This window comes from Chryseobacterium manosquense (genome assembly GCF_014623485.1).
In the GTDB taxonomy this organism is placed as follows: Bacteria; Bacteroidota; Bacteroidia; order Flavobacteriales; family Weeksellaceae; genus Kaistella; species Kaistella haifensis.
On sequence record NZ_CP060203.1, the window covers coordinates 325,773 to 383,443 of the forward strand.

Annotated in this window: 59 protein-coding genes and 1 pseudogene (1 of these 60 only partly in view); 43 read left to right on the forward strand and 17 right to left on the reverse strand. The window is 36.7% G+C overall.

Annotated elements, in window-relative coordinates; all coding sequences use genetic code 11:
- From H0S70_RS01490 to H0S70_RS01515, 6 genes are all read left to right on the forward strand, one after another.
- On the forward strand, positions 1-1,034 hold a 1,034-nt coding region (locus tag H0S70_RS01490), incomplete at its 5' end, for a type IV secretory system conjugative DNA transfer family protein (protein ID WP_188321450.1).
- A gap of 4 nt (positions 1,035-1,038) precedes the next feature.
- Positions 1,039-1,896, forward strand: a complete 858-nt coding sequence (locus H0S70_RS01495; protein WP_188321451.1) for a M23 family metallopeptidase — start codon at positions 1,039-1,041, stop codon at positions 1,894-1,896.
- A complete protein-coding gene (locus tag H0S70_RS01500; RefSeq protein WP_188321452.1) occupies positions 1,862-2,569 on the forward strand; it encodes a hypothetical protein in 708 nt (235 codons plus the stop codon). The genes H0S70_RS01495 and H0S70_RS01500 overlap by 35 nt, the downstream gene beginning before the upstream one ends.
- A gap of 23 nt (positions 2,570-2,592) precedes the next feature.
- Positions 2,593-4,959 (forward strand): JAB domain-containing protein, encoded by a 2,367-nt coding sequence (locus H0S70_RS01505; protein WP_188321453.1) that lies wholly within the window; start codon positions 2,593-2,595, stop codon positions 4,957-4,959.
- Positions 4,960-5,032: 73 nt separating this feature from the next.
- Complete coding sequence (locus tag H0S70_RS01510; RefSeq protein ID WP_188321454.1) at positions 5,033-5,713, forward strand: hypothetical protein; 681 nt, start codon at positions 5,033-5,035, stop codon at positions 5,711-5,713.
- Positions 5,706-10,859 carry an Eco57I restriction-modification methylase domain-containing protein gene (locus H0S70_RS01515; protein ID WP_228453761.1) on the forward strand — a complete coding sequence of 1,718 codons (5,154 nt, stop codon included), beginning with the start codon at positions 5,706-5,708 and terminating at the stop codon, positions 10,857-10,859. Before H0S70_RS01510 ends, H0S70_RS01515 begins: the two co-directional genes overlap by 8 nt.
- A gap of 362 nt (positions 10,860-11,221) precedes the next feature.
- On the opposite strand, the gene H0S70_RS01520 is transcribed toward H0S70_RS01515, so the two are convergent.
- Genes H0S70_RS01520 through H0S70_RS01545 form a run of 6 tightly spaced genes read right to left on the reverse strand, consistent with a single transcriptional unit; the run spans position 11,222 to position 15,912 of the window.
- Entirely contained in the window at positions 11,222-12,046 is an 825-nt protein-coding gene (locus tag H0S70_RS01520) for a DUF6602 domain-containing protein (protein ID WP_188321455.1), read from the reverse strand.
- The gene (locus H0S70_RS01525) at positions 12,039-12,503 is read right to left on the reverse strand and encodes a Mov34/MPN/PAD-1 family protein (protein WP_188321456.1); all 465 of its coding nucleotides are present in this window, start codon (positions 12,501-12,503) and stop codon (positions 12,039-12,041) included. The genes H0S70_RS01520 and H0S70_RS01525 overlap by 8 nt, the downstream gene beginning before the upstream one ends.
- A complete protein-coding gene (locus H0S70_RS01530) occupies positions 12,500-14,170 on the reverse strand; it encodes a ThiF family adenylyltransferase (RefSeq protein WP_188321457.1) in 1,671 nt (556 codons plus the stop codon). The genes H0S70_RS01525 and H0S70_RS01530 overlap by 4 nt, the downstream gene beginning before the upstream one ends.
- 5 nt (positions 14,171-14,175) lie before the next feature.
- Positions 14,176-15,150: a nucleotidyltransferase gene (locus H0S70_RS01535; protein ID WP_188321458.1), complete on the reverse strand. Its 975-nt coding sequence runs from the start codon at positions 15,148-15,150 to the stop codon at positions 14,176-14,178.
- A 12-nt stretch (positions 15,151-15,162) separates the two neighbouring features.
- On the reverse strand, positions 15,163-15,579 hold the full coding sequence (locus tag H0S70_RS01540; protein ID WP_188321459.1) for a lecithin retinol acyltransferase family protein: 417 nt from the start codon (positions 15,577-15,579) through the stop codon (positions 15,163-15,165).
- A gap of 6 nt (positions 15,580-15,585) precedes the next feature.
- The gene (locus H0S70_RS01545) at positions 15,586-15,912 is read right to left on the reverse strand and encodes a YegP family protein (RefSeq protein WP_188321460.1); all 327 of its coding nucleotides are present in this window, start codon (positions 15,910-15,912) and stop codon (positions 15,586-15,588) included.
- Positions 15,913-16,173: 261 nt separating this feature from the next.
- On the opposite strand from H0S70_RS01545, the gene H0S70_RS01550 reads away from it, so the two are divergent.
- From H0S70_RS01550 to H0S70_RS01570, 4 genes are all read left to right on the forward strand, one after another.
- On the forward strand, positions 16,174-17,238 hold the full coding sequence (locus H0S70_RS01550) for a helix-turn-helix domain-containing protein (protein ID WP_188321461.1): 1,065 nt from the start codon (positions 16,174-16,176) through the stop codon (positions 17,236-17,238).
- Positions 17,239-17,274: 36 nt separating this feature from the next.
- Positions 17,275-17,787 (forward strand): PIN domain-containing protein, encoded by a 513-nt coding sequence (locus tag H0S70_RS01555; protein WP_188321462.1) that lies wholly within the window; start codon positions 17,275-17,277, stop codon positions 17,785-17,787.
- A 1,464-nt stretch (positions 17,788-19,251) separates the two neighbouring features.
- The gene (locus H0S70_RS01565) at positions 19,252-19,677 is read left to right on the forward strand and encodes a DUF6943 family protein (protein WP_394367302.1); all 426 of its coding nucleotides are present in this window, start codon (positions 19,252-19,254) and stop codon (positions 19,675-19,677) included.
- A gap of 60 nt (positions 19,678-19,737) precedes the next feature.
- Positions 19,738-21,414, forward strand: coding sequence for a hypothetical protein (locus H0S70_RS01570; RefSeq protein WP_188321465.1), 1,677 nt, complete (start codon positions 19,738-19,740; stop codon positions 21,412-21,414).
- 276 nt (positions 21,415-21,690) lie between these two features.
- Here H0S70_RS01570 and H0S70_RS01575 read toward each other — a convergent pair whose 3' ends face one another.
- From H0S70_RS01575 to H0S70_RS01585, 3 genes are all read right to left on the reverse strand, one after another.
- The gene (locus H0S70_RS01575; protein WP_188321466.1) at positions 21,691-21,903 is read right to left on the reverse strand and encodes a hypothetical protein; all 213 of its coding nucleotides are present in this window, start codon (positions 21,901-21,903) and stop codon (positions 21,691-21,693) included.
- A gap of 3 nt (positions 21,904-21,906) precedes the next feature.
- Positions 21,907-22,305: a DUF5675 family protein gene (locus H0S70_RS01580; RefSeq protein WP_188321467.1), complete on the reverse strand. Its 399-nt coding sequence runs from the start codon at positions 22,303-22,305 to the stop codon at positions 21,907-21,909.
- An 86-nt stretch (positions 22,306-22,391) separates the two neighbouring features.
- Positions 22,392-23,147, reverse strand: coding sequence for a hypothetical protein (locus tag H0S70_RS01585; protein WP_188321468.1), 756 nt, complete (start codon positions 23,145-23,147; stop codon positions 22,392-22,394).
- 238 nt (positions 23,148-23,385) lie between these two features.
- Here H0S70_RS01585 and H0S70_RS01590 point away from each other — a divergent pair, with 238 nt between their 5' ends.
- Both H0S70_RS01590 and H0S70_RS01595 read left to right on the forward strand, forming a co-directional pair.
- Positions 23,386-23,589, forward strand: coding sequence for a hypothetical protein (locus tag H0S70_RS01590; protein WP_188321469.1), 204 nt, complete (start codon positions 23,386-23,388; stop codon positions 23,587-23,589).
- 559 nt (positions 23,590-24,148) lie between these two features.
- Complete coding sequence (locus H0S70_RS01595) at positions 24,149-25,402, forward strand: site-specific integrase (protein WP_188321470.1); 1,254 nt, start codon at positions 24,149-24,151, stop codon at positions 25,400-25,402.
- An 8-nt stretch (positions 25,403-25,410) separates the two neighbouring features.
- Here H0S70_RS01595 and H0S70_RS01600 read toward each other — a convergent pair whose 3' ends face one another.
- From H0S70_RS01600 to H0S70_RS01635, 8 genes are all read right to left on the reverse strand, one after another.
- Positions 25,411-26,838 carry a hypothetical protein gene (locus H0S70_RS01600; RefSeq protein ID WP_188321471.1) on the reverse strand — a complete coding sequence of 476 codons (1,428 nt, stop codon included), beginning with the start codon at positions 26,836-26,838 and terminating at the stop codon, positions 25,411-25,413.
- A 22-nt stretch (positions 26,839-26,860) separates the two neighbouring features.
- Positions 26,861-29,062, reverse strand: a complete 2,202-nt coding sequence (locus H0S70_RS01605) for a peptidase domain-containing ABC transporter (protein WP_188321472.1) — start codon at positions 29,060-29,062, stop codon at positions 26,861-26,863.
- Positions 29,059-30,399, reverse strand: a complete 1,341-nt coding sequence (locus tag H0S70_RS01610; RefSeq protein WP_188321473.1) for a cupin domain-containing protein — start codon at positions 30,397-30,399, stop codon at positions 29,059-29,061. Before H0S70_RS01610 ends, H0S70_RS01605 begins: the two co-directional genes overlap by 4 nt.
- A gap of 70 nt (positions 30,400-30,469) precedes the next feature.
- A complete protein-coding gene (locus H0S70_RS01615) occupies positions 30,470-30,646 on the reverse strand; it encodes a hypothetical protein (RefSeq protein WP_188321474.1) in 177 nt (58 codons plus the stop codon).
- A gap of 105 nt (positions 30,647-30,751) precedes the next feature.
- Positions 30,752-32,836 (reverse strand): outer membrane beta-barrel protein, encoded by a 2,085-nt coding sequence (locus tag H0S70_RS01620; protein WP_188321475.1) that lies wholly within the window; start codon positions 32,834-32,836, stop codon positions 30,752-30,754.
- A 370-nt stretch (positions 32,837-33,206) separates the two neighbouring features.
- Positions 33,207-33,779 (reverse strand): hypothetical protein, encoded by a 573-nt coding sequence (locus H0S70_RS01625; protein ID WP_228453762.1) that lies wholly within the window; start codon positions 33,777-33,779, stop codon positions 33,207-33,209.
- A gap of 2 nt (positions 33,780-33,781) precedes the next feature.
- The gene (locus H0S70_RS01630) at positions 33,782-34,144 is read right to left on the reverse strand and encodes a hypothetical protein (protein WP_188321476.1); all 363 of its coding nucleotides are present in this window, start codon (positions 34,142-34,144) and stop codon (positions 33,782-33,784) included.
- Between the two features lie 6 nt (positions 34,145-34,150).
- Positions 34,151-34,357 (reverse strand): hypothetical protein, encoded by a 207-nt coding sequence (locus H0S70_RS01635; protein ID WP_188321477.1) that lies wholly within the window; start codon positions 34,355-34,357, stop codon positions 34,151-34,153.
- Positions 34,358-34,524: 167 nt separating this feature from the next.
- Here H0S70_RS01635 and H0S70_RS01640 point away from each other — a divergent pair, with 167 nt between their 5' ends.
- From H0S70_RS01640 to H0S70_RS01785, 31 genes and pseudogenes are all read left to right on the forward strand, one after another.
- Positions 34,525-35,781 carry an aminotransferase class I/II-fold pyridoxal phosphate-dependent enzyme gene (locus H0S70_RS01640; RefSeq protein ID WP_188321478.1) on the forward strand — a complete coding sequence of 419 codons (1,257 nt, stop codon included), beginning with the start codon at positions 34,525-34,527 and terminating at the stop codon, positions 35,779-35,781.
- A gap of 4 nt (positions 35,782-35,785) precedes the next feature.
- Positions 35,786-36,421 (forward strand): TetR/AcrR family transcriptional regulator, encoded by a 636-nt coding sequence (locus tag H0S70_RS01645; protein ID WP_188321479.1) that lies wholly within the window; start codon positions 35,786-35,788, stop codon positions 36,419-36,421.
- Between the two features lie 156 nt (positions 36,422-36,577).
- A complete protein-coding gene (locus H0S70_RS01650; RefSeq protein ID WP_188321480.1) occupies positions 36,578-37,417 on the forward strand; it encodes an RteC domain-containing protein in 840 nt (279 codons plus the stop codon).
- 230 nt (positions 37,418-37,647) lie between these two features.
- Positions 37,648-37,902: a helix-turn-helix domain-containing protein gene (locus H0S70_RS01655; protein ID WP_188321481.1), complete on the forward strand. Its 255-nt coding sequence runs from the start codon at positions 37,648-37,650 to the stop codon at positions 37,900-37,902.
- 21 nt (positions 37,903-37,923) lie between these two features.
- Positions 37,924-38,517 (forward strand): transcriptional regulator, encoded by a 594-nt coding sequence (locus tag H0S70_RS01660; RefSeq protein WP_123904547.1) that lies wholly within the window; start codon positions 37,924-37,926, stop codon positions 38,515-38,517.
- A gap of 13 nt (positions 38,518-38,530) precedes the next feature.
- Entirely contained in the window at positions 38,531-38,782 is a 252-nt protein-coding gene (locus H0S70_RS01665) for a DUF3853 family protein (protein ID WP_168638693.1), read from the forward strand.
- 2 nt (positions 38,783-38,784) lie between these two features.
- Complete coding sequence (locus tag H0S70_RS01670; RefSeq protein ID WP_188321482.1) at positions 38,785-39,471, forward strand: hypothetical protein; 687 nt, start codon at positions 38,785-38,787, stop codon at positions 39,469-39,471.
- Positions 39,472-39,499: 28 nt separating this feature from the next.
- The gene (locus H0S70_RS01675) at positions 39,500-39,694 is read left to right on the forward strand and encodes a hypothetical protein (protein ID WP_188321483.1); all 195 of its coding nucleotides are present in this window, start codon (positions 39,500-39,502) and stop codon (positions 39,692-39,694) included.
- 42 nt (positions 39,695-39,736) lie between these two features.
- Entirely contained in the window at positions 39,737-40,873 is a 1,137-nt protein-coding gene (locus tag H0S70_RS01680; protein ID WP_188321484.1) for a hypothetical protein, read from the forward strand.
- A gap of 414 nt (positions 40,874-41,287) precedes the next feature.
- Entirely contained in the window at positions 41,288-42,130 is an 843-nt protein-coding gene (locus H0S70_RS01685) for a toprim domain-containing protein (protein WP_188321485.1), read from the forward strand.
- 530 nt (positions 42,131-42,660) lie between these two features.
- A complete protein-coding gene (locus tag H0S70_RS01690; RefSeq protein WP_188321486.1) occupies positions 42,661-43,068 on the forward strand; it encodes a single-stranded DNA-binding protein in 408 nt (135 codons plus the stop codon).
- Positions 43,069-43,079: 11 nt separating this feature from the next.
- A complete protein-coding gene (locus H0S70_RS01695) occupies positions 43,080-43,325 on the forward strand; it encodes a hypothetical protein (protein ID WP_116096233.1) in 246 nt (81 codons plus the stop codon).
- Complete coding sequence (locus H0S70_RS01700) at positions 43,309-43,824, forward strand: DUF1281 family ferredoxin-like fold protein (protein ID WP_188321487.1); 516 nt, start codon at positions 43,309-43,311, stop codon at positions 43,822-43,824. Before H0S70_RS01695 ends, H0S70_RS01700 begins: the two co-directional genes overlap by 17 nt.
- A gap of 47 nt (positions 43,825-43,871) precedes the next feature.
- The gene (locus H0S70_RS14550) at positions 43,872-44,072 is read left to right on the forward strand and encodes a hypothetical protein (protein ID WP_317173161.1); all 201 of its coding nucleotides are present in this window, start codon (positions 43,872-43,874) and stop codon (positions 44,070-44,072) included.
- 37 nt (positions 44,073-44,109) lie between these two features.
- Positions 44,110-44,370 carry a hypothetical protein gene (locus H0S70_RS14555; protein WP_317173162.1) on the forward strand — a complete coding sequence of 87 codons (261 nt, stop codon included), beginning with the start codon at positions 44,110-44,112 and terminating at the stop codon, positions 44,368-44,370.
- Positions 44,371-44,390: 20 nt separating this feature from the next.
- Positions 44,391-44,498 (forward strand): annotated as a pseudogene (locus H0S70_RS01710) (PRTRC system protein C); the annotation flags it as partial.
- Between the two features lie 710 nt (positions 44,499-45,208).
- On the forward strand, positions 45,209-46,006 hold the full coding sequence (locus H0S70_RS01715; protein ID WP_188321489.1) for a hypothetical protein: 798 nt from the start codon (positions 45,209-45,211) through the stop codon (positions 46,004-46,006).
- A 27-nt stretch (positions 46,007-46,033) separates the two neighbouring features.
- Positions 46,034-46,399 carry a hypothetical protein gene (locus H0S70_RS01720; RefSeq protein WP_188321445.1) on the forward strand — a complete coding sequence of 122 codons (366 nt, stop codon included), beginning with the start codon at positions 46,034-46,036 and terminating at the stop codon, positions 46,397-46,399.
- Positions 46,389-47,852 carry a relaxase/mobilization nuclease domain-containing protein gene (locus H0S70_RS01725; RefSeq protein WP_188321490.1) on the forward strand — a complete coding sequence of 488 codons (1,464 nt, stop codon included), beginning with the start codon at positions 46,389-46,391 and terminating at the stop codon, positions 47,850-47,852. The genes H0S70_RS01720 and H0S70_RS01725 overlap by 11 nt, the downstream gene beginning before the upstream one ends.
- Positions 47,853-47,886: 34 nt before the next feature.
- On the forward strand, positions 47,887-48,540 hold the full coding sequence (locus tag H0S70_RS01730; RefSeq protein ID WP_088264199.1) for a ParA family protein: 654 nt from the start codon (positions 47,887-47,889) through the stop codon (positions 48,538-48,540).
- Between the two features lie 21 nt (positions 48,541-48,561).
- Positions 48,562-49,140 (forward strand): hypothetical protein, encoded by a 579-nt coding sequence (locus H0S70_RS01735; protein WP_188321491.1) that lies wholly within the window; start codon positions 48,562-48,564, stop codon positions 49,138-49,140.
- Positions 49,141-49,184: 44 nt separating this feature from the next.
- Positions 49,185-49,505, forward strand: a complete 321-nt coding sequence (locus H0S70_RS01740) for a DUF4134 domain-containing protein (RefSeq protein WP_088264230.1) — start codon at positions 49,185-49,187, stop codon at positions 49,503-49,505.
- A 1-nt stretch (position 49,506) separates the two neighbouring features.
- A complete protein-coding gene (locus H0S70_RS01745; protein ID WP_188321492.1) occupies positions 49,507-49,821 on the forward strand; it encodes a DUF4133 domain-containing protein in 315 nt (104 codons plus the stop codon).
- 17 nt (positions 49,822-49,838) lie between these two features.
- On the forward strand, positions 49,839-52,904 hold the full coding sequence (locus tag H0S70_RS01750) for a TraG family conjugative transposon ATPase (protein ID WP_188321493.1): 3,066 nt from the start codon (positions 49,839-49,841) through the stop codon (positions 52,902-52,904).
- A complete protein-coding gene (locus tag H0S70_RS01755) occupies positions 52,891-53,559 on the forward strand; it encodes a hypothetical protein (protein WP_188321494.1) in 669 nt (222 codons plus the stop codon). The genes H0S70_RS01750 and H0S70_RS01755 overlap by 14 nt, the downstream gene beginning before the upstream one ends.
- Positions 53,560-53,569: 10 nt before the next feature.
- Positions 53,570-54,256 (forward strand): hypothetical protein, encoded by a 687-nt coding sequence (locus tag H0S70_RS01760; RefSeq protein WP_188321495.1) that lies wholly within the window; start codon positions 53,570-53,572, stop codon positions 54,254-54,256.
- 1 nt (position 54,257) lies between these two features.
- Entirely contained in the window at positions 54,258-54,920 is a 663-nt protein-coding gene (locus tag H0S70_RS01765) for a hypothetical protein (protein ID WP_188321496.1), read from the forward strand.
- Positions 54,921-54,938: 18 nt separating this feature from the next.
- The gene (locus H0S70_RS01770) at positions 54,939-55,769 is read left to right on the forward strand and encodes a hypothetical protein (protein WP_188321497.1); all 831 of its coding nucleotides are present in this window, start codon (positions 54,939-54,941) and stop codon (positions 55,767-55,769) included.
- Between the two features lies 1 nt (position 55,770).
- Entirely contained in the window at positions 55,771-57,021 is a 1,251-nt protein-coding gene (locus H0S70_RS01775; RefSeq protein ID WP_188321498.1) for a type IV secretion system protein, read from the forward strand.
- A gap of 4 nt (positions 57,022-57,025) precedes the next feature.
- Entirely contained in the window at positions 57,026-57,640 is a 615-nt protein-coding gene (gene traK / locus H0S70_RS01780) for a conjugative transposon protein TraK (protein WP_116096259.1), read from the forward strand.
- A gap of 2 nt (positions 57,641-57,642) precedes the next feature.
- On the forward strand, positions 57,643-57,671 hold the 5' end (the start) of the coding sequence (locus tag H0S70_RS01785; RefSeq protein ID WP_116096261.1) for a hypothetical protein. Its footprint extends 340 nt past the window's final position; the window shows 29 of its 369 coding nt (coding positions 1-29); it begins with the start codon at positions 57,643-57,645; its stop codon lies beyond the right edge, outside the window.

Genomic DNA, 57,671 nt, shown 5'->3' on the forward strand with positions numbered 1-57,671 from the left:
CGCAGTCGGCAATCAATTTCCTTTCGTCGTGCATCTACTTTTTTGCCAGACTCGAGAACGGAAAATATTCTGATTTACCGCATATCCTTTCCTTTATGAACCGCAGTTACAAAGAGATTTTTGATGCGCTGTTCACCAATGAGGAAATTTTATCGCTGCTGTCGCCGTTCAAGACCGCTTATGACAACAAGGCTTTTGACCAGTTGGAAGGACAGATTGGAACCTTGAAAATTTTTATTTCCCGATTGGCGAGCAAGGAAAGTTTTTGGGTGTTTTCGGGTGACGAAGTCGAACTGAAGATTACCGACAAAGAAAATCCATCCATCCTGATTCTGGCCTCAGATCCGGGAACACAGGATATTAATTCCGCACTTTATTCCTCGGTTCTGAACAGGACTTTGCGATTGATCAACTCCAAACACAATTTACCGGGAGGAATTATAGCAGATGAATTTCCAACGATTTACATCCATAAAATCGACAATGTGGTGGCAACGGCAAGAAGTAACCGGGTTGCGGTTTTGCTCGGACTGCAGGAAATTCCGCAACTCCGACAATTCTACAAAAAAGAGGTCGCCGATACCATTTCCGCCATTGTCGGGAATATTCTGTCGGGTTCCGCAAGAGATAAAAACACTTTGGACTGGCTCGAAAAACTGTTTGGCAAAATCAAACAGAAATCCTACTCCCAATCCATATCGCAGCAGGGAACTACGACGAGCATTAACGAGAAGATGGACAATATGATTCCTGCTGGAAAGATAGCCGCGCTTAAAACCGGAGAAATGGTTGGAATGATTGCCCAGGGCGAAGAAAACGACACCGAAGAATACAAAACTTCCGCTATGAACGGAAAAATCAACCTGGATTTAAAAGCCATCAAGCACGAGGAACAGAACTATGTGAAAATGCCCGTTTATTACTCCTTTGCGGACAAAACAGGAAAAGACCGGAAAGACGAAGTCCTGATGACCAATTTCAGAAAAATCAACAAAGAGGTGGAACTCATTGTGAACGAACTTTCAAAAGAATAAAATAATGAAACAAAAAATAGCAAATATCCTTGTACCCATCTTTATTCTAACAGGAAACTTTCTGTCGGCGCAGTTTAATACGCTGACACCAACCTTACACCGAAGAAGTGAGGTTTTCATCCCTGCTGAAAAAATGGCTGAAACCAAGGACAGGAAAGGCAAAAAATCTTGGAAGGAGGTGTTCAACCTTACTTCAAAATCGAACATAAGGACGGAATTGGACTCCCTGAAATCGTTGATAAAGCAGTATAACGGTGAAGAACAATTCGAGGAAATGCAGTATAAAAAACTGGAAGATTCCCTGCATCAACTGATTTTAAAGAGTGATAATAATAGTAAAAACAATACCCAATTAGAGCAACCAAATTCTATTTCTGATGAAAATGAATGGTTTCCATCCATCTCCAAAATAGTGATGCCCCTGAAGAGTAATCTGTCTATCACTTCGGGTTATGGTTCAAGAATCCATCCCATTTTTGGAATGCGCAAAATGCACAACGGCATTGATTTGAAAGCCGACCACGAAGATGTTTACGCCGTCCTTGACGGAATCGTCACCGAATCGGGTTGGGATTCCAAAGGTGGTGGAAACTACATCAAAATCAAACATTTTGACCGATTTGAAACCGCTTATCTGCACCTGTCGCAATTGTATTACAGGACGGGAGAAAAAGTAAGAGCGGGCTTCATCATCGGAAAAAGCGGAAATACCGGAAATTCTACCGGACCGCACCTGCATTTCGCAGTAAAGGAATATAGCAGAAGCATCAATCCTGCCCACTTCCTCAACGACCTAATCAACGCAAACCAATTAATCGCCACATACTATGCAAACAGAACATTTACCGACCGAAGACCTTAAAAAATTCGGAATCATCAACGAAGACTTATCGTTTTCCAAAAACCTGAAAGCAGACGATATTCAAAAATTTCTTCAGGGCTACACCATTGTCGCCGACAACGGGAAAAACCGGGCAACCTTCCAACTGACGGAGAACAACACTAAACTCAAAGTCATCTTTTTGGAACGGGACAAAAGCATCTCTGAAATCATTGAAAACAGCAAGGAAAGAATTGAGTATTCCAATATTAAAAACCTTTCAGAGTCCAGGGAATCGAAACTTTCCCTTGAGAAAAAGGCTTTCATCTACGATAAGGAAAACAACATCGTGGCAGAATTTGACCTGATTAGAAACGCCACGGAACTGACCGCCATTATCGTCGATAAAAAGGACGTTGTGGAAATCAACCGCTACAAAGTAGAACTCCAAAAACTGAAAAATTTTCTGATGGACAAAATCGACCAATATCCCGAAATCGCCAAAGAGATTGAGAAAGACATCAACATCGTCTCAAGGGAAATAAATACCGTAAACAGCATCAGTCCGGACGAGAAACAAATCTCAAAACGAAAGAATTCGGAGGTTCAACTCAATGTCAACGACAAAGACCTTTATGAAGATGCCAATAGAAATCGGGATGAGCAGAAAGAGGAATTGCAGGAACGGGAGAAACCGAGAGGATTCAGGCGATAATATTCAATTCAAAAACACAAAAAATGGAAAATACCAATCCGAAAAAATTTTCGTCAAGATATGAAGAGGAGATGGACGCAACACGTTCGGGATTTTCATTAGAAGATGCCGTAGATGATATTCATTTCAAGAAGGACATCAGGGAAACGGACCGAACATTCAATCACAATGAAAAAAACCAATCCAATGGAAAGAACACGAATTATGGCTTTGAGGAGGATGAGACAACACGCTATCTCAAAACGTCGGAAGGCGAAATATTACCCTACAAATTATTCTCAGCCGGAAATCATCTTGGTGGGGAATCCCATCTCCTACGGGAAAACGATTCACACCGAGATCCCACCGATTTTGCGTTAGTTGAAAGGCAGTTCGCTGAAAACAGAACCCTTTCGTTTACGGCAGGAACAAAAATTTCTGAAGTTTCGGATGTCGCTTGGCTTTTTCGTTCGTTGGAGGACGAAGCCGTGGAACATACTTTTGCACTATACCGTTTTAAGGACGATAGTTATCTTGTTCAGCATCTATCTTCAGGAGGAATTACTGCAACGGTAGTGGATTTGCGACTTTTGGCGGGAAATGTCTTTAAACTCAATCCCGAAAGCATCACGTTGGTTCACAATCACCCGAGTGGAAGATTGGTTTCAAGCCGTGAAGACCGTTTGATGCTCGACCGTCTGAACAAAATTTTTGACGATACCGGAATCAAAGTGGAGGACGGTATTATCCTGAATCTGCGTTCCGGAAAATACCTCACGTTCACCGCTGAAAGTATTACCGATGTTGTTCACGAACTGAAGAACCAAAACCAGTTTCAAAATCAGTTTCCAGTTAATGTTTACAGTTTCAGCAAGCAGGTTTTTGCAGAGAATTACCAACCGAAACGCATCAACGGTCCCGAAGACATTGCTGCCTATCTTTCCTCCCAGAAATTTGGACTTTCGGACAGAACCGAAGCCCTCATTTTGAACAACGCCAACGAGATTGTAGGAAAATTTGTCCTTCCGCAACACCGCCAATTGGAAAAACTCACGGAATTACTGACCATTCACGCAGGAACAGCCACGATTCTTTATGGAAATAACGTCACCGATGAAATGTTCCGTTCCTACCGTGATAAGTTGGCTTTATCGGGATTTACTGCCTTGGATGCGATCAGACTTAAAAGCAACAACTACTATTCGGTATCGCAGGAAGTGGACATCAAGGTTTCTGATCATCTTTTAAACAAATTCGGCAAAAATAATTTGAATGCTGAACCAATGTTATTTGAACCCGAAAACATACCATATCGCAGTATTTCGGAAAATAAAAACCCTTTGACCAATCCGGAAAATTTTGATTATGCCAAGATTTTTATAGATGACGCAGAAGGCAAGACCAAGCACGAATTTAAAATCTCATTAACAGACGATGATTTTGAAAATTACAAAGAAATTTCGGCAAAGATTCAACTGTATCGGCAATCACAGGATACGGTACTGCTTTTCATCAGTGGTCAGTTGCTGAGTTATGAGCCGAAAGAGCAGACCGAAGACATCATTCAATCTATTAAAATGATTTTCGATCTAACTACTAAGCAGGAAAAAAACCTATTTAACAAACAACATTTTATTAACAACCAAAACCCCAACATTATGGAAACAACCAAAGAATTCAACCAGGTAGATTATTTTAAAAACCAGTTAAAGTACCTCGGTTTCGGCGAAAGTGAAAAACTTCACAAAGATTTGGAGAAAGGCATCAAATCAAAAAATCAGGAATTTGAAATCAAAACATCCTCTGACAAAGCCCTTCCGGGAAACAAGGTAGATTTTACCCTGAAATTCAACAAAACGGAGAATGGAGGTGTTTTTCTCAACACGTACCACGCTCAACTCACCAACGAAAAAGGCGAGGAGATTTCGCACAACTTTCCTGTTAATCGGGAAAATACCTTTACTGCTAAGGAAGCGGTCAACCTATTGGAGGGCAGGAGCGTAAAAATCGAATTCCACAACCCGAAAAGCGACCAATCTGAAACGGCGTTTGTCCAGTTCAACTTCGAGGAACCCAAAACCGACAAGGGAAACTATATTTTTCAGAATTTTTACCAAAACTATGGCGTGGATACTGAAAAAATCGTTGAAAAATCCAACCTCATTTTTGACAAACTGGAGTATAAGGAAAACACCATCAAATCTTTAGAAAAAGGAAATGTGGTAAAAGTGAAATTTGAGATGGACGACAAAGTTGTGGACGGAAAAGCAGTGCTGAATCCCCAGTACAAAAACCTGAACCTCTACGACAGCGAAATGAACAGAATCAATACCAACAAACCTTTGCAAGGTTTGGATTATGAAGAAAAGAATGAGAAAGCCACTGTAAGGGAGCAGAGCATTAAGCGATAAAATAATACCTGACCAATATTATCCGAAGGCGGCAGGTCAGCAATTGATTTGCCGCTTTTTTAAAACTACAAAGATGAAATTAAAAACACTTTTTCTTTTATGCCTTTTGGCAATTTTGCCCTATTCGTGCCGCAAAGAAATCAAATCCGAAAAAGGCGGAATCGATCTTATATCCAATGTTTATTTTGATGCCTCCAAAGGTTTGGAGCAAATGCAGAGTTTCCATTTGTCGAAACTCAATTACTTGGGAAACCAAATCATAGAATTCGTTCCCGATCATTCCTTCCCGGAAATCAACATGCAAACCTACTTCATACAGGACTCACTATACTATCCGGTTAAAGATGGTAACGGAAGCGTCATCCTGTCAGAAGTGGCAAAAACTCAGAAACCGCAATTGGTCTGGAATAAGAAGGAAGGTGCAATTTTTTCAAAGGAACAGATTCTGAACTACCGAAACCGCAGAAAACTTTCCGACACGGTTTTGTTCAACAAAAAATACAAACGTTTCGAGATTAATTCCCCGTGGAATTACACGAGGTTCTACATCTATCCGACGGACACCATTCTGCCTTACTCCATTTACAGACACGCCGAAAAGGATTATGGAGGACGGTTGGAGCGCATCGATTCCTACAATAAAAAGACTGACATTTTTGTAAGTCTGCAACTTTTACCCAGAAAAAATTGGGATGATGCAGCGAAAGAAATTTTTGACTTTAACCATTTTGTAAACAGCAGAAAAAGTGAGTGAACCACTGGCAGTAAACAGTTTTGTTGAGGATATTTCCATCATCGAGGGAACCCGGAATGAAGTCATTGTCTTTAAAAACGATAAAGACAGAACCTCCTTTTTGGAACTCCTAAAACTGAACAACCAAAGCAATCACAGAACTTTGGTAACACTGCATTCGGATGAAAACACGCCAAAATTAATCAGCCAGTTTCAAAACTATGACGGCAAAATATTTCTTTGTCTTCCTGCAGACCAGAAGTCAAATTTATCGACTCAAACAATCCTTTCCGAACTACAAGGGAAAAACATCAAGGATGTCCGACCGCTTTACGGCATCTCTGAAAACGGGCATCAAAATCTGGAGGAATATTTACGGAATAAACTAAATTTTGAGAATAAAAATATTACATTAGCAGAACAAAAAAACTCTGAAGATGAAAGCCACGGCATTAAATCCAACGGAATTTCCAACGCTCAGCACGTGGGAACCGAAACTGTTGGACGAAATATTGGAAAACCTTTCCAGAACGGCGAATCCAAGCAAAATGGAAATCACGCCGGAAGACAAAATGTGGGCAGCGACGATGCTCGAAATGGATTTACAGGCACAGAGCGGAGCGATTTGGGAAACGGAAAACAAGGAGGATCCATTAACGGAACACAACCGCAAAATGCTTCAAAAAATGAGAGAGCAAGAAATATCGTGGGCGGAATCGTATCCGGAGGAATTTCAGCAAATCCAACCGAAGAAAAATTAAACGAATCCAATAAAGATAATGAGGAATTAAATTCTCTTATTTCAAAATACAAAGGTCAGAAACTGACCAATGAACAGGTTGCGGAAGTGGTTTCTGCAACTTGTTTTGTTTCCGATGAAAAGAAGATTCTTTTAAAGGATAACGTAAATATTTCCGATGATCTGAAAGAAATCTGCCATCAGTTCAAAAGCGGCGGAACCGCCAAAGAAGGCAGGGGAATACTAGATGAATACTATACCGATTTCACGATTGTAAATGCCGTCCGTAATTTAATCAAAGACCACTTCAAAAGCCGTTCGGAAATTTCTGTTTTAGAGCCGAGTGTCGGCACAGGGAATTTCCTTAATGCAGCCAAAGATTTGGGAATCAAAACCAATATCACAGCCTTTGAAATCAACGAAACCACTGCAAAAATTACAAAAATCCTGCACCCGGAAACTGACATCAATTTCCGTTCTTTTGAAACCGAATTTATTGATGAAAGAGGCAATAAGAAAGTCTTTTCCGACCAATACGACTTGGTCGTTGGCAATCCGCCTTATGGCGACCATCGTGGTCTGTATAAGGGTTTAGGCGAAGAACCAAAAATATCCAAGTATGAGGATTACTTTGTTAAAAGGTCTTTGGATTCTCTAAAACCCAACGGTATTTTGGCAATGGTGCTTCCTTCCGGTTGGCTGAACCGGCAAAACCAACTAAAAAACGCCGAAATGATTGAGGGCTTTCGTTTGCCGGTTGGTGCTTTTGCAGGAACGCAGGTCGGGACGGATATTATCATTCTCAAAAAAAACGGTCAGAAAATATCCAATAACATTTCGAATTATTTTGAAAACCATCCTGAAAGAATTTTAGGCGAAATCAAAGAAAAGACCAATCGCTTTGGACGATTGGAAAACTATGTTCATGGGAATTTAGAGGATGTCTTAATTCGGATAGAAAATCTTAAAAATAGGAAGGAAACAGAAAGAATCGGAAATCTTTTTGAAGATTTGTTTTTGGAGATGGAGGACGTGAAAAAAGTTGAAAAAACGATAAAGACCGAGAAACTTAAGAATAATTCTGCAGAAGATTTAACAACCGAAAAAGAAATTGATTTTTCTGAACTCAATGGAAAAGTTGAACAGGTTATTTCAGTGCTTAATTCTGTAAAATTCAAATCTCTGGCAGTTGAAAAAGAAATCGCAAAATACACCCAACTACAATCCGAACTCGCTACGAATCCTCAAAGTTTTGCTCAGAAACAGGTTGATGAGTTGATTCAGAAGGCGAACAAGATTCTTCAGACCCAAAAAGAAAAAGACAGGGAGTATCATATCCAGACCAAACCGGAACTCAAAAAAGGAATTCTGAAATACCAGTTTTTAAAAGCTGATAAGGTAGTAGATGCCTCGCTCCAAAACAGTTCCGCTATCACCAAAGAGCAAGTTGAAGCCTTCCGGGATACCGAATACGACGGAACACTAAATAATTACGGGAAACACTACCAATTTGCCAATTATTTGGACGGAAAATGGGTTCACGATTTTTATTACGCGGAAGGAAATATCTATGCAAAATTGGAACAACTTGAAGTAGACTTCAGGGATAAATATGCCGTTGGTGGAACAGAAAACCAGTATGAAAAGCAAAAGAATTTACTTCTGAGTGTCCTTCCCAAACCAAAATCATTGGATGAAATTTCCATCAGTCCCAATCACGAGTTTGTCCACCAGTTTGATTTAGGAACTGTAGAAAAAGACCGTTGGAATCCCAATAGCAGACAGACTGAAACCGTTTCTGTGCCGTATAACCTTGCCGAAAAGTTTAAAGATTTCGTGGGAACTTTGTCGAGTGACGCCTTTGCAGGTTCCTCTTCGTGGGAAGTCCGCGGTTTTGTGGACAATGAAGCCGTGACTGGAAGCGACAAGGAAAGAAACGCCTTGGTTCGTGAAAGGCGAAAAGCGGCGGCCAATGATTTGTTTCAAAAATTTTTGAGGGAAGAATTATCGGATGAATTGCGGGAGCGATTTGTAAAGGATTTCAACCGAAACTATAACAACATCTATGTTCCGGACTATTCCAAATTTCCCCTGTTTTCAAAAATCCATTTAAACTTTAAGGGAAGGGAACTCAAATTAACCGAAGTTCAGAAAGCGGGAATCGGACGGCAGACTACTAAAGGCGTAGGATTATTGGCACATGAAGTCGGATTCGGAAAAACTTTGTCGGGGATTTTGGCGATGCACGAAGCGATGGAAAGAGGAAATGCCAAAAGACCTTTAATTGTTGTTCCAAATGACAGCATCCTAAAACAATGGGTAGAAACGATTTTCGAAACCATCCCCGAAGCCAAAGTCAATGTCTTGGGAAATCTCGGAAAGGATTATGACCTTTCAAAATTTGACAACAAAGACGGTGAAATTACCATCGTGACTTATGAAGGTTTCAATAATATCGGATTTTCTGAAAATATTACCGAAAGTCTCGCTTCTAAATTTTCCTATATCTCGGAAAATGAGATGAGGAGCGTGAACAGCATCAGCGAAAGGGATTTTCAAAAAGAAATCGAGAAGGAAAAAGAATTGGTAGGGAAGATGAAGCGTGGTAAAATTTACGATTGGGAAGATTTTGGGTTTGACCATCTAACTTATGATGAAGTTCATAACGCCAATCACATTGTAGGAAAAGTAAGAATTGAAGACCGCCGATTTGCATCAGATTTTAGAAGTCAAAACCAGCAGACTTCAAAATTGGGAATCAATACCTGGATGGCAGCTCAATACATTCAGGAACAAAACGACGGCAGAAATGTAACACTGCTTTCTGCGACACCATTTACTAATAAACCTTTGGAGTATTATTCCATTTTATCGCTCATTGCAAATAAACGATTAGAGGAATCGGGCTATTTCAATGTCAATACCTTTTTTGAAACCTTTATGGAGGCGGATAACGATATGGAAATTGATGCCAAAGGCGATGTGAAATTCAAAGCCAATGTAAGGCGGTTTAAAAACAATTCATTGTTCCAGCAGTTGCTTTCAGAATTTATCGACATCAAAGGCGAGGAAGACAATCCTGAACTGAAACGCCCCAATAAAATCAACAAGGAATATAAAATTGAGCAGAACGATTTGACCAAAGAGCAATACGACATGCTCAATGAGAATTTTGAGGAAACACAAAAGGGTGCCATTTTAACGCATATCCTCAATGCCAGACTGATTGCAATTTCTCCCTATCTATCTCCGTATTATGAAGATGAAGAACCTTCGTTGGAAGAGTTTATAGAAAATTCACCAAAACTCAAACAGACGATGGATTTGATACAGCAAAATAAGAAAGACATTCCTGAATCGGGACAAATTATCTATTCGGAATTAGCGGTTTCAGAATTTCCCAAAATTAAGGAATATCTCGTGCAGGAAGTCGGATACAAACCTGACGAAATAGGAGTTATCACCGGAGCAACCAGTAAACCGAACCGAGTTAAGATTCAGGATGAATTTAATTCCGGAAAAATAAAGGTAGTTATTGGCAGTGAGGCCATTCAGGAAGGGATGAACCTTCAAGCAAATACGACGGATATTTATATGCTTTCTTTACCTTACAACTTCACATCGTTGAGACAAGTAGAAGGTCGGGCTTGGCGTCAGGGAAACAAGAATGAAAATGTCCGTATCAACTTTATGCTTACCAATGACAGTATTGATGTGTTTATGCTTCAGAAATTGCAGGCTAAGCAGGCAAGATATTTAGAGGCAATGAAGAAAGGAGCCGATGTTTTGGATGTATCAGACATCAGCACGCATGAACTGAAAACCGCTATTATTACCAGTCCGGAAACAAGAGCCAATATCGAGATTGAATTACTGAAAAAGAGAATTGAAAATCAAAAAAGCAGGTATGTAGCAGACAATGCTGTTATCCTTAGAAAGCATCAGGACTTTTTGAAAATACAGGACGGAGTAACCAAAGCCCAGAACGACTACAACCGTATTTTGGGCTATTCTAATGATGGAAGTGCAAATTCAGATTATTGGAAAAATCAACTTTCATTTTATCAAAAAAATATTGATGCTGCTAAACAATTGGTAGATGAAAAAATTAGTGAGTTGGCAGGCAAAGGAATCAATGTAGATGAAATTGAAAAACAGACCAAGTCCACCGATGAAAAGATTTCGGCTTTAGAAGAGGAATTAGAAAAACTCCCGGAAGTTAAGGCTAAATTGGTATCCAAATATACCGAGGAAAAACAGAAACAATTGCTGGAAAATCTCAAACAGGATTATGTAAAAAAAAGAGGAGAGGAAAATGTACAATTGTTTGGAGCGGTTCCATCTTTTCGGGAAGAAAAAAGAGAAATTGTAGAAATTGAAATAGAGGAAAAAGTTGAGAATAACGCGAGTTATTTAAGGAGAAGGTAAATTCTATTTGGAAGTTTAAGTTTTGACTAATTCAAATAAATCCTTTCCATTTAAGCATTTTTCGGCACAAACAGGTAGCGTCCCACTAACTGTGTAAGTTGAAAAGTTATTCTGAAAAAATTCAAACCAAAACAAACACAATCAAAGCAAACCAATCTTAGCCCTTCATCTATTTACACCATTACATCCCTATAAATCTGTTTTTGTATTCCTTCGGAATAACAAAAAATCTTTTTCAGGAAATAAGGTTATCCTACTTATCCATTTTAGAAAGTGTACTTTAGTACAAGTAAATAGATTGTTTTTGATAATTAATAAAATACAAAAATTGATATCAAAATAAACAAAACATATTTTCAATCTTATATCTGTTCGTCAACTTCTTCTCCAATATTTTTCAAGTAAGCATTCAGATTTATTGCAGGGATTGTACCAATTGCTTGCTGTAGATATCGTGTTAATTGCATAAAGAACGTAACAAATGAATGACCAGCCTCACTAAATTTCATTTTATTAAATTTTCGATTAGCATAAAACTCCAAATAAGCATCTTGTCCAACTATTGTAATTTCTTCGCTTGGGTTATAATCTATATAAAAACTACCATAATCAGCAATACAGCCCAAATCAATACTTTGGAGATTATCTAACGCTTTTATATGTTTTTCAATCGTGTCATTATTCTTGTGTGTGAAGCCGTTGGTGCTGCAAAGGATTCCGCCTACTATTTTTGTTAAAGGACGAGGAGTGAATTTTATTCCACCATTGATAAAGCTTGCGGCCTCTCTTTTAAGGACTCTTACGCTTTCTATTTTTTCTCCTGCGTATTCTATATAGGTTTTCTCTCCAACATTACCTTGTATATCAGGTTTGACTTCAAAAACCGCATAGACTCCTTCAGCTGGAATATAATGAAATCCGTTTTGAGTAAAAATAAACGGAGTAAACCAATTATCATAAATAACAATATCCATTTGTTGGCTCGTATTGCCTTCATGGTCTATTACTATTGCTTTGTCAACACAATATCTGTTGGGCAAATATTTTCGTAACCAATCTATCCAAGCATTTTCTAAAGCATCTCCTTTAGAACCTGGATGGTCAATAAACTCTCTGTTTGTATTTAGTTGGGCAGACATCTGTTGCTGTAACCCATTGAATAATTGTTTTAAATCTACTTTACTCATATTTATATAATTTATGTTCAAACCAAACGTAAAATCCAAAATTTACCGTTGTCTTGGAATATCCTATTATCAATAAAACAGGATTTGCGATAGAAGTATTTTTGCTGTTTATAATTGTATTTATTGCGGAAATATCTGTTGCACTTGATATAGGACTATTGTCTGGATGAGTATGCCATTCCCCTATGTAAATCTTTCTCGGATTACTTGCGTAAAATTCTGCAAGCTCATTTTCTATTCCTTTTGTACTTCGTTCAAAAGAATATTTTGATACTTGATACTTCTTCGGAAGTATTGTGTCTGTAATATGCAAATGCTTCTTGTCTTCGGAGTAATACCCAATCAAAAATCCTCCAAATTCTTTAGGATAATGAGTTTTGCCTATTTCCAGAAGTTTATTTAGCAGTTCGTCCTCAACTTCAAGACTTAACCCTATTTGTTCTATTTTTAAAATCAAAATTCTTTTATATTAATGTTGAAGCCACTTGTGTCATCTGTTTCAATAACAAAATTTCTTAATGTTTTTTCCTGCTCTAACGTCAAATTTATCTGCTTTATCGCGGTCTGTACAAGAACATTTATATCATTATAAGAAGCTTTAAATGTTGGACTCCAACAACCTGTAGGATTATGTAAGTCGTCAACGTCAAATTTGAGAATATTTCCGCCAAATTGGGATGTTATAAACTCATACCGATTATGTTCCGTAGCACAGACCAAATGTTTTGCGTGGTTTGATATTGAAAGATTTAAAAGCGTTGAATTTATATTTAACTGACTTAATACGTAAAGCAAATCATTATCTGCAGAGCAATCAAAAATTATATCATATTCATTTATTATTTTCTCAATTTCATTTTTTGTTTGCCGATCATTTAGATAAGATTTTATGACAATATCAAACATTTCAGAAAACTCGTATCCACCTTTTGGTATTTCATAATAGGGAGATATTAAACACAACTCATTTACTAAATCATTGGTTTTGTTGGTAATTCCTGTAAAGAAAGAATATTCAGACCTACAAACATTTTCTGGTTCTTTTACGTCATATTCTATAAAATCTAACTTTCTACAGCCACATCTTACCAATGTTTTAGCTACTATGCTTCCTATAGCTCCGATGCCAATAATCAACATTTTACTTTCTGTTATTCGGTCACTTAGTTTTCCTCTTCCAAAAAAGTACTTATAAGAACAATTCCGGGTCATTGCCCAATGGATTTGACTACCATCTTTAATCTTTGTAAACCATTGCTTGTTTATTTTTTCGCCGTAAAAAGGAAAATTGCCAATCTCCAATATAATCGCTTGCCAATGAATTTCTGTTTCAGAAATATTATATCCTACAAATAAAGGAAGCGTTTTTCCTTTCTCCTTTCCCAATCTTTCTTCAACATTGTGAAGAAATTTCAAAAAGTCTTGTGGTAAGGTAGCTTCAAAGTCTTTCCAATCATCAAAAACCCAACGTTGATTTTTACTTGGAGTATCTTTTAAGAAGATGAATAATCCTGTGCTTTGAGGTAAGTTTTTAAGTTGAAAATTCCAATCTACTTCTACTATTTTTTTTCTATCACTATTTAAAAAAGTTTGAAAAATACTGCTCTGAATATTCTCTTTGTAAAAAACTCCATTGTTCATTATTGAATAGTCAACAAAGCCAAATTGATTTTTATGGAAAGTATAATCTACTTCATTGAAGAAGTAAGCAAAATGGTTTTCATTAAATGCTTTTTGTGTTACAATTAAATGTTCATAATGAGTATCCGAATCTTTGTTGATGTAATATTTCTTAATCCAAGCCTTTACAGATTCAATATCATAAATTAGTTTTTGGGACAAAACAGGAGTATGTGCCGTATGAATACAGATGGCTCCATTTTGCATAATATGTTTATGCTCTATTAAATTATCATTAGAAAACTTAATAGTTTCCGTTTCGTGGCTTTTAAAAGGATATTGCGGATGTACAGTAACATTGAATTCTAGTGGTTGCTCCAAACCTTCAACAAAAACAGTAATACATCCCTCGATGTCAATTTTGCTCTGCTCAAATGGCTTTACAATTTTCACATCGGGAATGCTTTCTACTACTGTATTGATTTCATTTACTCTTTGGTTCATTATAATTATCCAAAATTAAGTTTCGGTGGAGGAACTGGCATACCGGTGTTGGTTCCATATTGGTTAGTTTTGGACTCTTCCTTTTTAAACTTTGAATTTTCAGGGAAATATGTTTTCAGATTCTCGTCATTGTCCTCAATTCTTTCAAGCATATTTTTCATATCATCTGACAACTGTTGCTTTTCGTGTGAAGTTAAAGTATCGGCTAAATCATTAGAACTATTACCCGGGTCTTTTAGTGTAAAGCTGTCTTTGGTTACATTATCCCTAATATATTCTAATACAGTTTCAAGTTTCTCCCAAATACTTCCGGTAATGCTCTTGGAATCAAATGCTTTGATAGTAATGAGTTCCAAAAAGAAAGATTTTGTAGGATAGTTATACTTAGTGTTTTTCCAAACTTTCAAAAGACGGATTATTTTTCTTATCGAATCTTTTTCAGCCGTAGCTCTGTCTTTAATATTATTGATTTGAGCCTTGACGTTAGTTTTAATTCGCTCACTGCCTGCGTCAATATTTCCATATTTGTAATACACGTACAAGTTCAAATTTTCATCTTCCTTGTATTGGTCTTGAGAAAGCTCACGACCGGGAACAACATCAATCTTAATTACGTCTCCATCACTATCTGCGCAAAACTCCAAACCAATTGAAACTTTTTGCTTTTTAACCTCTGCAACATCTTTGTATTTCTCGTAGAGAAAGTCATAAACATCTTCATACATTTCTTTTAGTGTTCCATTCGAGCCAAAAGCATTACGTTTGAATGGGGACACCAAATCAAAATCAAATTTTGTATTGATAGCGGTATTCTTAGCGTACGAACCCGAGTTAAACGGAGAATAGATATTACTTCCGTAGTTTTCTTCCAAGGCTTCTTTAACCTCGTTTTTCTTTTTGACGTATTTGTCAAAAAGTGTTTCTTCTTTAGTTATCTGATGCGTCGAAATAACTGAATCTAAATGTTTGTTTTTATCCATTTTATTAATTTTTTATTTACTAAATCCAATACCAATTACAGCCAACAATACTGTAGCGAGTATTCCATTCCCAACCTGATTGCTAAACTGTTTGCCATATTGAACCGCATTGGCATAATGCTCACAGTTGAAATTAACCAAATCGTATTGTGTTCCAATTAATGCAACTGCACGATTTACAGCTAATCGACGTTGAAAAGCATTACCGATAAAAGGTTCAACTCTTGTCAAATGATAACCATCTCTAAATAAGTAGTTTTCATCTACCCTTTGAACCCCCTTTCCGATGTAGTTTTCGATATATTGTCTGTTTCCATAAGCATCATTACCAATGTAAATAGCGTGATGCTGAACAAGTCTTAAGTTGCTTTTAGGTAGAACCAGCCTGTCCCCAGGCTTTAGGTTCTTTAAATTGTAGATTTTTGTCATAAGCATTTAAGTTAAATCTTCAATTGTTGCAGTAGGAGCATTACGCTTTACGCTATCAATACCGTTATCTCTTGCAGCGGTAGAGGAGTACATTTCACTTGTGCCCAAGACCTGATAATTATTAGCTACTTGATTAAAGTATGGTTGTCCTGCAATTGAAGTTTTCTTATCAAAGTTTTTGTCTGCCACACAAACCTTACTACTTGCCACACCGTCAAGGCAACCTTGTTTGCTTACATAAGTTTCACTTGTTACAAGTGTTTCTCCATTTGTCGCTTTCAATGTCCAGCGAAATTGACCATTACTGGTTCTTTTAATTTGGTACTTGCCCATTTTTATAATATTTAAAAAGTTATGAATGCACCTATTTGCATTCAAATACAAAGTTACAAAAAGTATTCCAAAAAACAAATTTGTCAACCAAATATGTCAACCGATATATTTTTATAGGAACTATGTCATATTGTCTTGTATTTAACCATATTGAGTATCTGAAATTTTGTCATAGTTACAATTTTATGTTACAAAATGTCATTTAACTATTGTTTTTGTCAACTAAAAGAGTTACCTTTGCAGTACAAATACAGAATTACAATGGAAACAAAAGCAATATTTGCGGAAAGATTTAAGTCAGCCCGTCTTATGAATGGTTTCTCATTGCAGGATTTGGCTGATGCTTTAGGTGGTACTTTATCACGTCAAGCTTTGCATCGTTACGAAAAAGGAGAGGTAATTCCCGATGCAGAAAAAATCAATATGCTAAGCAAAGCACTCAATATTAGTCCCGATTATTTTTTCAGAACTACTAAAGTTGAATTTAGCGATATTGAATATAGAAAGCTAAGTAGGATGCCACAAAAGGATGTAGCAATCATCAATGAAACTACCAAAGAATATCTTTCACGTTATTTAGAATTAGAAGAAATTATTGGTCTTCCTCATAGTTTTGATAACCCCTTAAAAGACTTTGGAAAGGTTACTACTTATGAGCAGGTGAATAATGCGGCAGAACTATTACGAAAGGAATGGTCTTTAGGAACTGGTCCTATTTTTAATATTGTCGAATTATTAGAAGATAAAAATATCAAGGTAGTTAAGCTAAATGTAGATGAAGATTTTGATGGTTTGCAAACTTTTGTAAATGGTCATATTCCTGTTGTAGCTTACAACGAAAGAAAAGCCAATAAGCCTGATAGAATACGATTTACCTTACTTCACGAGTTGGCTCATTTGCTTTTAGTATTGGGCGATGTGACCGAAAAACAAAAGGAAACTTTATGTCATCAGTTTGCAGGTGCAATGCTGTTGCCCGAAGAGACTATTAAAGCAGAGTTAGGCAATCACCGTACTAAGTTGTCAACTTTGGAATTAGGTAATATCAAAAAGCAATATGGTATTTCAATGCAAGCAATTGTAATGAGAGCAAAAGTTTGCGGAATTATTAATGACAACTACACTAAACAGTTCTTCTTTTTAATTAGGCAACAAAATTGGAAAGTAGATGAACCTGTAGAATATCAAGGAATTGAAGAAAGCAACCGCTTTGAGCAATTATTATTTAGAGCTTTGATTGAAGACCAGATTTCAATGTCAAAAGCAGCTTCATTGTCTAATCAATCTTTGGCTGAATTTAAAAAACAGCATCAACCGATGTTTTAATATTAATTCCCCAAATGCCAAATATCTGCCAGGAGAATGAAACTAAGAATAGCTGTAGCAGACGCTTGTATTTTTATTGACCTTTATGATTTAGGTCTTGTCAATGCATTTTTCCAACTTGAAATAGAAATACATACTACCACTTCAGTTTATTTTGAATTATATTCTGAACAGCAACAAATTTTAAAAGCCTATCAATCCGTTGGTAGGCTTATTGTTCATAATCTTAAAGAAGAAGATTTTCTCCAAATCCAATCAGAGCCTTATCCTAAATCTTTATCTGAAACAGACAAATCCGTTTTACACGTTGCTAATAAGTTAGATGCTTGTGTTTTAAGTAGCGACAAAACAGTGCGTAATTGTGCCAAAAATAAAGACATAGAGTATCACGGTATGATTTGGATATTTGATAAACTTGTAGATGCACATATTCTCTTGAAAAAAGAAGCAGCTCTTAAGCTTGAAGAACTCGTAGCAACCAATTTTATTTTTCAAAACAATAAGCCTTTAGTTGCAGAAATTGAAAAGAGGTTAAAGGTTTGGAAATAAGATAGACTGCTCTCTCCCACGCTCAGCCAACGCACAGAAAAAATACGGCTTTAGCCAGACCCCAACCGCACAAGCCCAACGCTTCGTCTGTCTTCTATGGCATTGCCTCCGTTTGCAACTGTCATACTTTTTGCGTTGTTTTTGCCAACGCTCCACAGCACATTGCCATCCTCGTTCCTGCGGTGGCAAAGAGCTGTCCAACACTAAAAAACAAAGCAAAAAGACACTGCACTCCAACCACCACCACCGTTCCGTTTATGCCAGTATGCAAATCGGCGGAAGCTAAGTTACATAATGTGGCATTATACGCACAGCCAACCCCAACGGAGAGTTCGTCCATAATGGTTTTGCGCCAAGCACTATTTACAAGCCATTTCCTGCAAAACCAAAATTCCCTCACAAGCCAGCGGTGCCTATAATTTGAGATTATGTAAAATGCTTTCCGTGCAACGGGCATAGCCCTTTTGCGCCAACGCCTTCCAGCCGCCAGTGCAGTTATAATTTACGCGGTCAATCCTCCAATTGAAAACCTACAAATCCCCTCCACCCCAAAATAGGATGCAGAAAAATGGTGCAGAGAGTTTCGGGATTTGCCAGTGGCTTCAGTATATTGCCATTGCATAAAGTAGTATTTATTTTTCATAGGTTTTTATGCAATGGCAAAACACTTCCACCACCGCGCACAGCAGTATTCCAGGCGGAAGAAAATGCTTTACGCATTTCGCGAATTCCAAAGCAAAAATAAACCAGCCCATTCGCAAAATTGCTTTCTCCATTCCCATATTTTCAGCACACACCACAAACACTTTAGTTTCATAGGCCAAGAGTTATAGTGTGTTTGCGGCGCGTGCTAAAAACGCCACCAAAAAGCATTTTCTTTCTGCCCTCCATACCGCTGTCTTTCCAGCCGCTTTTTCAGGCAGTACTCTGTTTGACAATTATCGCTAATTGTCTGTTTCGGCAAGCACCATTTTTCTGCGAGTCTGTTTCCCCGGTTTGCCAATGCTCGTCCAGATTCCTTCACTCAAAACACGGACAAGCCGTGTTTTCAGTTCCGTCACCGCGCACAGTCGTGTGCCGGTGCTCCAAGTATTCACACCGTCACACCACTGTTTTTTCCATTCCTTCCCACCGCTTTGAAAGGCAGTTTTGAATAGAAAGTTCAGGCATAAAAGCAAAAACCTTCTTTCGCTTTTCCCGATTAATAAGAATAACAAAAAATAAAAAAAGCAAGCAAAGTTATGTGGAGAAAAAAATGTGCTGACAATATCAAGCCCACAAGGGGTTTTTGAAAAAAAGTTTTGTGGCTACGAAAATGTTGCCACAAAATTTTTTTTAAAAAATATTGCATCCCATTTTTTTCCCACAGGGAAAGCGGCTTTCTTTTTTTCTTTTTTTTCGGTTTTTTTCTGGTTTTTCTTTTAAGAATTGTTTGCGGAGCATAAAACTTTTAAATCCAAAGTTATGCTTACACACAAAGTACGCACTTACTCAGTGCACCAGCCAGCCCCGAAAACGGCTCTTTACATCCTTTCAAGAGGAAGAAACGCAGGAAAACCAATGTTTGAACCCTGCCCGAACTGTCATATCATCTATGTAGCGGATGATTACGAACTGCAGACCTATTACTGGACCTTGTACGCATTCTGGAAAAATGGCTTTTTCCATCCGCACCTTTGCGGAAGCGTCATCGAAATGCTTCGGCTCTGCGACCTCAAAACGCTGATGCGGAATTTCATCCAGCCGGCCTTTGAAAAGTCGCTCCGCAAGCCGGAAATCATGCTTAGAATCAAAACCACCTGGGAACTGGAGCAGAAAATGGAACAGCAGGCAGAAAAAATCCGCGAACTGCGGAACTCATTAGTCCGGCAGTATTACTTATCAGTTTAATTTTAAAAACTTCCTTCGGGAAGTTTTTGTATTTTTGAGAAACAGCGCAAAAAAACACTCATGAAATCGAAAGAACAAATAGACTATGAAGAAAGAGTCAAAAGAAGAGTTTTGATTCTTAAAGATTTGCTAGAAGAAGGCAAGATTACAGTAGCTGAGCATTTAGCTAAAGGGCTGCAAGAAAGCCTTTCTAAAGTAAAATTTGATGAAAATGGAGAACCTGATGTTGAAACCATTGATGGCAGAATTAGGTCGATGGCTTTAATGGCTGAACACTATGATTATAGGGAGAAAATGAAAGGGGCAATTAGTTTGTATCAAATCCAAGAAAATTATTTTAAACGATTCGAGTTGAATTTTATGGATTTTTATAACGCTATGCTCGATCAAAATCTCACTTCTCACCAAGTTGCAGAATTTGTGGCATACAATCATACAAATGATTATATCGATAACGCAATAGAACCAATCATAGAGGATTTAAATGAATTTTGGAATACTGTCGCAGAGACTGGATATTATCATTTACAAGACCAAGAAAAAACAGTTAAAGCTGTCTTTGGAGGTGATTTATTTCCAGCAAATAATGAAAATATTGCTTCAAAGTGTGGAATTTATACAGATACAATTATTCTTCCGTGTCCAATAATTAGATCACGGCACATGTTTAAAGTTTGGAACAAACAGCAAAGAATATATTATCTTATAAAACACGCTCTAAATATTCTTCAATACAAAGATTTGGCTTTGGCAGAAATAGATAAGCCAATTGTAGTAATACTTGCAGATAAAGAAATGATTGATGATTCTGCCTTTGAACAAATTCAAAAATTAGGAGAGCGTGATGCTTTATACCATGCGGAGAAGGTGTTTGGAAGAAAATTTTCTTCAATGGAAGAATTAATAGGCTTTGGTAAAGATTTAGACACTGTTGATAAGGTAATTAAAGAAATAAAAAATCCAGATAAGGTATTATTTGATACAGAATTCAAAGACCCACTTTCTATCCAAATTGAACAACAAATCACTGGTCAATCTGGTCAATTAATGCAAACCAATAATCCCGGAATAATTGTTTCAATGCTAGGTTTGGGTAGAATGAGTGTTTCAAATGAACTCTTGTTTAAATCTGCAAAAGTTGGTGGAGGTGTTCCATTAATTGATGCGCCAACATCTTGGCAATATTTTAAATGGAAGTTAGAATATGATGGGGATAGAACGGCTCATAATTTAAATTTACCAAATTCACATATTTTACAGGGGCTTAATTCTCTTTCTAGCACCAAATTGCAGTGGATTGGTAAAATTCCACCAGAAGGACTAATTGAAATTAGAAAATCAGGTGCAATAGATGAAATTAGGAAAATTTTATCAAATGAGATTGACGAAATGGTTCTTGCAAATTCCTTAGATTACGAAAAGACAGCTAAAAAGGTTCTTAATAATTTAAATGACGCATTTGAAAAGCATCAGAAAAATATACGAGAGTTAACTTCTAAGAAATGGAAAATTGCTGGAAAAGATTTTGGATCTTGGCTTGTTATGGGATCCTTAGAAATTGCTTCGGCTTATACTGGAACTCCATTATATGGTATTTCTACAGCGGTTTTAAGTCAAATTATCGATGCACCAAAACTAAAAGACTTGCCAAAAACTGTAAAAACTATAAAAGAAATTGAAAAAGAAAAACAGAACTTAAGCAAATCACCAGTTGGACTCATGTTTAAATATAAGTAGATTGACAGGATTTGAATCAATATTGTAATAAATAAAAAAACCTCCCATTCCGGGAGGTTTCGTTTTGCATAAAGTCACCACAACTTTTTACGCAAATATTTCCTTATTACTGAAATCAGATACTTTGCAGCCATCGTGGCCAGAAAACTGCTGATACCGCCTAAAACCGCAAGAATTACAGTCTGCAGGATCGTTTCGCGGCTGATGTTCACAAAGATAGTGATTAGCATTCCAAAAGCCGTGCTCACTTTTGTAGAGTTATCCACAATATTCACGCTATTTGTCGCGGTAAACCGTAGCCTGACTTACGGCGCTGGCAATACCTCCGGCAACGGCAAGATATCCAGCGACTGTAACTATTGCTGCCGGAAGTGCTACCGGAGCCGTGGCAAGCACGCCGCTCACAGCCGTAAGAACCAATCCTGCATTGCGCAGGATTCTGAAAAATTTAGGCGTCGGTTCCTGCATTCTTTCGATTACTTTTTTCATTTTCTACACTTTTTTTATCGTTAATTCAATTACAAATCCCTTTTCCAAAAGCGGAAACAGGGCTTTTTCCAATCTTTCACAGGCTAAGCGCGAAGCGCTGCCTTTTCCTTTGCCGGTGAGTTGCAACACCGGAGCAATACAGCCGAGAAGTTCCTTTTTCGCATCGTTTGCAGGATGAATCAGGATAGAATCCCGGCCTTTTACATTCATTACGCTGAGGTGCCATCCGTGGCGAACGGAAAACCGCTTTTGCAGCCTGTATTTCCCTTCGGGAATGCACGAAATCCGCCTTTGGTTGCCCTTCCACGGAAGTTCTATCGTGTTGCATATTTTCGTACCGCCTAAAAGCAGTTCGCCGTTAGTTCCGCCCGGATAATAGGTTCGAAGTAGTTCAAGGTTCATCAGCACAGATTTTTGACTTTAAAAAAGGAGCGGAACAAATCCGCCCCTTATTTCTACATTGGTAAATTGTTACACTGTTACATTGATTAAACTCCAACTACCTTAACAATCTGCAGGGCGTTATAGGCACCGTTTTTCAACGGATACATTTCCCCATTTACCTGCTGATAAAACTCTACACCCACGACAAAGAACAGCGGATGCGTCGAGTTTGCCGTAAGATTGTTTTCAAGAGACAGCGCAGTAACCTCAACCTCGTTCCAGGCCGTAATATTTCCTTCGGAAATTTTCGCGTTGAAAGTCTGATTTTCAAAATCAACCTCCATCGCACCGGAAAGAATTTTGAAATGGGTAGTTCCTCCGGGAGAAGCGATGGCCATTGTAGGCACAAAAGCCTCCAAATCAACCTTTGCATCGCCTGTAACCCTGTCCAATGTTACCGAAAACGGAGCGAATAGAGTAGTCCCCAATTTTCCATTGATATTGAATTCAAAACCCTGCAACAGTTCGGCTTCGCCATCGATAATATTTCTCTGACCTCTCGGATTGGTTTCATCCATTTGGATCACCTTTACCATTTCGCGCGTCAAACGGCTTACCATTCGGTAATCAGACGCTTTGAGCAATAAAGCCCTGATTGAGTTTCGTAAAACCTTTCCGGCGTTTCCTGCCCTTCCAAATTCAGAACCGTTTTCTCTTGTCCTTTGAAATGCGGGATCATTCTTAATTCTGGAAGCATCCACGCCACCTTTTTCCCTTGCCAAATAACCGTCTTTAGACTTGTAGAAAGTCACACCGCCAATGGTGCCTTTCAGTTTGATAATACTTGATTGTCTTGCCATTTTCTTAAATTTTTGAAATTTATTTTAGAATGATGAGGTTCATTCTCTCAAACCTTGGTGAATTCACAAGACAAAATTTCTCAAAACTATAATGTAGTGCAAGTTTCCATGCCGTTCCAGTCATTTTTTGCCGAAATCGCAAAAAATTTCTATATAAGAAACAAAATGAATAATTTTACATTTGTACAGTCACCGCAGAATCAGTATAGCAATCTCCAATCAAAAGCAAGGATAGAGTATGAAAAAGCCACCGCAAAGACTCTGCATCTACCCCAAAGACATAGTAAGAATTACAGGTAAAAGCGAACGCTTTTCTCGCGACCTCATCCAGAGAATCCGCCTTAAATTAGGGAAGGAGGAGCATCATTTTATTACAATAGAGGAGTTTTGTAATTATGTGGGACTTCAGGAAGAAAAAGTAAAGGAATTAATTAGGGATTAACCTATATAAAAAATAAACAAGTTCCTTTGTGTAATTCAATAATTTTACTAAATTTGCACCAATACGATTTACATCCAATTGATAAAAAATAGGAGGGGTCAAAATAGGTTACCTTAATTTTAATACTTTCTGAAAGTATTATGGATAAAGAAAAAATTAAGATAATACAAGTCCCGTCCGGATCGCAACTATTAAATCAAAATAGTACAAAATGCTGTAAAACATAGGTTTTATAGCATTTTTCTTTTTATGCTGATATCAAAGAGCAACAAATTCGCACATAATTTTAGTGACCTATTCAGTGACCTATTTCGGTTTAAAAAATAGGTCACTGGAAAAAATCTAAACGAGCTATTGAAAATTGATTTTAAAATGATTTTTTCAGACCAAATTTTGGATTTTTTTCGAGTGTGTGCAGTGACCTTTTCAGTGACCTATGCCCAAATGAAAAAAGGGTCACTGAGATTCTCTGAAAGCCTTACTACGAACTTGTTTAGAAAGTGAACATCTTGTAGACGGTTTTCTGAAATTTTAAATTTAATGCTTAAAATATTAGTAAATGAACCAGACTTTCAGCTTGCTTATTTATGTGAAAAAATCCAAAGAAAATGCTAATGGAGAATGCCCTATTTACCTTCGAATTACTATTGATGGGCAAGCTACAGAAATCAGTGTCAAAAGAACCGTAAAACCTTCTCAGTGGAATTCGAAAGGGCAAAAGGTAAGTGGTCATACAGAAGCAGTTAAAATGTTAAATCATTATATTAAAACTTTTGAACAACAGGTACATAATGCTCATCATGAATTAATGAAAGAAGGCGTAACAATTACAAGCGAAATTCTAAAAAACAAACTGACAGGGAAAAATAGTAAAAGTAGAATGTTAATATCTGTTTTTAAAGACCATAATACCCGAATGGAGGCGTTAGTTGGTAAAGAATATGCAAAAGGAACTTTAACGCGCTATAGAACCTGTTTAAGTCATTTACAAGAGTTTCTGAAATGGAAGTTTAATGTTTCGGATATTGAGATTACGGAAATCGACCACGCGTTTATTTCTGATTTTGAATTTTTTCTGCGCACCGAAAAATCCTGCGCCAATAACTCTGCGGTAAAATACATTAAGAATTTTGGTAAGATAATCCGGATTTGTTTGGCGAATAAGTGGCTGACTTACGACCCGTTTCTTTGCTATGATTCTAAATTTGTTGAGGTGAAACGAGATTTTCTGGATGAGCAGGAACTTTTCAATCTGGCGAATAAAGAATTTGAAATCGAAAGAATCGCGCAAGTTCGCGACATTTTCCTCTTCAGTTGCTATACTGGTCTGGCCTATATCGATACTAAGAACTTAAAACGTTCGAATATTGGTGTGGGAATCGATGGTAATAAATGGATATTTACCTCCCGACAGAAAACTAAAACACAATCAAATATTCCCTTACTTCTGCAGGCTGAAGAAATCATTGAAAAATACAAAGCACATCCGCATTGTGGTGTTTCGGGAAGTCTGTTACCTGTTTTGAGTAATCAGAAAATGAATTCTTACTTAAAAGAAATCGCAGATTTATGCCAAATCAAAAAGGAGCTTACTTTTCATATTGCTCGACATACTTTTGCAACAACAATTACTTTGTCTAATGGTGTGCCGATTGAAAGTGTAAGCAAGATGCTTGGTCATAAAAGTATTAAAACAACTCAGCATTATGCGAAAATTTTAGATGCGAAAGTGAGCGTGGATATGAATAATTTACAATTAACTCTTAATAAAAAGAAAGTTATGGATAGTCAGAGTGAAAAACTCGGCACGTAGCCGAGTTTTTATTTTAAAAGAGTTCTTAAACTTTCTAATGATGTTTTAACCGTTTTGTCGTTTAGTAAATGCTGTAGTTGTCCCTTATAATGATTTTCAATATAATTAATAAGATCATTAACTGGTGGAGAGGTAATACTTGGCTTAACTATTTCAAGCATTTCTTTAAATTTTCTTTCACTAATTCTAAATTGTAATCTACTTAAAATTCTTGGTTCAGTAAAAGAAAGTGCAGCTATACTGGCTTGATGGGCATCAAGACTTGATAAGATTTCAATATAAATATCATCTGCATTTACAGCGACACCATTTCCATTTGTCAAGAATGTTTCAACAATAGAATAGACTAACTTTTTCTCAATAATCTTTGGAATTTTCATAGGTTCACCCAAGATTCTAACGAGTTGCCTTGCAAAAGGTGGTTCGTTATAAAAATTATTAAAACCTCTGTGTGCCGAAAGTAAATTATCTATTGTATTATCAATTTCAACGGCTCTCAGCTCGTCAGGTATATAACTTTCACCATTTACTATTTGTAAAAATTGTCTTGCCAATTTCTTTTCATCTTGGTTGTTATTAGCGGCAAAATGAGCATATTTTAGACCAAAAGATTGCTTTATATCTTCATCAATTCTTGCCCAGATTTCAGGCGAAAGGCGATTTATATTTTGATGTGTTTGGCTATCGGTGTCAGGTTTCACATAAATTCCAAAAAAGCCTGAAGCAAGATTGTTTATCTGTTCCTGGGTTAATGTAGTTGTAAAGATTGCAATTTCTTGAGCAGCGTCTCTGGAGATTGCAGTAGTTTTTACGTTTTGCAATAAATGCTTAATTCTAATCGATACATTTGAAATTGGTAATGTAATAACTTCTTTGATGCAAGTTTCTAACCAAGAGATCAGTTGTAAACCAGTAATTTCACTGCTATTGGGATGTGCAGCACTTGCCCAGTTTCTCATGGAATTAATATATTCAAGATGTTTAAATCCTAAATCTGAAATCAGACCAATCTCCTTTGCTCCCTTTATTAAGTCATAATCATCTATTTTATCAAGATCATTTTCATCTTTCAGTCTTTTACGACGTTCACCTGAAACTGCATTATCGTAAAAATATTCAATGTCATACTGCGAAACTCGTTTTCTTATTTGTAAAATAGTTTCGTCCCAAAGATAATTTAATGATGCGTCAAAAAGACCGGCTGCAGTACTGGTAATAAACTTTGATAGATAAAGAGACTGAAGTTTTTCATCATTAGAGATTTGATTTAGAACGGAATTTAAGTTCATAAAAACTTTACCCCTTTCCTGTAAATCGACAAAGACTTTTTCGACTGGCAAAGAGTGAAAGGCTAACACATTTTTTAGTTCATCTTCAAATTGATTTAGCTGTATTAAACCATTCTGTGCGTTACCTTGTTGTAGATTATTACTCATTATATTTTTTTAAAATTTAGTATTAATTTCCTAATTCCAATTGGTTTTTAACCAGATTAAAATAATCTGCTTTTTTGTTCACAAGTTCCTGATGATTACCCTGTTCCACAATCTCTCCATTTTTAAGAACAATAATTTGGTCTGCATTTTTTACTGTTGAAAGTCTGTGTGCCACTATTATCACTGTTTTTCCTTTAAAAAAAGATTGCAGATTATCGTGAATTATCTTTTCATTTTCTGCGTCCAAAGCAGACGTCGCTTCATCAAATAAAATAAAGTGTGGGTTTTTGTAAACTGCTCTTGCGATAAGAATTCTTTGTTTTTGTCCACCTGAAATGCCATTTCCGGAAGCTCCTATTTTTGTGTTTAATCCTAACGGAAGGTCATCAACAAAACTTGTGATATTTGCTGTATATAATGCTTTATTTAGCTTTTCATAATCAACATTTTCATCACTTGTCGCAATATTTCTCTCGATTGTATCAGAAAAAATAAAACCATCCTGCATTACTACACCGCAATTTTTTCTAAGATCTGTTGGTGAAACTTCATTTATGTTGAGATGATTAAATTTTATTTCGCCCTTTACCGGTTCATAGAATTTCAAGAGCATTTTCATCAAAGTGGTTTTACCGCTTCCACTAGCTCCAACAATTGCAGTAATTTTTCCGTCCGGAATAAACAAATTGATGTCTTTTAGAACATACGGAGATTGTGGACCTTCGTATTGAAATGAAACATTTTTGAAATAAATTCCTTTTTCTATCCCATTTTGTTCTGTATATTTTTGGCTAAGTAACGGCACTTGGTTTTCCTGCTCTTCTTCAGTATTATTTTGCACTTCATTTAGCCTTGCTAAACTCAATTTTGCATCCTGTAATGATCTGAAAAAATTGATGAGTTGGTTAACCGGAGAATTCATCTGACCAATGATGTATGAGACACTTAGAAGTGCTCCCAAGGTCATATGTCCTTTTATCACGAAATAGGCAGAAAGAAAAGTTACCAGAATATTTTTTATTTGGTTAATGAAGTCAAATCCTGAAACCTGTATTTGGTCTAATTTTAAAATTCTAAAATTGATTTTAAATAATCTTTGTTGGATTTGTTCCCATTCCTTACGTTTAAAATCTTCAAATTGATTGAGCTTCATTTCCGAAACACCATTAATAATTTCGTAAATGGATTCCTGGTTTTCGCTTCTTTGTTGAAATTTAAAATAATCTAAAATCTTTCTTTTTTTCAACCAATATAAAGACCAAATTACGGAAACTAATGTTAAGGACATATAAACAACCAAAATTCTAAAATCATAGTACCAAAGTATTCCAAAGAAAGCAATAAAAGTTATGATTGAAAATAGTGTTATTAAACTTTGTGAGGTAAGAAAATTTTCTATTCTTTCATGATCCTGAATACGCTGGTTAAAGTCACCCATGAATTTAGTATCAAAAAATTTGATCGGGAGTTTTAGTAACTTCTTTAGAAAATCAGAAATAATTTGAATATTAATTTTGGTACCTACAAAAAGTACCATCCAATTGCGAAAAACATCTATAATAATATTTCCAAAGAAGAATGCAAGTTGAGCTAATAAAATATAGGTTGTTATAGAAAGATTTCTTTTATTTACACCTTCATCAATAAGTTTTTGTGTGAGCAAGGGAAATACGAGAGTAATGATTGTACCAATTGTTAATAAAAGAAACATCCACCATACTTGTACTTTAAATGGTCTCAAATATTTTAGCAAATAACTTATTGAAAGTTTTTTTTCTTTGGGTAAGGAATAATTATAAAAAGCTTCAGAAGGTTCTAATAACAATGCGACGCCTTTTTCGCCATCAGATAACCAGGATTTATTAAATTTTTCCTCATTCAGATAAACAAATCCATATCCCGGGTCGGCTATCTTATAAAAAGTTTTTCCGTTCAAAAAATTTTTTGAAATTTTTTGAAGTACAACAAAATGATTCTGATTCCAGTGAAGGATGCATGGCAAGAACTCATTGCTCAATTCTTGAGTCTTTAATTTTGCTGATATGGTGTTTAACCCAATTTTTTTAGAAGCCTCGCTAATACCTAATAACGACACTCCTTCTTTAGAAATAAAGCTTTGATCACGAAGAAAAGCCAACCTGAAAGTCTTGCCATAGTAAGATGTTATCATGGCAAGACAGGCGGGACCACAATCCATTTTATCATGTTGTGGTACGAATATCATTCTATTTCTTTTAATATATCTTTTTTTCTATCTTGAAAGTTATCAGCCTCATGTTGATGTTCATTAATTACTTCAATCCCTCTTTTATCAAAAATCATAGATAGAAAATATAATCCTGCTTCAATTGGCCACTCTTCTTCAAGTGGCTTAAGCAAATCCTTAACTTCAAAAGCTTCATGAGTATTTAATCTATCAATAATTGATGGAAGTTCTTGATGATTCTTTATTTCAATTTTGGATCCTCTTGTATATAGATAAAACATTTCTTTTCCAGCATCTATTTTATAATACATTTTAAACGGACACGGAGAATAGACTTTACAATCAATTAAATATTCATAATTATCAATATCATAATTATTTTCCATAGTTAACGATTGGGGTGGAGCTTGCCAACCAGCATTACTCAACAAACCAGTTTTATATTCCTCATAAATATATTTAAAAAATGATTTTGTTGATCCTTCTAATATATTTTCATCTAATTTTAATAAAGATAAAAATTCATTAAAAGTATCGTTATTATTAATAAAATCATGCTGTGGATCAATAACATCTTTATTTACTTCAATATAATCGGTATAAAAAGTATTTAGAACTTTATCAAAAAATCTTACTTTAGATGGGTTATTAAACCAAAATGTAACACCAACAGATAAGTCATCACTTTTTCCTATATGAAACTTATTCCATGGCATGTAGAATAAATCTCCTGCACCAAAATCAAACTTCTCAGCGTGTTCTAATAGAGATTCAATTTCGAAATTATTATGTTTAGTGCCAGTTAAATCATTATATTTTTTTTCATCCCAGATATACATTGTTTTTCTCCCTGGACCCAAATGAAAGTGAAGTACATTTTCACCTTTATGATCCTGATGAATTCCCAGTGGAGTCCAGCCATAATTCCCTATAAAAACAGTAACATCAACACCAGTAGCAGGCAAACCTATTATTTCAAGCAATGGCTCCATGATCTGTCTTAATTCAGAAGAAATAAATTTTGAATGACGTTCTACAAAATTGACTATCAAACCAAATTTTTCTTTAAAAACTCTGTTACAATAATCTATAATATCTTCATTATCAAAAGGAGGATTGTTATATAATTGATCGATAAAGTCGGAGTTCTCTTTTCCTTTACCCTGAGATGGAAAATATAATCTGAATCCATTATGATCTTTTGTCCTAAATCTGTTTATTAAACCTGTTACTACCGCAGAATTTAGTTTTCTGATTAAATCAGGGTCTATTACATTTTCTATCACGCAAGTTTTGGTGAAGCTTTCATTTATTTTTATAAATTCTTCCCAAAATTTTCTGTTAAAATTATTCATTTTTTGCATTATCTTAATTTTTTAAAAAAGGTAACAGAGAAGGTTTATCCCTCTCCATTACCATAATTAGTTATCCCACAACGACAACTCTCACAACTTGTACTCGAACTTGTTGTACCTGCTGCACAACGACAGTGTCGTCAAGTGCAGGATCTCCAAAACCACCTCTGATTTTGTTTTGCTCAAGAGGTGACAGAGTCTTAGCTTTTAAGAACTCTTTTGCATTGAACTTTTTCTTTTTTTCCATTGTAATAATTTTTGGAAGGTTAAAAAATTAAACTTTGCTTTAATGAAAGCGTATTTAAGCATACTACACTTGTATTGCGCACTACAAATAAATTATGTATAAATCTTAAAAAGTTGTTGCAGGTGCGGTATTATTATTTAACTTCTTTTGGATTTGCAATCTCTTACCTGAAGAAAAATCATAACTTAAACCAAAGACAAAGAGATTTTTATTATTAAGAATTTGAGAAAACCTTTGCTGCTGCACAATACTTTCCGGTAATGTTTCCTTTTCATAAATCGATGGAGTTCCAATAAAATACATGCCCGTTGAAAGTGTTATATCTTTGATTTTATAGGTAAGAAACACATGGTTTGCATTTTCATCCCTTTGTAAAAAAACTCCATCCTCTAACTGACTTATTGGAAAATTAAATTGATAATTGATTCCAAACGATTTGTAATTTGAGCTGATGGAAAAATAATTTCTTATGAAACTTTTAGTGATGTTCTCGCCGCTTTTAAGTTTCATATTCATTACGACTGGTGACAGCCAAGTCTTTATTATTAATAAATCATTAGCGAAAGGTTTAACTGAACCACTAATTTCCACGCCATACTCTTTAAAATCTGCATTATTAAATGTTAGAATGTATTGGCTCGAATCTGTTGCCAGCACGAAGTATTCTGCAAAGTACTTATCAACAATATTATAGAATACATCAGCATTAAAATCATAATATTTTGTGATCTTGGAATAGATTAAACTATTTCGGAAAAGATGTTGAGTTTTAAGATAAGGGTTTCCTTTTTTAATAATATTTGGAACTACTTGCACTACATTGCTACTCAATGCAGAAGCCCACGGACTGTTTGAAGTATAACTGCTGGTAAATCTCAAACTTTGGTTCTTCGCCAAATCATAGCTCAAGACCAGTTTCGGCGTCGGTGCCCAATCATCTTGTGTTGTTTCAGCACTTTTGTTGTGGATATTGGTAACTCCCATTCCTACACGATAGCCCAACTTGTCCCATTTTCCGGAATATTCTGTATAAAGATATTGCTCTAAATAATTGACATCATAATGAGAGGTACCAAGCAAATTCACTAGATCATTTGAAATTGCCGTGTTTGAAATCCGATAACCGGAACTCAATTTTCCTTTTTCAAAACTATGAACGTGGGCTATTTCACCAACAATTCCGGTCTGTTTCGCCTTCAGGTTCATATCGTTGTTAAAAACATCTGAATTGTCTCCAATGTTCCACTCGTGGTCAAACTGTGAAGAATTCGTGGTATAATGAGAACCGATGAGGTTTAAACTCAACTCGTCTTTTTTTCCAATATTTTTAGAATAATACAAATCCAGTGTTGGTGCAATATAATTTGAATTACTATTGTGAACTGTGCTGTGGTTTTCCGTCAAATTATCTTGGGTGAAGATGCTTTTTCCTAATCCTTTGTTGAAATTGGAATTAATAAAAATACTTCCTTTCGCCTGAAAAGTATAATTTCTTGCAACCACATTGGCATAGCGCAGAGAAATGTTTTGATTTGTGTAACCAAAATGATCTTTTTGCTGTTCGGTGGAATTGTAGTGACTTCCGTTGAGGTTATAGTCGTAGATTTTATCAACAATTCTATTATCATAATCCCTCAAGTTGATAGAATATTCCAAACCAAAATCATTCTTGCCTTTGGTGTAACCTGCATAAGCAGAACCGTTGACGAAACCCGTAGTTAATGCGGAAGTAACATCTGCTCCATAAGAATAGCCAACTTCAGGATTTTTAGTGATAATGTTCACAACAGTATCGGCTCTTTGTGAATATCTTGCAGGCGGAATATCAAAATATTCAACTCTTACCACATTGGTAGGCGCAATGCTTTTAATTTGGTTGTCGCTCGCTTCAATGCCGTTAATCAAAAACAAAATTCTTCCGCCTTTGATGCTTGTAATGGTGTTTGAAATTGGATCAAGTTGAAGTTCGGGAAGTGTAGTTAACAAATCTTTGGAGTGTCTTGCTTTTTCCAATGCCTCTTTATCAAAAGTGTAATTTGCATGGTCGGAAAATTGTTTCTTTCGCTGCGATTTAATTAAAACCTCCTGAATTTCCATTGTGGAAATGCTGTCTTTTCTTTCTTGAGCTTTTATTTTGGATAAACAGCACAAAGAAGATATGATGATTAATATGGAAATGTTTCTATTCATTTAGTGTAAATTTTCTAATGATTTGAATAATTATATTTAACAAATCTAAATTTATTTTTTATAAGAGTCACTAAATAGTGGCAAAATATTATAATTTATACTAATTCTAAATAAATCTTTACTAGTTATGTATTGTTATAAGATATTGCCATTTAAAAGTCATGTAGAAAATTATTATTTAATTATTATTTAACCCATCGTTGGGATCTATTATGTCACTATTTTAAGAAATATTCTAAAAATTTTTAAAATTTGACAAATCAAAAAATACATGATTTAGATTATTAGTATCGATTTGATGGGAAAAATCCATTTTAAAGCCATCCCACAAATAGTGAGGTGGCTTTTTAAATAATATAATAATGTAATATTAGAAAGTATAACCCAACCTCAATGTCAAATCCGGTGCAATTTCAGATTTATTTGAATTATATCCTGAATCTTTAAGATATAGATGACGATATCCCAAACCAGCAGAAAACTCATAGTTAAGATGTTGGCTAATTTTTCTCCTAAAACCATAAGATGGTATTACAGAAAAATCACTAATAATTTTTAAATTATCATAATTTGAAATTACAAACCAATTCGGATGGAAAGTTGTTTTCAGAGAGAAAAAATTGCCAGAATTATTATTGATACTTTTCTGTTTTGAGATTCTTCTATTTATATTGTAATAATAACGTGGTTCTAAATGTAACAAAGGAGTCATTAGAAAGCCTGTGTTATCATAATAATCACCACCCCAAAGTCCTGCAGATAGTCCTACCTCACTTCTTAGAACTAGGTTATTTACAATTTTTGCTTCATTGTTTAACCAAATTCCTGCAAACCCTGCCTGTACATTGAAAATCGAGTTTTTTACTTCTTGATCACGTGGTTTCTCTTGTGCAGCAATAATCATTGAGAAAGATAAAAGGAATAATGATGTTTTTTTTCTCATTTTTATTTTTTTTGAAAAGTAAATTGCCCCTGCTGATTATTTGTAGTCCATGTACCATTACTCTTATTTCCAGCTAAATAGCCGGAAAACTTAAATCCATTATCTGTGTTCATATCAAATTTACCGCTGAAATTTACATAACCTTTTATCTCTTTTTTAATATTATTAGAAGTTATATCAAGTTCTCCAACAATTGTCCCTTCTTTTTCAACCACAAAAACTACTGTACCACTTTCATCACCTGAAAAAGTTCCAAACCAATTTCCTTGAAATCCTGAGTTTACCTGTCTCGAACTTTCTTCATCAGATATGCAGGAAGTAAATGTAAAAAAGGAAACAAGTAATAAAAAAAAGATGTTTTTCATCGTATTTTACTTTGCATTTAATTTCACACCATGCCAAGCTCCATTCTTTTTGGCTATTCCATACATGCTTACAGCAACTGCAGTTGTTGTACCAGCCTGAATTAAAGTGGTGATTTCTTGGGTTTCATTTGTAGAAATCATTTCTTCCCTACAGGAAATTGCAGTGACAAAAATACTTAAAAGCCCGATTGTCAATGTTTTAATTGTTTTCATTGTTTTGTTTGTTGAATTTTTTAATGAATTTATTTGTTTTAAATTTTGGCAAAACTATTATAATTTTTTAAAATTGTCACTAATTAGTGACAAAATACAGTAATTTATATCAATTCTAAGCAAGTCCCTTTCAAGAGATTTACTATATTTGTTCAAAACAATATATTATGGATATAAACTTTACAACAGCAACTTTTAAAGATTTCGAGAATATTGAAGGATATAATTTGTCCCAGCGCGCAGATATATTCTATGATTTTTTAAATTTTATGAAATCAAATGGTCATATGAATTACAGACTGAAAAACTTTAGTGGATGTAATTCTATAATGGATGTTGAAATTGAGAATAAAAACAACAATTATGTCAGTTTTGTTTCCAATGATTATTTAGGTTTTACGCAACATCCCGAAGTCAAGAAAGCAGCAATTGAAGGCATTGAAAAGTACGGGACTGGGGCAGGAGCGTCCCCTTTAATTGGTGGTCATTTTGCATATCATGAAGAATTAGAAAAGAAAATTTCAGGATTCTTTGGTCGTAAGCAGGAGGAAGCAGTAGTATTTACAACGGGTTACACAGCAAATAGTGCAACGCTTCAAATATTGCTTCAGAAAGAAGATATTGCGATTGTTGATATGGCTGTACATACCAGTGTTTACGAAGGGTGTATCCTTACTAATACCAAATCTTTTCCGCATAATAATTTAGAAGCTCTTGAACATATTTTAAAGACATCACAAGATAAGTACCGTACGAAATTGGTAATTGTGGATGGGGTATATTCTCAGGATGGTGATGTTGCTCCTTTAAAGGAAATATACGATTTGATTAAAAAATATGGTGCATTTCTGATGGTTGATGACGCTCATGGAATTGGTGTACTTGGTAAATCCGGGAGAGGGGCTATGGAAGATGCGGAGATATTAAATAAAGTTGATATTATCACCGGCACATTCAGTAAAACTTTTGCCAATGTAGGTGGTTATGTAATTACTACAGATAAATTGGCGGCTTTCATAAGATTTCAATCGCGTCAACAAATTTTTTCTGCGACAGCTCCGCCTTCTTCAATGGGTATAATAAAAGCTATTGAGCTTATTGATGAAGAGCCTCAATGGAGAGCGAAAATTTGGGAAAATATTAATTACTTTAAATCCGGATTGCAGAGCTTAGGTCTAAATACTGGCACTACCTCATCTGCAATTGTTCCTGTAAAAATTGGTGATCCGCACATTACCGGTGATATAGGTAAAATGCTAATTGAAAGGGGTATTTATACCAATCCAATTTTGTATCCTGCAGTTTCCAGAAAAGATGCGCGTATCAGAATGGCAGTAATGGCAACTCATGAGAGAAGTCATTTAGATAAAACATTAAATGCCTTTGAAGATATCAGTAAAAAGTTGCAACTTGCAAAAAAATAAGAATATGTCACGAAAAGAGGTTCAGGGACCAATAAGAGATAAAGAAAAATCCAAACTGAGGTTTTTGAATGCGGTAGGAAAGATTATTAAATCAAAAGGATATCAAGGTTTGCAGGTAACAAAGATTGCTACAGTTGCAGGTCTTGACAAAAAACTAATATACCGCTATTTTGGAAGCGTAGATAATTTGGTTAATGAATACTTGAAATCAAAAGATTACTGGAGTAAAATTTCAGATGTTGAATTAACTGAAATTGATTTAACGGATGGTGGAAAAGGAATTTCTAAATTATTATTAGGCTATCAATTTGAATACCTAAAAAAAAGTAAAGAGCTTCAGAAAATTCTTTTGTGGGAACTTTCTGAACCAAAATCTTTATTAAGAAAATTAGCCGATGAAAGGGAAAGCTTAGGAGAAGAAATGTTTGTAAAGATAACAGATAAACATTTTATGAAAAATTCTAAAAATTATAGAGCAGTCATGGCGATTTTAATATCATCAACTTATTATTTAAATATGCATGCTGAAGTTAATGGAAGTTATTTTTGTGGTCTTGATTTTAAAAATGAAGACGATAGAAGTTTAGTGCAAAAAACGTTAGAGGATCTTGTAGATTGTGCTTTTGAAAAATATGAATAGATTTCTAAAAAATAAAATTTAGATAAATCTCTGCTTTTAAGCAGAGATTTTTTTATTCAATGCATATTGATTTTTAATACAGTTTCAAGTCCCTATATTGTGAATTATTAATATATTTGAGTTCTCAAAAATTAGAATTAAACATATTACTATCGATTGAAAAATTTTACTCAGAATTTAGAATCCGAACTGGATAGCAAATTGCATTTTATTGCACTTGAAAATCAGAAAAATATTGTCCAGGCTGAACTGTCAATGAATGAATCATTATTTATTCTTGAGAAGCTTAAAAAGTTTATGATAAAGTATAAATTTCAATCAGAGGGAGAGGAAATTGAATTTTTCAAACAAATTAAGCCTCATTTTCTTTCAAAGGTCATATATTTTAATAAAGTTTACAATATAGAAATGAGGAGACCAAGCGGTGGAGAAGAAATAGTTAGACAATATCTTGCTGAAGAACAGAATAAGATTAAAAATTTTTTTATAAATAATACGGATTTCTATGGTTATTATCGTTCCCAAAGTACTTTCTTGGATTCTAAATATTTTATTCGGGGTAAATTGGATATTAAATTGAATGTGGATTCATTTGTTTACGAGTCTGATCCACGCTTCACAACATCCCATGATTTTAAAGTAGCTCGGATTATGGCAAATGATATGCTGGAAGTGTATCTTAAAAATGAAATTGATAAAATTGGTAAAGACCACAATATTGATAATAAAATATATACACCCAAAGTGAAGCTAAACTGGACAGACAACAAGGCGGCATTAATAGAATTAATTTATGCATTATATTATAAGGGCTCATTTAATAATGGTCAGGCAGATATTAAAGAAATCGCAAAATATTTTGAAGCGGTATTTAATACAGATTTAGGTGATATCTACCGATCATACATTGAAATAAAAAATCGAAATAGCCGAACCAAATTTATTTCCCAACTGAAAGAGATTTTAGATAATAAAATGGAAGAAGATGATATTTAGCCAATTCAATTTTTGAATACCCAGCTTGGTGTTTATTAAAAAAAGCATAAAATGCGTAAACCCTATCACTGAAAAGTGTTGGGTTTTTTTATTGTTTTTAGAAATTAATTCTCGTGAAGAGCCATTTCATCGAAGATGTTCAAAAAATCTATACCCAAGTTGGGCAAACCTTGGGTGTTTTAGTCTGGGATAATTTTAAAATTTGCCATAAGAATTAAAAATAAAATATTATGGCAATCAAAGTACTCACCAAAGAAGACCTTGAAGATTTCAAAAAAGAACTGTTGGAGGATATAAAAGGCTTATTCCATTCAAAAGTTTCAGGACAGAAACAATGGCTTCGCTCAGCAGAAGTTCGAGAACTGCTTAACATTTCATCTGGCACGCTCCAAAACTTACGAATCAACGGGACTCTTCGCTATTCAAAAGTGGGTGGAACAATTTATTACGATTTTCAGGATATTGAAAAACTGATGCAACCTTAATAATTGAAATTTATGAAAGGTATGCAACATTTAAACGGTTTTTTCAGCCAAATTCTGAATAATGATAGGTTGAGTCCTACGCATATCAGCATGTATATGTCGCTTTTCCAGTTGTGGACAATTAATCGTTTTGAAAATCAATTTCGGATTGTTAGAGAAGAGGTGATGAAAGTAAGCAAGATAAAATCTGTCGCTACTTACCATAAATGTCTTACAGATTTGCATAATCTAGGCTACATCATTTATGAACCGAGTTTCAACCCCTACAAAGGAAGTTTAGTTTCTATTGTAAAAACTTCTGTTATTCAGCCTCAAAGGAGGAATATAGACTCTGCAATTGACAGGTCGTTCAATTCTTTGGAAGATGAAAACTTAATGAATTTAAGTAAAAACTCTCCAAATGTTAATTCGATAGATTTTCAACCACCACAACTTTCTGAAGTACGAATGTATTTTCAGGAGAAAGAATCACAAATAGAAGAAGCACAAAAATTTTATGATTATTACGAAAAAATCGGATGGACTGTTGCTGGAAAATTTCCGATGAAAAGTTGGACCGCGGCAGCAAGAAATTGGTTGAAGAAATTAGATAGAGTGGAACAGGGATCTCGTTAAACGTCCAAATATAATGAAACACATAGATTCTAAAACCCTACTATTAAACCTTACCGTGGAAGAGTTTTTGGAAGTATCCAAAAAAATTATTGCCGATGAGAATTATGCTTACGGATTGAAAGGTCTTGCGACATTTCTAGGATGTTCGAGATCGAAGGCCTCCGAAATGAAGTCTTCGGGAATGTTAGATGAAGCCATCATCCAAAGCGGAAACATAATCATTATAGATAAAAAGAAGGCGTTAGAACTTCTTCGAAAAAAATAGAAATGTATTATCAGGAACTTATTGAAAGGTTGTGGCGTTTCAATGAAAATACTCGTCTTGGTGCGACCGCAATTGCCATGTATCTGTATCTATTAAAATTGGGAGAACAGAACAATAGTTATGTAATAAAAATTTCAGACACAGTTCTAAGTAATATTTTAGGCATACATAGAAATACTGTAAAACCGTTTAGGGAGAAATTGAAAAATTTCGGTCTGATTCAATACACCACCAAAAACGGATTTCCGTGTACTTACAGAATATTACTCAATTACTCATTTGAAAGTTTTAAAGAAGAGAGTGAAAAAAATCTAAATAAGACAAAAGATGGCAATCACTCACATCAAAAAAATAAACCTTTAAAGTTGTTAGAACCACATAAAGAAATGGTTTCTAAGCATGAACAAAAAAACAAAAATATTCTTCAAGATCTTAATGGTATTCAACCCTCGTGGGACGAGTTTATACAATATGCAAAAACATTGGATTCCTACAAAACCGAAATGGATTCAGACATCAAAGAAAAATATCATACATGGGAAAAAAATAATTGGCTCAACAATTTCGGACGACCCATTAAGAATTGGAAATCCTCCTTAAAAAGTGTTTTGCCGTACTTGTCAAATAATCTTAATACTGAAAACGCGTCAGTTGAAATTCCCATAATCAACAGGCCTAAATATCCGTAAAACAATTACCCAAAAAGATCGCAATACTATGAAAATATCAGATTTGAAGCCCGGACAAAAGGTAAGCATCAATGGAACCCTTGCCGAATATTTAGGAATCCAGAAAGTGAGGATCCCAAATATAGGAAAGGCAGAAAAAAGTGTTTTTAAATGTGAGGGAATCGACTCTTACAAATATTACAATCTCAGGAAGGTTCTAAAACGCTTAAAAGTGAGAAAATAAAATTACAGAAGAAATTGTAGGGGTTTTAATTACGAGATTAATATGGCTGTTCCTGAAAAAGAGGTAAGACTCATACGTAATAAATTTGAAAATAAACTTGATAAAGTTCCCGAAAAAATACGCTTCGGAAACCAATTTGTGGATGATTTTATTTTCGAAGACCATCAGGCAGCAGATATTCCGATTAATGCACTGCGAGTGATTTTCAACATTATCTCGATTATCGGAAACGAACAGTTCCATCCGGAACTCCGTCCAAAGCAACTATCCTTATTTGATGAAGAGTTTGAAACCGAAAACAATATTTTCGCCTCTATCAAAATACGGAACAGCAGGATTTCACCGAGTGGTTCCACAAAGCAGGTAGTAGATGCGTACGAATTTCTCGCCAAATTTAAAATGGGATGGTACAAATCCATAAACTCAAAAGGTAGGGAGATTAAGACATTCGGAGGACTTATCTCCACGCCAAGTTACGACCAGAGAGGTTTTACAAGTTTCCTTATCAGCAGTTACTGGCTGAAGAAGTTGCTGTTCATTCCCGAATACAACTACGTCCTTTACAACCTGGTGTACAATATCCGAAATAACAAGCATATTATTTTTGCGATTTGGCTTTCCAAAATTCCCGAAAGTGGAACGGTTTTAAAATTGTCCACATTCAACAAAAAATTTGGACTGAATTATAAATCTGCGAAGGATTTTTGCTTCAAATTTTTGAAGCCTGCACGAATTAGTTTTGATAACTTCAATACGCTTTCCTTCAATTTCAGATATGAAAAAGATTCCATTTTTATCGTTCCATATCACAACAAAAATGCTCAAACTGAAAATCAATTATTGAACTCAAATACATTTGAAAAATTTGATTCAGTTAAAAAGCATTTCAACCCTAACGAAAAAATCACAAGAAGACTTATATATTTCAAAAGCAGATATGGATTGGATGAAGCCGATGCAATACTGTTTTTCCATCAGTATAAAAACATTGCACAAACGAGGGATTTAATAGAGAGGGCATTTAAACAGTTCATCCAAAACTGCAGAATGAACAATATAAAATCAACACGGTTTCAAGGAAAACAATTTTTAAATGAAATTCAGGAACATATCAAGATCATCTACGGGAACACAAAAATGGGAGAGTTATTCCCCAATGGTTATCCGATGATTCTCTGAATTCGGAATTGCACTCACCCGTAGTTCGGAATTGCACTCACAAAAGTTAAAGAACTGTTTATAAATAGGAAATTTTTATTCTGATTTCGGAATTGCACTCACCGTCAATTCTATTTCTAGATTAAAACAGTAGATAGGTGCCCTTTTTTGGGGATAACTCAAGATTCGGGATAATAGTAAAAATTGTATTCGGAATTGCACTCACCAAAAAACAGGTTGTTTTACGGAATTGTACTCACCACATTTTCGGAATTGCACTCACAGAATTTCGGAATTGGACTCACCGAAAAATAGATTCAAACCCTTTTTCAAAGAGGGTTTCGAACGTAAACTAAAAGTAGTATTAAAGGAAACTAAAAAGTTTTTTTTATTTAAAAGGAAATGTGGATAAGTCAATTGCTTTAAAAAAAAAAAATGAATTGCAAAAACATCAAAGAAAAAGTTGGCATCCGCTCGGTTTTGGAATCCTTCAATCATTTTCCCGTCAAAGAAAATAAGAAAACCGCTTTCTACTTTGCGTTGGACAGAGAGGAAAAAATCCCAAGTCTTTCGGTGGATTTTAAAAACAACCAAGCTTTCGATTTTGGTACAGGCAGAAGTTATGATGTTATTTCCATCGTTCAGTTAATAAAGAAATGTTCCGTTTCTGATGCATTGAAATACCTTTCACAATTTGTTGGCATCAGAGAAAAATCAAGTTCAAAAATTCCAACTATAAAATTACAAAATTACAGAATTACTAAAGTTCAGGAAGTTAAGCATCCGGCTTTGGTAGATTATTTAAAATCACGAAAAGTATTTGAACAAAAAGATTTGGTGAAAGAAATTCATTATGAAATCGGTGGCAAACAAGGCTTTGGAATTGGATTTGAAAATCAATCCGGGGGATTTGAAATTCGTCATGCTTATTCAAAAATCTGTCTTGGCAAAAAAGATATTACACTCATTCAATCGGAAACAAAAAATTCAGAAATCGCAATTTTTGAAGGTTTTTTCGATTATCTCACTTTCCGAAATTTGGAGAAAAACCAAAGCTCAACTTGCGATTATTTAATTTTGAATTCTACTTCAATGCTATTTAAAGCGGAAGAAATCCTAAAGAATTATAGCCAAATATTTCTGTTTTTAGACAATGATGAGAATGGAAAATCGGTTAAACTGAAAATTCAAAATCAATATAGAAATGTGGAGGATTGCTCGTTAATTTATCACAGTTTTAAGGATTTGAATGAGTGGTGGTGTTCGAATAAACGATAAAATTTTCGATTCAAATGGATTAAATCCGAAATTGTCATGTTTTTCATTTATTTCTTTGTGACAACAGCATCCTTTACACTTTCTCCAACCTTGGTTCGGCCTTTACGTTTGCAAATGTAGGACGGCAACAGACACTCAAAAAAATCTTTTTGGGTTTCTACAAAAATTCTTTCCGCACGCTCCAATAATTTTTCCAGACACTCCTAAATCCTTCGGACAAAAAGATTTCAAGCCCGATTCGGCATTGATGGTTTCATCAGTGGAACGAATCGGGTTTTGTGTGTCTGTTACCGTCCTATGGTCATCGGCAAAGAAAAAGCCGGAACCTCAGTTGTACGAATCAATTCAACAAAAGACGCTCTTTGACATCAACTAAAAAACAAAAAAATACAGGAAACAATAGTGTCTTTACCACTATGTAAAATAAAAAGAAAAGCCGAGTGTCCTCGATACCAAATCAATTCACTCGAAAATTTGTCCAATTAACAAAAAGAAAATCAACGAAATATCAACTTTTTAAAACACACATTATGAACACAATTATCGGTAGAGTTACCAAAAACGCAGAAATCAATCAAATTAAAAACGACAGACAGGTCGTGAATTTTTCAGTAGCCATCAACGACAGTTACAAAACCAAAGACGGCGAACGCAGGGAACAGACCTCTTACTATAACTGCTCTTATTGGATTAGTCCGAATGTCGCCAAAATCCTTACAAAAGGAACATTGGTAGAATTATCGGGAAGAATCAGTTCGAGTGCGTGGATAGGAAAGGATGGAGAAATAAAGTCTGGACTGAACTTCTACACCTCCAAAATTAAACTTCACGGCGGCGGACAAAGGTTGGATGCAACCCAAACCATTACAAGACAAACTTCGCAACCACAAAACGATAGCCCTTTCGCAGAAGAAACCGAAGACGATTTACCATTCTAAAAAATCACAAAATGACAGCACAATTTAATTTTCAAATGAAACACCGAACCGACAAGAGAAATTGGGAAGAAATAGAGGTGTATTACAAAACCCATTGCGACAGAACAACCGCAATACGCTATGCGAGAAACCTTTCCAAAATGTTCAAGTCGGAAATCCGACTGACAGAGGGAAAAGAACCGCTGAAGACAAGCGGAACCTACATTTATGAAAATACAGAACCTTTAAAACCAAAAAATTATGGCAAACTGGTGTAGAAATACGCTTGCTTTTGAAGGCAACGAAACGGCATTGGAACAGATAAAATCGAAGTTCCGGAGAATGATAAACCTTGAAAGAAGCGAACAGTGCGGACAACTTCCGGACTTTGTTAATCCAAAAGTCGGAGTATATTTCTTCGACATCATTTGGGATGAAGGCGACTGCATTTTCAGTTGTCAAACGAAATGGTCGCAGAATACCAAAGTTTTGGTTCAGATAGCGGAACGTTTTAATGTGGACTTTATCCACGACTACGAGGAAATGGGAAACCTGGTTTACGGTAGGAGCATTTATGAAGATAGCATACTGACTGAAATCGACGTGGACGGTGAAGATTTTGAAAAGTATCAATATGATGATGAAACTGGCATTTACTATTTTGAAAGAGAAGCCTATGACAGTGATGCTGAAATATTGGAAACCTTACTGGAGAGGAAAGTGAGAAGCAGGAATGAGAATGCCCAACTATTGCAAATAGCAATGCAGTTTGATTAAAAATTAAGAACAAATACGAACAATAACAATTCAAAAAGAACAGAATTATGCAGACCAATTTTTTCAGACAACTCGCCAATTTAAACCTTACAGGCGATTTGCAGATTACATTAAGACCAGCCGCAGAACATCGTTTCGTCCTTTCCGTATTGCTCCACAACGAGCAATGCGGGGACGATGCGCGAAAACTTATTCCGCCTTTAAATCTTCGGGGAACAGCCGAAGAATTGGATAACGGTTTTTTTTGAGAGTATTTCAACACCGCTAAAAACCGCATCGGGACTGATGGTGGATATGGAGCAGTTAATGAAGCAACTCGAAGAAGCCAAACAGAAATCCGCAATGGAAAAGGAAAAAGCCGATAAAGAGAAAAAAGAAAAGGAAGTCAAAGAGAAAAAATACAAAGAAGCGTGGCCGGCACTTCCCAAACCATCAGAGTTTCCCGACTTTGCAGAAGCCATCCGCAAAAAGCAGGACGAATACGAAAGACATTTTGCACCAAGTCTTTTCACGGATGCCATACAGGAAAATGAAGTTACAGATTAGAACCTTAAAAAACAGAAATTATGTTATTAGCCACCCAACTAGAAAGAGTATTTATCTTGAGAGACAACGGACAGGAAATCAAACTTCCAGACCCCGAACCGAAATGGAGCGTAGAAGCAGTGATGAATTAAAGATAGGTTGTTTCTCAATTGTGAAAAGCAACAGCTTAATTAATGCTTCCATTGCTGCACATAAATTGGATAGGTCTCTTCTCAACCTGCGCAAAAAACATGCAGTCAAATCTATTACCTGCAGCAAATAAAGATAGGTTGTTTCTCAAATGAGAAAAGCAACAGCTGAATTAATGTTTTCATTGCTGCACATAAATTGGATAGGTTACTTCTAAACCTGCATAAGGTAATTGCAGGTTTATTATCAGCCTACCTGAAATAATTGCAGATCAATAATAGGCCATACTAAAAAAGTATACTATTTGCGAAGCAGACATAAAATAATTACAATCAATTACTAAAGTTGTTCTATTTTCTTCTTCAAAAGCAAAAACTTCCTAAACGAAGTCCGTTGTAAACATTTTTTTAAGCTCTTATATCTGAAAACTTTCATTTAGCAAGATGTGTCTTTGTATATACAGCTTTTCAAGTTGCATCACCAATGACGATCTTGCCTTTTTTGCAAAAAGGGGAGAAAAACGGCGGAACTTGTTTTTCTGTTTTTTCTGAAATTTTAAACAAAGAGTCCAGAATAGTCCAGATTATTCTTTTTTAGTCTTCCAAGAATCCAGTATAGTCCAGATTGGTCTTATTTAGTCCACGTCCCATGAATACTATTGTTTTCACGGTTTTGATGTTTCAACTTTGCAGAAGAAATTTTAATCAAAATGATGAAAACACTACTTTATTTTTTTCTGTTGATTGTTGGCATATCGGTAAAAGCACAAGTCGGCATCAACACCACAAATCCTGAAACAACTTTTGAAGTTGTTGGAAAACCAAACGATCCCAGCCATTACGATGGCATCATTCCACCAAGAATTACCGGTGACCAATTGGCTTCAAAATCTTATTCAAATACAAAAAAGGGCGCGGTAGTCTTTGTAACCTCTCCGGCGTCTAATCTTTCCGGGCAGGTCATCAATGTCAGCGAGTCTGGAATGTATTATTTTGATGGTAACGTATGGCAAAACTTTGCAAAAGAAAAACAGCCGACTGAATACCGAATCGTTTTGACGTTTGATGAAAATGGGACTGATCCTTTAACGGCGACTTCAACATGGTCTGCACCGGTAAATTATTCAGGAAACAGTCATGCTTATCTAACCTCTTCAAAATATTACACGATTGGAACCAAAAATTTCGGAGGATTGAAAGGATTTGTCCTTTTCAGAAAAGTTAACGGAATTGTCAATGTCAGATTCCAGATCTACCGGTCTTACAATTCTGCACCAATTACAGGAATCGACTTTATCAGTATAGCAAGCATCTTCAGCGACATCGGCTACATTCCCAATCAAATCGTATTACTTCATACTGAAAATTCCACCCAGTTTTTCCCGGCATTGCTTGAAAATTACTCGATTCAAATTCCCCAAACCTCACTCAATGCCATGTCCACCTCATATTACACCTACGGTGAAGTACAGGGATACTCCAATTGGATCAAGCCTTATCTGCCTTAAAAATAACAAAAACAAACGATATGAAAAATGACAAAAGAAGGAAAGGAAGAGGTGATCCTGATCAGGGTTCAAAAACTCCGAAAAGAAAAGTGGAAAAAAATCTGTTCCAAGAGAAAAATTTCCCTCACCAGTTTAATTATCGATTCGGTAGAGAACAGAATTTTGGAAGATGAGAGAAAAAAAATATTAGCGTTCATTGAAAAACAGGACAACATCTTCATCAAGATTGAAACCAACATCAATCAGATAGCGAGAATCGTTAATGGCCAAAAGTTTATTTCCCAAACCGAATTGAGCAATTTTCAAAACCAACTGAAAACCATCGTTGACTTGAAGGAAAAGCAAAATGAGATATTCTTAAAAATTTATTCACTCATCGCCAATGATCGTTAAGATTTTAGGTTCTGCAAGTTCCAATTTTCACGGTGTTCAGTACAACGACAAAAAGGTGGAGAAAGGAACTGGAGAACTGATGCTGTTGAAAAACTTTCCCTCCTTCATCAACGAAGGTAGCAGTCCGGAGCAGGTTCGGGATTATTTAAAATCTATCTCGAAAAGCGACAAAGTAAAAAAGCCACAGTTCCACGCTGTGATTTCCACCAAGTTTCAGGCACACCAGAAGGAAGAACTCACAAAGGTTGCGGACGATTTTATGCATGAAATGGGTTATGGCAACCAACCCTACATAGTGGTCTTCCACAACGATACGGAGAACAACCACGTTCACATTGTTTCGACAAGGGTGGACAAGGAAACCGGAAAAAAGATCAATGACAGTTACGAGCGGTTAAAAGCGCAGAAAGCCCTCTCAAAAACCCTCGAAAAATTATACGGCATTACGCCGGAGCAGGAACTTGAAAAATTACTGAAATACAGAATTGGTTCGCTAAAACAACTTGAACTCTTGCTGGAAAGAAGCGGATACAGACTATCACAAAACACAAATGATGAAAAAAAATATGATATACTTAAAAGCGGCATACCTCTCAAAACCATCGACGGCAGCAAAATCCGACTTAGCCCGCATTCAAAAGACAGCAGGAGTTTGCAGTTGAAAGCCATTTTGACCAAATACAGGGAACTCAGTTCCAACAAAGTCTTCAGGGTAGAAGATAGAAGAAAAAGGGAATCAATGCTTCCAGAAGAAAAGCACAAAGACTGGAAAGCTAAAATAGAGTTTGAAAGCGAAATGCAAAAAAAGTTACGGGATATTTTCGGACTTGATGTGGTCTTTCACTACAAAGACGGACAAAAACCGTTCGGATACAGCCTGATTGACCACAAGACCGAAACGGTTTATAAGGGAAACGACATCATCAAAATGAATGAACTGTTCGAGTTAACCGATGATAGGATTGACAAAAAATTATTTGAAAGCTTAAAGGACTACAACATTACGGACAATGCATTAAAAAAGATTCTGATGGAATATCTAAAACGCACCAATGCAGAAGCGATACTGAAAGATTTTATGCTTTTTGAAACCAAGAGCAGAAAGACTAAGAAAATTTTCGAATCAGTGAAAAATGAGGTAAGGGACTATCTGAAAAAACAAAATTCAAAAGATCTACACCTCATAAAATCGGAAGACGGAAAATATTATGTTGTCCACTCAAAACTTCACTATGTAGGCTCCCTAGAATATCTGATTGGCAAAAAAGAATATCAAAAATTTTTGAATCTGAATCAAGAAAAGCCGATCATAAAGACAAAAGAAGATGAAATTCTGTCAAAGGAACTGCGCCAAAGTGTTAATGAATTGTTTTTTCAGTTCACCAAAACATCAGGATCGGGAAAAGACCCCGCGGAAGACGAACTCAGAAAAAGACGTAAAAAGCGAAGATAAAATTACAGATAACCGTCAACCATCAAATAATAAAATGATTATCACATTTGCTACCCAAAAAGGCGGAGCCGGAAAAACTACCCTCGCCATTGCGTTTGCCAATTATCTGTCCATTGTGTCAGAAAGGAGCATTAAGGTTTATGATTTCGATTTTCAGAAATCCTTCTACTCTAAATGGCTGGATGATGAGGAATCGGAATTGCCCAAACTCTACGATGTGGAAGTCATCGGCGAGGATGATACAAAACCGCCTTTCAGGGATTTGGAAGAAGTCATCGAACTGAAGGAAAGTGAAAACATCTACATCTTCGATTTGGCGGGAACACTTGACCGGAAATACAGCGATGTGCTGATCTACAGCGACTTCATTATCATTCCCTTTGAGTACTCCGATGTATCGGTAAAATCGACTTTGGTCTTCAAAAATATGCTTGGTTTATTGGAAAGTGAGGCAGAACGCATCTTTATCCGCTCTAAATACGACAAAGGTTACAAATACCGGAACCAAAGAGAAATGGACCAGGAACTTGCCAAATATGGGCTTCTGCTTGAAAACTCCGTACACAAAAGAAACAGCCTTCAAAGCATTAACACAAGAACATTGAATTACGACCAAAAAAATGCAGTCAAAAGACCCTTTAACGAAATTATCGAACAAATTAACAAGGAACTGAAAATAACCCTTTAATCCAAAAAACCAAAAATAAAAATGCTAAAATATTCACTCATTTTAATAGGAATCTATGTCCTGTATTACGGCGGAAACATTGTCTATGACCTGTTTTTGAAGAAAGAGAAAACAGCCGTTACCGATGAAGCCGAGGAATTCTCCCTCGTCAGTTTTGCCAAAACAGAAAGCCCGCCGGAAAGTCGTATTGAGATTGATGATGTCGAAAATATCCGAACTCCGAAATCCTTTCAGAAGGTTCATCCTCCATTATCTGTCGATCCATCGAAAATTTTCGAACCACCTGATTTGGAAGAAATGAGAAGAAAATTTGAAGCCGAGGAAGAAATGGACGGAGATATTCCCAGAACTGAATCACCTGAAGAGATTAAGGTTTCAGAAACTAAAGAAGAATCAGAGCAACCCGAAAAGAAAAGTGCAACCGAACCCGAAGAAGAAGTTGAATCCCAAACTGAAGCGGAAGAAATAGTTCAGATTCCAAAACCAACACTACAAGAAGAGAATGATCAGTATTGGAAAAAAATGGTCAGTCTTGCACACACCTCCATCAAACTAGTTAAAAACTACGACGGTGAAAAGGTTTATCATTCCACACAGTAAAGAAAACACAAACCCATATAACTAACCTAAAATTTTAAAAAATGATGAAAAAAAATTTCAACACCAAAGTGATCCAAAAGAAAGTACTAGCCGTTGCCTTGCTGATGTTGGCAATGTCCCCAATTTTCGCACAAGGCGGTGCAACAGCTATCTCGAATGCCGCAAGTGACATCAAAGATTATTGGGATCCCATCAAACTCATCCTGAAAGCAGTCGGTGGATTGGTCGGGTTCATTGGCGGACTCCGAGTTTACAACAAATGGACGAACGGTGATCAAGATGTCAACAAAGAAATCCTGGGCTACGGCGGCGCCATGATTTTCCTGATTGTCGTTCCGGAATTTGTAACCGCATTCTTTGCCTAAGATGGGTTACTACCTCTACAAGGGGCTTAAAAAACCCCTTGTCTTTTTCGGACTCAAAGGCAAATACATCTTTTATGCAGTCGGCGTTGTGGGAGGCGGAGTCGTTGCAGCACTCATTTTATCCAAATTCGGATTATTGGGTTCATTGTTCGGACTTGCAGTCACTGCGGGAGGTGTGTATTTAATCTTCAGAAGGCAGGACAAAAACGGACTCTACGACAAAACCAAAAACTTCGATCAGGTAATGATTTTCCCTAAAAGATTCAACCATAAGAAATTTGCAGACCATTCAAAAACTGAAAAATCAAAAAAGTAACAAAGTAAAAATTCTACATGAAGACAAAAAAGCAGGCATTCGACATTCCGTTCATCGGCTACGACTACGGCACTGACTACGGTTGGGATTTTGACGTGCTTTTCGGGCAGTATGGAAACCCCATCATTGGAATCAAAATCAAAAATATTGTCGAGCAGTATTCCGCAGACCCGGACAATTATCTGCACTTCCATACGGTATTGAATCAGGTCGTATCGATTATCGGTGAGGGAAGGATTATTCAGAAACTCGATATTTTTTCAAAAAAGAGATACACGGCAGAACCATCCAACCAGTTTCTACAACAAAAATATTCCGAACACTTTGACGGCAGACTGTTCAAAACCATTGAAACCGTGTTGTTTTTCACAGATATTGTTGACGACAAACTCAAAAAGAAAAACAAGCCTTACGACTTTTCTGAAAAGAATTATAAAGATTTAAGAGATAAATGTCAAAAGGTTCTGATGCTCCTCAAGCAGAGCGGGTGTGAACCTGAATTCCTTTTCGAGAAGGATTTTGAATTTTACATATCGGGTGTATTGTCGATGCAGTTTACCGAAATCCCTGTGTTTGACAATATCAAAAGCACCAACGAATACCTACAGATGGGCAGCCGGTTTGTCAAGAACATTTCTTACGTCGATGTCGAAAATATCGACCTGCCTTCAGAAATAGACCCTTATTCCGTATTGGGCGGGAACGGCGCTGCATCGGAAACAGCGGTGGACAATTTCACCTTTATCAACGAACTGGAGGACTACGAAACCATCATTTACAATCAGATCATCACCATTCCATTGCAGGCACCACAGCAAAGGGAACTTGACAAGAAAAAGAAGAAGCACGAGGGAGCGGCGAACAATTCACCTTCCAACGCCATTATTGCCGAGGAAATTCAGTCGCTGCTGCATAATATCGCCATCGACGGACAGTTGGTGGTCAATGCCCATTTTTCCCTGATGTTTTCAGCAGACTCCTTGGAAAAAATGGAAAGCATCCAGTCGATGATAGAAAACAAACTCTTCACCAAAGGGATAATCGTTTCCAAGAATGCCTACAACCAGTTGGAACTCTTCCGCTCGGCAATTCCCGGCAATGCTACCGAACTTCGGGAGTATGACTTATTCATGACGACAAGCGAAGCAGCCTTGTGTTTTTTTTTTAAGGAAAGTTATCCCGTGAACGAAGAATCCAACTTTTATTTAAGATTTACCGACAGACAGGGCGTTCCGCTCAAGGTCGATCCTGCGGACTTACCAATGAAAACGGGAAGAATCAACAACCGAAACAAATTCGTGTTGGGACCGTCCGGTTCAGGAAAATCGTTTTTGATGAATAACATCGTGGAGCAGTATCTGACCTACAATTACGATGTGGTCATCGTGGATACAGGAGATTCCTATTCCGGAACCTGCAAATATAAAGGTGGAAGATACATCCAGTACACAGAAGAAAAACCGATTACGATGAACCCGTTTCTGATGGACAAAAAAGAGTTCAACATTGAAAAAATTGAATTTCTCACGAACCTCATATTCCTCATTTGGCAGGGAGCGGATGCGGCAATGTCCGCGGCTCAGAAATCCATTTTGGACAATGTGCTGATGTCGTATTATCACCAGTATTTCAATTCGGGAACCCGGTGGTATGAAAAGAAAACCACGGAGGAACTCATCCTGTATCTTGGCAAATACAACATTCACGAAGAAGATCTATTTTCTGATTTTGAGAATCAGGCTAAAGGACAGAACAACTATTACGATATTTTGGGAATTGCCTTCGATGCGGATGCGGACGAGATTAAGGAAGCCTTCAGGAAACTGGCGATAGAATACCATCCCGACAAAAATCTGAACAACCCGAATTACGACAGCGAAAAATTTTACAAGGTTTATGAAGCCTATGAAACCCTGAACGATCAGGAAAAAAGGCAGATTTACAACGAAACCCAACTCATCCTTATCAAGGCGAATGAGGTGATCAGACATCCCAAATCCGCTGAAGAATGGAATGCGTCGTTCAGAACCTCCATCATTAAAAAAATCAAAGAATTAGAAGAGAGATTGGAAGCCAAAGAATTGTCATTTAATGGATTTTACGATTACTGCGATAAATTTCTACCGCTTTATCTGAACAATAAAAAGCACACGATTACCGAAAGAGAATTCAATTTAAGAACCTTTCTCTTTGTGTTGAAAGACTTTTACAAAGGCGGAAGATACGGAACGACGCTCAATGAAAGTGCGGACAATACACTCTTTGACGAACCCTTCATCGTTTTTGAAATCGACAATGTGAAGGACAATCCGAAACTGTTTCCGATAGTCACCTTGATTATTATGGACACTTTCATTCAAAAAATGCGTCTTCGGAAAGACCGCAGAAAAGCCCTCATTATAGAAGAAGCGTGGAAGGCAATTGCCTCAAAACTCATGGGTGGCTATATCCTTTATCTCTACAAAACCGTCAGAAAATTTTGGGGAGAAGCGGTGGTCGTTACGCAGGAACTTGACGATATTATCGGAAATGCAGTGGTAAAAGACAGTATCATCAACAATTCCGACACTTTTATTCTGCTGGATCAGAAGAAGTTCAAGGACAATTTTGACCGGATTGCGGCCTTGCTTTCCCTCAACAAAGTGGAGCAGAACAAGATATTTACAATCAATAACCTGAACAACAAATTTGGAAGAAGCCGTTTCAAGGAATTTTATCTGAAGCGGGGATCCAAAGGCGAGGTGTATGGCAATGAGGTTTCTCTTGAGCAATACTTGACTTACACCACCGAGAAACCCGAGAAATCGGCAGTTGAATATTATGTCCAACACTACGGCAATTACGAAGAAGCATTAATCAAAATTATTGACGATTTGAAAAAATTCGGAGACGGTCTTGAAAACCTTGTATCGCTGGTCAATCTGTATCAGAAACCTATAGACACGAAACTTACCGCTTACTATCAGAAAATAAAACCGGAGAATACAGGTAAGAATGTCTTCAAAATCATTTCACAGGAATTGGAAGACCGGAGCATCAGTTTGGCAGAATTAATCAAACAAAATGAATATGAAAAAGTTTAGTCTTAAAATCTTAATGCTCATTTTCTCTCTTTGGGGAATTGGAGGCTATGCCCAAAGCACCTATATCGATCCCACGGTAACAGCAGCGATGATTCTCTACTCCGAGAATCTGAAAGCCAAACAGAATGATGTCATTGAGGAAACCTCCAAACTGAAAGATGCCCAAACCTGGGTGGGAACGCAGATGGTCGTAGCGAATGACATTCAAAACAAGATTTTAAAAGGTCTGAAAGAAGTATCGGGAACATTGCAGAACGGCATTCAGGTCAAGGAAATTTACTCGGAATTGAATAAATGCTATCACTATTCTTCACAGGTGGTTCAGTTAGCATCCCAACATCCCGAATATGCCATTTTTGGAGTGAAGGCCTCGCAGAAAACCTATGAGCAAAGTTTAAAAATCGTGACCGATGTCTCGGATATTTTGGCTTCCGGCGAACTCAACCTTGCCACCGCCGGAGACCGCTATAAACTCCTCCATAATATTTCCGAGAATGTAAAAAACCTGAAACTATGGCTTCTGGCGATCAAACTTCGACTGGAGAAAGCCAACCGACTGGGCTTTTGGAACTCCATCAATCCATTTTCCGGATACATCAATACCGACAAAGGCATCGTGGAAAATATAATGAACCGCTATAAGAGGAATTTTTAAAAGTGGAGTAATGAAAACAAAACTCATTTTAATCCTAATTCTTCCAATAATCTATGTCATAATGACTTCCTCAAGTGGTGGTTCCACACCGACTTGGGAGCAAGAATATGTTTCCTTTCCGATGATGAATATTGAAATCAATTCCACGATGAAGGAACACGATAGGCAGAAGGACATGCGGAAAAACCAATTAGCCAATGCTACGGTAGAAACTGCCAACAGAACGCAGTGGAACGGATTCAAGGACAAGGTCACGAAGATTCAGGACCGGTTACGGATCGTATCGTTTGCCATTCAAGCCATACCGACCGGAATTGCGATGAACAGGGAGATCACAAAAATCATCCAGAATCAGACCGCCATTGTGAACGAGATTGAAACCGCGCCGTTGTCCATCATTGCGGTATTGCCCTCACAGGTTCAGTTTGTGGACGACCTGCAGATGGCGACCAGGCTGATTATAGGGATTGTGGTTTCCTACGGTGCAATGAACCAGATGGAAAAATCAGAACGGAAGATCCTTTTGGATTACGCCTTAGGTGAGGTAAAAACACTCAGCAGAAATTCCACGCATATCCTGCTGAAAATTCGGGACATCAAAGCCAAGGTATTGCGCAACAAGCGCGCATTTCAATACTATGTGAACCGTGACAAGCAGGTTGTGGAAAGTATTATGAACCAAATAAAATCCCTATAAAATGCAACAAATATTTTTTGTGATAATACTACTCTTCGCTACAGGATTAAAATCCCAGCAAATCGCCTTCAATGACCGGTTGTTGCTTCAGTTGACCACCAACCACGGTGTGAGAATGGCGAGCGAACAGGCATTTCTGGATTCCTATGAAAAGCAGAAGGAAATGTATGACGATATCAAAAATAAGACGGCGCAGGTCATCGCCATTCAGGAATACATTTACCAGCAACTTAAGAATGTCAATTCAGCCCTTTCGCAGAGCAAAAAGCTGGTGTATTTGTATCAGTATATGGGAAAAATCACTGCCAATTCCAACAAGATGCTTAACCTGTCCGCTCAACATCCTGAATATGCCGTATTGGTCTCCAAATACTACGTGGAAATCGGCAAACAGGCGGTAAAACTCAAACAGGAAGTCATGCAGGACATCCTCAATGAGGATAAAGATTTCTTAATAGATGCGATGGACAGGGAAATGCTGATTGAGAAAGTTTTTACCCGCGTCCGGAATATCAACGGGAACATTCTCTACATCATTTTAAGGTTGGAGAACGCCAAGAAAATCCCATACCTCTATCAGGTTCCGGTCTTAAGAAACTATGTCAACATCGACAAAGCCATTGTAGGGGAGATTATTCAGAAATACCGATACATCTTCAACTAAAAACATAAAAAAATACAGATGAAAAAATTAATTAGAAAATTAGGAATGCTGCAGTTAATTCTCATTTCGATGTGTGTGTTTGGACAGTTTACCGTCAAAAGACTGTATGACCCCTCGATTGTCGCCCAACACAAAAGAATGGTCTTCCAAAGTTGGGGTGACTGGCGACCTTATCCCAAATATTTTTTGGGGATTCAGACCAACTTTGCCTACGCTACGGTTTGGGGAATGTGGGCGCCAAGCATCAACAGGGACTATAAAAACAGTGAAGACATCCGACCGCTAAAACCGACTGGAGTACAGAACCAACGGTTTGCACAGGTAAAAATTGAAGAAGAGGAAGCCAAAAAAATCAAAGCTGCTTCCGACACCATTTATAAAAGAAGCGTTCAGGATTTTGCACATTGGACATCCGCCACGGTTGATGCCGATCCGCTTTGGTTGCTTTACTATAAAAGGATGCTAAAGCCCATTACCCAGTTTCCCGACACTCCGCAGAACTTTATCGAATGGCGGCTGAAAGACCAGCAAACGTACGATATGCTCAATACCACGGGAACTCTCAAGAGAATGCAGGAAGAACTGGATATGATCAAGGAAAAATATTCAATGTCCAGAAGTATGGATATGCCGAGAGGAAAACGCTTCATTATGTATCACGAAACCCTTATCCGGTGGAGAAAATTGGTTCAGGAATTACGGAAGTATAACAATAGGACTACGCTGTTACTGGACTACAAAAATATTCTTAGAAACCATTCACCCTATGCTCTGCCACAGGCGTGGACACCTGCTTCGGACAAGCAGATTATCCACAACACGATGCAACAATACAAACACCGCTTTTAAGATGAACAGAACTACCACACTATTGTTTTGCCTATTGGCAATCTTACTGCCCATCTTCGGTTTTGCGCAAACAGACGGTGATTACAGCAACCTGCTTCAATTTCTGAAAGGCGACGGCGCATTTGAGAAATGGTTTATGGAGGTCTTCACTAAACTGGACAACAGCGTTCAGGACAGTGCTGCAGGTTCGGCATTGGTCGGAAGGGCGATTGGAGGATTGGGAGCATTGATGTACCTCGGTTATATGGGCTGGCAAATGGCGGCGGGAGACCGCGAATGGGAAATCACCCCGATGCTGAAGCCCATCCTCATAGGATTTACCCTCGTGTATTGGTCGGGATTCGTGAATATGATTCAGGCACCCTTTGAAGCCATTGCCGAACCGGGAATCGCCATTTTCAGCGACATTGAATCCGAAGTGAATGATTTAAGAGTGCAGCGTTTCAAAAAGCAACAGCAGTTGCTGGATGCCGTCATCAAGTTGAAAGCCGATGAAGACGCCAAACAAGACGTCATCAACAACACGGGAAAGGATGCGGACGATTCCTGGTTCGATATCAGCGAGGGATTGGATAAACTCATCCAGCCCATCAAGGAATGGCAAATACGGATGGAGTTCCAATTGCAAAAACTCGTTGCTGAAATCATCGAATTTATCTGTCTTTCCGTTCTTAGGATTTGTGTCTACCTGATATTCTTCATCCAAAAAATCTGGGCTTACATCCTCATTATTTTGGGACCGATTGCTGTTGGAATGGCGCTCATACCCGGATTTGAGAACTCACTCTACAGCTGGGTATCCAAATTCATCAATGTTAATCTCTACACTTTCGTTGCCTATACCATCATCAACATTGGGCAACAGCTCATCGCTTCCGGCTATGAAATGGAAATTGAGCGGTATGACACGCTTTTAACCAACGGAACCATTACCAATTTGGATGCTTTAATGGTCTATGTGAGCAATTCGGGAATGATCTACAACCAACTTTTTACCTGTGTCGCCTACATCGTGACGGGAATCGGGGTACTGATGACGCCAACCATTGCCGATACGATTGTCACAGCAGGAGGAGCCGGAGCGATGACTAAGATGAAGATGGCTGCAGCACGAATAAGCGGAGGTGCCAAAACCACCATACTTGCCGCCAAAACGGGAGGAGCAAGTGTTGCAGGTGCGGCAGTAAAATCTGCAGCGGCAGGTTCTCCTTCAGGAATGGTAGGAAGTGCAATGAATAACTCAAAAAAATAAGAACATGCTGATCAAAAATATAGAACAAAGAATAATAATCAACAAAATTGTTTCCCTCGGAACGGTGGCTTTTGCAGTCATTATCGTGTTGGCGGGTTTCTTTTTCGCCTACAAGATGATTCAGGATTCCAGAAAGTCCATCTACATTTTGGATAACGGGGTGCCGGTTTTGGCAAAGCAAACCGATGTGCTGTTGAACCGACCTGTGGAATACAAAGCCCAGATCGAACTGTTTCACCGGCTGTTTTTCACGCTCGCTCCCGATGATGCATACATCAAAGAAAATATTCAAAAATCCCTTTACCTCATTGACGACAGTGGAAAAAAAGAATACACCAACCTCAAAGAAAAAGGATTCTACAACCAGATTGTGGCTTCGAGTTCAATGGTGAGCATCCATACGGATTCCATTTCACTGAATATGGAGCAAAAGAAGTTCTCCTTTTACGGAAAGCAGATGATTACCAGAAAATCAGCAGTCATCACCCGGAAACTCGTTACCGAAGGCTTTTTTGAGGACATCATCCGAAGTCCCAACAATCCTCACGGTGTTCTCCTTAAGAACTGGAGAATCCTTGATAACGAAGAACTGTCGAACCAAACCAAAAATTCCTATTAAAAATGATTGCCTTACTTAAACAAACTGCAAA

What these genes read in the sequence shown, in the direction of transcription:
- H0S70_RS01495 (WP_188321451.1), top strand. Translation starts at nt 1,039, where the DNA reads ATGAAACAAAAAATAGCAAATATCCTTGTACCCATCTTTATTCTAACA.
- H0S70_RS01500 (WP_188321452.1), top strand. Translation starts at nt 1,862, where the DNA reads ATGCAAACAGAACATTTACCGACCGAAGACCTTAAAAAATTCGGAATC.
- H0S70_RS01505 (WP_188321453.1), top strand. Translation starts at nt 2,593, where the DNA reads ATGGAAAATACCAATCCGAAAAAATTTTCGTCAAGATATGAAGAGGAG.
- H0S70_RS01510 (WP_188321454.1), top strand. Translation starts at nt 5,033, where the DNA reads ATGAAATTAAAAACACTTTTTCTTTTATGCCTTTTGGCAATTTTGCCC.
- H0S70_RS01520 (WP_188321455.1), bottom strand. Translation starts at nt 12,046, where the DNA reads ATGAGTAAAGTAGATTTAAAACAATTATTCAATGGGTTACAGCAACAG.
- H0S70_RS01530 (WP_188321457.1), bottom strand. Translation starts at nt 14,170, where the DNA reads ATGAACCAAAGAGTAAATGAAATCAATACAGTAGTAGAAAGCATTCCC.
- H0S70_RS01535 (WP_188321458.1), bottom strand. Translation starts at nt 15,150, where the DNA reads ATGGATAAAAACAAACATTTAGATTCAGTTATTTCGACGCATCAGATA.
- H0S70_RS01540 (WP_188321459.1), bottom strand. Translation starts at nt 15,579, where the DNA reads ATGACAAAAATCTACAATTTAAAGAACCTAAAGCCTGGGGACAGGCTG.
- H0S70_RS01545 (WP_188321460.1), bottom strand. Translation starts at nt 15,912, where the DNA reads ATGGGCAAGTACCAAATTAAAAGAACCAGTAATGGTCAATTTCGCTGG.
- H0S70_RS01550 (WP_188321461.1), top strand. Translation starts at nt 16,174, where the DNA reads ATGGAAACAAAAGCAATATTTGCGGAAAGATTTAAGTCAGCCCGTCTT.
- H0S70_RS01555 (WP_188321462.1), top strand. Translation starts at nt 17,275, where the DNA reads ATGAAACTAAGAATAGCTGTAGCAGACGCTTGTATTTTTATTGACCTT.
- H0S70_RS01565 (WP_394367302.1), top strand. Translation starts at nt 19,252, where the DNA reads ATGCTTACACACAAAGTACGCACTTACTCAGTGCACCAGCCAGCCCCG.
- H0S70_RS01570 (WP_188321465.1), top strand. Translation starts at nt 19,738, where the DNA reads ATGAAATCGAAAGAACAAATAGACTATGAAGAAAGAGTCAAAAGAAGA.
- H0S70_RS01575 (WP_188321466.1), bottom strand. Translation starts at nt 21,903, where the DNA reads ATGAAAAAAGTAATCGAAAGAATGCAGGAACCGACGCCTAAATTTTTC.
- H0S70_RS01580 (WP_188321467.1), bottom strand. Translation starts at nt 22,305, where the DNA reads ATGAACCTTGAACTACTTCGAACCTATTATCCGGGCGGAACTAACGGC.
- H0S70_RS01585 (WP_188321468.1), bottom strand. Translation starts at nt 23,147, where the DNA reads ATGGCAAGACAATCAAGTATTATCAAACTGAAAGGCACCATTGGCGGT.
- H0S70_RS01590 (WP_188321469.1), top strand. Translation starts at nt 23,386, where the DNA reads ATGAAAAAGCCACCGCAAAGACTCTGCATCTACCCCAAAGACATAGTA.
- H0S70_RS01595 (WP_188321470.1), top strand. Translation starts at nt 24,149, where the DNA reads ATGAACCAGACTTTCAGCTTGCTTATTTATGTGAAAAAATCCAAAGAA.
- H0S70_RS01600 (WP_188321471.1), bottom strand. Translation starts at nt 26,838, where the DNA reads ATGAGTAATAATCTACAACAAGGTAACGCACAGAATGGTTTAATACAG.
- H0S70_RS01605 (WP_188321472.1), bottom strand. Translation starts at nt 29,062, where the DNA reads ATGATATTCGTACCACAACATGATAAAATGGATTGTGGTCCCGCCTGT.
- H0S70_RS01610 (WP_188321473.1), bottom strand. Translation starts at nt 30,399, where the DNA reads ATGAATAATTTTAACAGAAAATTTTGGGAAGAATTTATAAAAATAAAT.
- H0S70_RS01615 (WP_188321474.1), bottom strand. Translation starts at nt 30,646, where the DNA reads ATGGAAAAAAAGAAAAAGTTCAATGCAAAAGAGTTCTTAAAAGCTAAG.
- H0S70_RS01620 (WP_188321475.1), bottom strand. Translation starts at nt 32,836, where the DNA reads ATGAATAGAAACATTTCCATATTAATCATCATATCTTCTTTGTGCTGT.
- H0S70_RS01625 (WP_228453762.1), bottom strand. Translation starts at nt 33,779, where the DNA reads ATGAGAAAAAAAACATCATTATTCCTTTTATCTTTCTCAATGATTATT.
- H0S70_RS01630 (WP_188321476.1), bottom strand. Translation starts at nt 34,144, where the DNA reads ATGAAAAACATCTTTTTTTTATTACTTGTTTCCTTTTTTACATTTACT.
- H0S70_RS01635 (WP_188321477.1), bottom strand. Translation starts at nt 34,357, where the DNA reads ATGAAAACAATTAAAACATTGACAATCGGGCTTTTAAGTATTTTTGTC.
- H0S70_RS01640 (WP_188321478.1), top strand. Translation starts at nt 34,525, where the DNA reads ATGGATATAAACTTTACAACAGCAACTTTTAAAGATTTCGAGAATATT.
- H0S70_RS01645 (WP_188321479.1), top strand. Translation starts at nt 35,786, where the DNA reads ATGTCACGAAAAGAGGTTCAGGGACCAATAAGAGATAAAGAAAAATCC.
- H0S70_RS01655 (WP_188321481.1), top strand. Translation starts at nt 37,648, where the DNA reads ATGGCAATCAAAGTACTCACCAAAGAAGACCTTGAAGATTTCAAAAAA.
- H0S70_RS01660 (WP_123904547.1), top strand. Translation starts at nt 37,924, where the DNA reads ATGCAACATTTAAACGGTTTTTTCAGCCAAATTCTGAATAATGATAGG.
- H0S70_RS01665 (WP_168638693.1), top strand. Translation starts at nt 38,531, where the DNA reads ATGAAACACATAGATTCTAAAACCCTACTATTAAACCTTACCGTGGAA.
- H0S70_RS01670 (WP_188321482.1), top strand. Translation starts at nt 38,785, where the DNA reads ATGTATTATCAGGAACTTATTGAAAGGTTGTGGCGTTTCAATGAAAAT.
- H0S70_RS01675 (WP_188321483.1), top strand. Translation starts at nt 39,500, where the DNA reads ATGAAAATATCAGATTTGAAGCCCGGACAAAAGGTAAGCATCAATGGA.
- H0S70_RS01680 (WP_188321484.1), top strand. Translation starts at nt 39,737, where the DNA reads ATGGCTGTTCCTGAAAAAGAGGTAAGACTCATACGTAATAAATTTGAA.
- H0S70_RS01685 (WP_188321485.1), top strand. Translation starts at nt 41,288, where the DNA reads ATGAATTGCAAAAACATCAAAGAAAAAGTTGGCATCCGCTCGGTTTTG.
- H0S70_RS01690 (WP_188321486.1), top strand. Translation starts at nt 42,661, where the DNA reads ATGAACACAATTATCGGTAGAGTTACCAAAAACGCAGAAATCAATCAA.
- H0S70_RS01695 (WP_116096233.1), top strand. Translation starts at nt 43,080, where the DNA reads ATGACAGCACAATTTAATTTTCAAATGAAACACCGAACCGACAAGAGA.
- H0S70_RS01700 (WP_188321487.1), top strand. Translation starts at nt 43,309, where the DNA reads ATGGCAAACTGGTGTAGAAATACGCTTGCTTTTGAAGGCAACGAAACG.
- H0S70_RS14550 (WP_317173161.1), top strand. Translation starts at nt 43,872, where the DNA reads ATGCAGACCAATTTTTTCAGACAACTCGCCAATTTAAACCTTACAGGC.
- H0S70_RS14555 (WP_317173162.1), top strand. Translation starts at nt 44,110, where the DNA reads ATGGTGGATATGGAGCAGTTAATGAAGCAACTCGAAGAAGCCAAACAG.
- H0S70_RS01715 (WP_188321489.1), top strand. Translation starts at nt 45,209, where the DNA reads ATGATGAAAACACTACTTTATTTTTTTCTGTTGATTGTTGGCATATCG.
- H0S70_RS01720 (WP_188321445.1), top strand. Translation starts at nt 46,034, where the DNA reads ATGACAAAAGAAGGAAAGGAAGAGGTGATCCTGATCAGGGTTCAAAAA.
- H0S70_RS01725 (WP_188321490.1), top strand. Translation starts at nt 46,389, where the DNA reads ATGATCGTTAAGATTTTAGGTTCTGCAAGTTCCAATTTTCACGGTGTT.
- H0S70_RS01730 (WP_088264199.1), top strand. Translation starts at nt 47,887, where the DNA reads ATGATTATCACATTTGCTACCCAAAAAGGCGGAGCCGGAAAAACTACC.
- H0S70_RS01735 (WP_188321491.1), top strand. Translation starts at nt 48,562, where the DNA reads ATGCTAAAATATTCACTCATTTTAATAGGAATCTATGTCCTGTATTAC.
- H0S70_RS01740 (WP_088264230.1), top strand. Translation starts at nt 49,185, where the DNA reads ATGAAAAAAAATTTCAACACCAAAGTGATCCAAAAGAAAGTACTAGCC.
- H0S70_RS01745 (WP_188321492.1), top strand. Translation starts at nt 49,507, where the DNA reads ATGGGTTACTACCTCTACAAGGGGCTTAAAAAACCCCTTGTCTTTTTC.
- H0S70_RS01750 (WP_188321493.1), top strand. Translation starts at nt 49,839, where the DNA reads ATGAAGACAAAAAAGCAGGCATTCGACATTCCGTTCATCGGCTACGAC.
- H0S70_RS01755 (WP_188321494.1), top strand. Translation starts at nt 52,891, where the DNA reads ATGAAAAAGTTTAGTCTTAAAATCTTAATGCTCATTTTCTCTCTTTGG.
- H0S70_RS01760 (WP_188321495.1), top strand. Translation starts at nt 53,570, where the DNA reads ATGAAAACAAAACTCATTTTAATCCTAATTCTTCCAATAATCTATGTC.
- H0S70_RS01765 (WP_188321496.1), top strand. Translation starts at nt 54,258, where the DNA reads ATGCAACAAATATTTTTTGTGATAATACTACTCTTCGCTACAGGATTA.
- H0S70_RS01770 (WP_188321497.1), top strand. Translation starts at nt 54,939, where the DNA reads ATGAAAAAATTAATTAGAAAATTAGGAATGCTGCAGTTAATTCTCATT.
- H0S70_RS01775 (WP_188321498.1), top strand. Translation starts at nt 55,771, where the DNA reads ATGAACAGAACTACCACACTATTGTTTTGCCTATTGGCAATCTTACTG.
- traK (WP_116096259.1), top strand. Translation starts at nt 57,026, where the DNA reads ATGCTGATCAAAAATATAGAACAAAGAATAATAATCAACAAAATTGTT.